This window comes from Cytobacillus sp. BC1816, from assembly GCF_051353635.1.
In the GTDB taxonomy this organism is placed as follows: Bacteria; Bacillota; Bacilli; order Bacillales; family Cytobacillaceae; genus Cytobacillus; species Cytobacillus oceanisediminis_C.
In genome coordinates this window covers 334578-392248 of record NZ_CP195611.1, presented here as the reverse complement: position 1 = coordinate 392248, position 57671 = coordinate 334578, and the positions used below count along the sequence as shown (strand labels likewise).

The following is a 57671-nucleotide window of genomic DNA, read 5'->3' as shown; positions in this document are numbered from 1 at the left end:
GCATATCTTCCTTCTTCCTGCCATTCAATTGAGCGCCCCTGGCAGCAGAAAGACGATTTTTTTTGTTTATTTATAAGAAATAAAGGGAATATGCTCTTGTACCAATTTACTTACAGCTTGGAGGAAACATAATGAATAAGCACTATGTTTATATAGTTATTTTATTAATAGGATCTATTGTATTTTCTTCCTCAGGACATGCAGAGGATCGTGCTGGACAGGAAAACAAGGTAGTGCTGATTTCATTTGATGGAATGAGAAATGACCTGACTAAAGAATATGTAAAGGAAGGCAAGCTTCCCCACATTAAAGCACTCATGAAGAATGGAGTAGCTGCCAAGGATTCCAAAACCGTAATCCCCTCGCTGACCGCCCCATCACATGCGGCAATTGCTTCAGGTGCAACCCCTTCGGAAACCGGCATGGTCAGCAATAAGTGGCAGGATCCCCATAAAGAATTGGCAAATGGAGAAAGCGCCTTCCAACAGCCACTCGATAAAAACCCGCTTTGGGCAGAGGCCAAAAAAAACGGCAAAACAACTGCTACAGTGCTGTTCCCCGGGTCAAACCCCGATGCAGGAACACAGGCTGATTACGCAGTTTATTATGGAGAAACCTGGGCAGAGAGTTCTCTGGATAAGCTTCAGTTCAAAAAAGCAGAGAGCTGGAAGCACGCCGAAGGCAGCTTTAGCCCTTTAAAGGAAGCTATATTGGAGCTGCCATTAAAAGAAGCTAAAAATAAAAAAATTTATATATTGGCTTTAGACACTTCAGATGATGGAAAGACCAACTATAACCGCTTCATTTTTTCGGAAAACCGTTCGGCAGACCCCAAAGATGTCATTGTCAATGCCAACGAATGGGGGTCAATTCCTGTTGAAGCTGATGGTGAATCTGCAGGTTTCTGGTTTAAGCTGAAAATTGACCCTGGTCTTAAGAAAGCAAGGATTTACCGGACCGCCGTTACGTCAGCACTCATTGAAGGCCCCGATGGATTTGAAGAGGAGCTGCTTTCAGAATTCGGCTTTTTCCCCGTCCAGGATGATACAAAGGCTCTAGAAAAAAAGTGGATTACTAGAGCAGAGTATGAAGAAATCAGTTCACGTTTTGTCAGCTGGGCAACTGATGTGTCTCTTTATATTAAAGAAGAATACCATCCGGATTTGCTGATGTTTTATACACCTCAGATTGATCATGAATCACATCACTTTCTGCTGACAGATCCCCGGCAGCCTGGGTATTCAGAGGAAAATTCTCAAAAACATAAGAAATACATTGAATGGGCATACAAGCTTGCTGATGATGTCGTTGGACAGACGATAGATAGCCTTAGCGAAGAAGAGAACCTTCTTGTTGTATCCGACCATGGAATGGAGCCAGTCCACACCATACTTGCTCCAAACACTCTTCTAAAAGAAGCCGGTCTTTTAAAGACAGATGAAAAAGGCAAAGTGGATGAGGAGAACTCCAAAGCAATGGCTGTAGCCAGTGGGTCAGCTGCACAAATTTACTTGAATGAAAACCTCTCTAAAAAAGAGAAGGAAAAGGCTGCAGACCAAGTAGAGAAACTTTTCAGCGAGTATAAAATCAAGCCGGAATTTCAGACAAAAACCCTAAAGGGCTATTTTGGTAATGCAGGTGACTCCATTGTGCAAGGGCAGTTCAGCCATTTTAATCAAACGTCGAAGCAATTCTTCCATTACCTTTTTAGAAAGGAAGAAAAACCTTATCAGATTGCCTATGGAAAAAATAAAGAGAATAAGCACCCTAACCAGGGAGACATTTTGCTGCTAGGCGCAAGGGGCTATATGATGGGCAGCAGTCTAACAAGCCCCCATATGCCATCAATTGAACTCGGCAGCCACGGAGGCAATCCTGATCGGAAAGAACTCAGGGCCGTTTTCTTTGCGCAAGGCCCTTCTTTTAAAAAGGACCGCCGGATTGGCTCGATTACCACACTGGATATTGCCCCAACTGTTTATAAGCTGCTGAACATACCAGCTCCGAACTTTTTGGAGGGTGAAATTCTAAAAAGTGCTTTAGATTAATAACACCGCCTTGCTATGGCTGCAAGGCAGTGTTTTATTTTTGAAAATAAAAAACCCACCCCTAAAGAGATGAGCTGTACCCACTATATACAATCCAATTCCACCATCACCTTTGTGCCCTCACCTATAAGACTTTCGATGGCCATCAAACCTTGATGCTCCTGAATAATCTTATTGCTGACTGTGAGCCCCAAACCGATCCCTTTATCTTTTGTCGTATAAAAAGGGGTCCCAAGATACTTCAGCATTTCTCCATCAATGCCTGCTCCTTCATCTGCAAAAGCAATCCTTACACGCCTGCTCTCTATTCTTTCAGCACTTATATAAACATTTCCGCCATTTGGCATAGCTTCAATCGCATTTTTTAAAAAGTTCACAAATACTTGCTTCAGCTGGGGAGGTGAACATAATAGCATGATATCATTCTCACAATGATTGAGATGGATTTGAACATTGTGAAGCAATGCCTGCGGATGAAGTACGTTAATCGTACTTTCAAGAATGGACATTAAGCTCCCTTTCTCATACTCAATTGCCTGGGGTTTTGCCAGGGACATGAACTCATTGACAATGATATCAATCCGATCAAGCTCCTCCATTATAATGGATAAATAATCATCCTGTTTTTCCTTATTAACGCTGGATTGGAGCAGTTTCGAGAAACCCTTTAAAGAAGTCAGCGGGTTCCTGATCTCATGTGCAACCCCTGCTGCGAGCTGTCCAATAATGGAAAGGCGGTCCAAGTTACGCAAAGCTGCATCATTATTAACCCTGTCTGTTATGTTTCTGCCTACTGCCACAAATAATTCAATCTCGCCTTTATCGTTTAATATAGGGGAAATGCTTGCCTCAACGAAAACAATATCGCCATTTATGGTATCCATCTTCGTTTCAAGCAGCTGAGGCTCTCCCGTTTCCAGCAGCTTTTGACATACATTGCTGAACTTTTCTCTCTCTTCCTCGGAATATATGACAGTACTGCAGGTCTTTCCAACAAGCTGCACCGGCGAATATCCCAAAACTTTTCCATGAGATGGGGAAGCATAAATCAACGTTTGATCCTTTGTGAAGACTTTGATCATATCTGTCGTATTCTCCGTAATCAAATCGTACAGTTCCCTGGTTTTTCTTAATTCCCTCTCCATGCTTTTAAACTCTGTCATATCCCGGAATATAGCCAGAACGGCGATAATTTTGCCCTTGGAATTTCTGAAGGGAGAATACGAAACCGAAATATCCAGAACCGAACCATCCTGATGATAGCGCTGTGTGATCACATTGCTGTATACTTTCCCCAGCTTGACCAGTTTTATAATCCCCTTCACTTCTTCCGGGTTCTGAAACTCGGTAAACTTCCTGCCAATGACTTGCGCTTCGGTATAGCCAAAAATCACCGTGTACATATGATTTACCCTTATAAAACGGTTCTCCATATCAATGATGGCAACCCCATCTGCCGTGCAGTTCAGGAACAAATCGAGCAATTCATCAGGATTGGAATAAATCGATTCACCATCATTGCCAAGTATCGGGAAATCATTGACCAATTAGCTCACCCCATTTAATAACTCTATAAACTATATTTTACAGAATTATAAGAAAAAAAGCAGGAGGATTCTTTAAAGAACCTAAAAAAGCAGCTTCCCAACAGGTCAGCTGCCCTCTTTCCATTCTAATCCCGCTACTGCTTCACAATGCATAGTCTGAGGGAACATGTCCACCGGCTGCACTTCAATTGTCCTATATCCGCCGTCCTCCAGAATACGAAGATCCCTTGCCAGCGTTCCCGGATTGCAGGATACATAGACGACTTTCTTTGGCTTCATGCTTAAAATGGTTTTCAGCAGAGCTTCATCACAGCCTTTTCGCGGCGGGTCAACGACAAGCACATCTGCGGTGTTCCCCTTTTTATACCATTCAGGAATGATTTCTTCCGCTTTCCCGACTGCAAATGAAGCATTGGTTATGCCGTTTAAATCAGCATTCCTCTTTGCATCCATAATGGCTTCCGGCACGATTTCAACGCCGAACACATCTTTTGCTTTCTGTGCCAGAAAAAGAGAAATGGTGCCAATTCCGCAGTACGCATCGATAACCTGTTCTTCTCCGCTTAAATTCGCATATTCCAGTGCCTTTTCATATAAAACTTTCGTTTGCTCGGGGTTAACCTGATAAAAGGAGCGGGCGGAAATCGCAAATTTGATATCGCCAATAAAATCATAGATCACTTCTTCACCCCAGAGGACTCGTGTGACATCTCCCATGATCACATTCGTTTTCCTGGAATTCACATTATGGACGATGGATTTAACACCTTCAATGCTTGATGCAATCTCTTCCACAATCCTTTGCTTATGCGGGAGCTCGTTCGTCCTTGTGACAAGGACAATCATCACTTCGCCTGTCACAAGCCCATAGCGAGCCATCACGTGGCGGAGCTCGCCTTTATGCCTGCCTTCATCATAAGCACGGACACCATAGCGTCCGCAAATTTCCTTTACCTTTTGCACAACCTCATCATTTTTTTCCTGCTGGATGAGGCATTCCTTCATATCGATGATCTGGTGGGTGCGCTGCTGGTAAAATCCGCCAATCAAGCCGCCTTCCTGCTCGCCAATCGGAACCTGCGCTTTATTTCTGTAGCGCCACGGATCCTTCATGCCAAGAACCGGATGCACCTTGACGCCCTCAAGTTTCCCGATTCTTTCCAGAACATCTCTGACCTGTTTTTCCTTGGCAAGAAGCTGGCCTTCATAGCTCAGGTGCTGCAGCTGACATCCGCCGCACTCCTTATAAATCGGGCAGGGTGCTTCTACTCGGTATGGGCTGCTTTCATATGTCTCGATCAGGCGCCCAAAGCCGTATCCCTTATTCACCTTAATCACTTTTACTTTTGCTCTCTCACCAGGAAGCCCATCCGGAACAAAAAGCGGATAACCGTCCACCTTTGCAACTCCTGCTCCTTCATGTGTCAAATCCTCAAATATAACATCTATATAATCATTTTTTTGAACCGGTAATGTTCTGCTCATCTTTTTCTTCCTTTTCAGCTTAATTCCGTGACCTTTTTTGACTAGACAGATTGTATCACAAAAAAGGGGTAAATACGAAATGGATATAGTACAGATTTGAACCTGCATACCCTTTATCATGCCTGTATGAAAAAACCAACACTCTATTAGCATATTTTCCAGCCTATTTGTAAGCTTACCCTGTCTGTTTTCCAGAATCTATTTGCAGTAATACTGATTTGCCTCGTTCACAATCTCATGAGTTTTGCAAAATAAAAGCCCGCCCTGTTAGAGAGCGGACTTCCTATTATTCGTGTGAACTTTCCCAATCGGTCGGGCGGTCTTCTTCACGAATCTGATCAATTGGGACAAATACTTCCAAATGCCTGTACAGGTTTACGAATTCAGCAGGAAGCAGCCCGCCAAATTCACCATCAAGATTGAGCTGGACTTTCTCCTTGGATTGTACTTTAATGCGGTTAGCCTGTGTATAGATGACGTTCGGATCTTTTACATGCTCACCCCGGACAGCCATTGTCGCGATCCGGATAAAATCAGCAAGGTTGGTTTTCTTTAATATCAGCAGGGAAAATAGCCCGTCATTTATACAGGAATCCGGCGCCAGCTTTTCAAACCCGCCGACTGAATTTGTCAGACCGACAAGGAAAAGCATGGCTTCACCTTCAAAGATTTTCCCGTCAAACTCAATGCTTACTTCAGTTGAACGGATGGAAGGCAGCATTTCAATTCCCTTTAGGTAATAGGCGAGCTGGCCAATCATGGTTTTAAGCTTGCTTGGCACCTCGTAAGTCAGCTCTGTCAGCCTTCCGCCACCAGCAATATTAATAAAATATTTTTCATTTATGCGGCCAATATCGACAGGAATGGTATCTCCTTTTACAATGATTTCAGCAGCCGCTTCCACATCTCTTGGAATATGGAGCGCACGTGCAAAATCATTGGTTGTGCCCGTTGGGATAATGCCGAGGCGCGGGCGGTAATCCTGTTCAGCGAGTCCGTTTACCACCTCGTTAATCGTACCATCACCGCCTGCTGCAATAACCAGGTCGAAGCGGCGTTCAACAGCTGCCCGTGCAGCTTTAATCGCATCTCCTTCACCTGTGGTGGCATGGCATGAGGTTTCATATCCTGCACTCTCCAGCTTTTGGAGAACATCTGCTAAATGTCTTTTAAAAATTTCCCGGCCTGAAGTCGGATTATAAATAATTCTTGCTCTTTTCATAGCCCATCATCCTATTATTGAAATATCTAAACTTGATCCTTATATATTATTCCATCTTCTTACATCATAGCGAATAGTCCGCAGCTTAGCAATTATTCACTGCCATCCGTTTCTATTCTATTCACTTCCCGCTATTTTCACAAGTGGTCAGATGCACAAATGAATTATACCCTCATTAGGCAAAAAAGTATCGTAATTAAGTAATATTTCTTGGACATGTAACTGAAATCGCATTAAGCAGGATGCAATTGAGCATTATTCCTTTTTCAGATCCTGCAAAACAAGGTTCTTAACATAGTCAATAATGGTTCTATATGGATATTCTTCATTAATTGCTCTATGAAGCATTGCACCGTCCATAAAAGTCCAGAATAATCCCGCTACATGATTTGGATCAGCATCCGGACGGAATTCCCCGGCAATTTGCCCATCCTCCATAATGTCTGTTATCAATTTCAAAAAGAACTTCTTTCCTCTCTCATTCAGAATTCGATTCAAGTTCTCATCTCTGGAGGAATGCAGCGTAAATTCCAGCTGTACAGTAATTCTATCTTTTCGTTCCTGGCTGAATGGGCTCATATCCCTATACAAATCAAAAAGATATTCCAGTTTCTCTTCCGCAGAAGAGAGCATGGAAATGTTCTCTTCAAGTCTTGCATTAGCTGATTCTGTCTGCTCATTCAAAAGCTCCAGATAGATTTCTTCCTTGCTTTTAAAATAATTATAGATAGCTCCCTTGCTGATTCCTGAATAAGCGACAATGTCATCAATGGTCGCTGCCTGAAATCCCTTTTTAGCAAAGCATGCCAATGCGCCCGCCAGGATCTCTTTCTTTTTCTTCCGCTTATATTCCTCTGATACGATAGGCGCCAAGTCTGTCCCTCCATTGTATTTGGTTTAGTCTCTGAGAAAATTCAAGTTATTCCCGCATTAAATATCAGCAGCACTTATGATTGATGTCACTTCTTTTCAGAACTTCTTCTATATATAGGCTGGCATGTTCACTCGTGATTTCTGTATTTTCCTCCGCCAATCCGGCCATTACCAAGTCTTCTTTCACTTTAGCGAGAAATAAATCTCTGATAGCTGCGGAACGGCATGGCTGCATCTGCGCTGCCAAGTCCCAGATCCATTGCTCAAGATGGATGCTCTTGCTCTTTTTTTGCATTTTCTGCGGAACCTGCCTTCTCCCCATATTTCTCACTCCCAAGCATACTCTTATCTTTTAAAATAAACTGATTAGTCTTTTTATTGTAAGTATTTTCGAATGAATTTTCAAACTTTTTGTACACAAAAAACTCCTAACTGTCCGTTAAGAGTTAATCCTGATCTATTTGGTTTTTATCCCGGTACATCGTTACTAATCCCCCAACCAGCATAAAGCAGGCAAATGCAATGGGAAACCAGCGCTCAAACCAGGATTCTTTATTGGAAAGTTCTTTGTGTTCCTTGTCCGCTTCTTCCGGATTTCCTCCTGTAATTTGAGCCATAACAAGATTGGTAAACTCATCTTCCCCCTGCATTTCCGGCAAGGAGTTCTCCTCCTCGTCCATTGCTTCGAGGTATACTTCCAGACATTGATCACATATATAGAGATGATCTTCATAGAGTTCGCGTTCTGGTTCTGACAGCTCATTTTTCACATATTTCCGCCATTCTTCCAATGAAAAGTGATCCATGAAGATCATCTCCTTCCAATCTTCCTGACAGCGGAGCGTTCAGGAACATGAAAATATCCTGCTGGGTATTTTGCCGATCGAATAAATCCTGGACTATATCAGCTTCCCTTATATCTATTCGGATAACATTCATTCTTTTTGAGTGCCGAAACAATCATAATCGAGAGAATTGAATAATTCAATACTTTTTTTTATAAAAAATCTCACCAAAAAGCGTTTATTTCCATATTTTTTTATCGCTTAATATTAAAATAATAATAGATTTCCCGCTTCGGACAAAACCATTATATGGTAAACTGTAAGCGGTGACTACAAAGAGGACAGCAGTGAAAATATTTTTAAATAATGGACAACTCTAAACCATTATTGAATATATTGATGAAAAAGGATGGATACGATGACATTTCTAATTTACTTGGCAGCGTACCTGATAGGATCAATTCCTACAGCCTTATTGATCGGCAAATATGCCTTTGGGATCGACATCCGTGATCATGGCAGCAATAATCCTGGTGCGACTAATACACTAAGGGTACTTGGCAAAAAGGCAGCTATCGTAGTACTGCTGGTGGATGTGGGCAAGGGAGCAGCAGCTGCAGCATTGCCTCTCATCCTGAACGCTGAGACCGATCCGTTAATGGCCGGGATGATTGCAGTAGCAGGCCACTGCTTTCCGATCTTTGCAGGATTCCGCGGAGGAAAAGCCATCGCAACCACGGCAGGTGTATTGTTTGCAGCAAATATTTGGATGTTTTTGATCGCCTACATTTCTTTTGTCGCAGTCATTTACGCAACGAAGTATGTATTTTTTGGCTCTTTATCGGTGGGTGCATCTTTACTTATCTATTCTTTATTTACCGAAGGCACTGAACATGAACTTATCTTTTCTATTTTCCTATTATTTTTGATTTTTCTTCACCGTTCGAATATTAGAAACTTCATTGATAAAAATGAGCCTAAAATCAATGATAAGCGCCTGAAAAATGACCGCATCCCTCCAAGAGATCATAAAAAACGAGCCTAAACGAAGCCCGGACCCTGCATTCGGGCTTTTTTTATTATTTTTCACATGAAAGCTGTTCATTAAGCAAATCCTTTGAATAAAAGTGCAGTCAAAGGAGCTTGCATATGTTCTTGATCTTAAAAATATTAAGTCTTTACTTAATCACAATCATGATTATGAGACTGATGGGCAAGTCGACAATTATCCAAATGACTCCTTATGACCTGGTCGCCATCATTATTGTTGGCACAGTTGCCTCTGAGCCTCTTATAAGCACAGAATTCTTGCCGACATTAGCAGCATTGGCCATTCTTGTAGCCCTTCATATTCTCTTCTCTTATTTGACTTTAAACCAAATTGGCAACCGATTTTTTCTTGGGGAACCGACGATGCTGATTAAAAATGGGGAAATCCTGGAAGACAATCTGGAAAAATCCCATCTATCCATATCTCAGCTGCTGTCTATCTTAAGAAGCAAAGGCTATCCCAAAATTGCGGATGTGGATTATGCCATTCTCGAGCCTATCGGTGAAGTGAGCATCATACCGAAAGTAGCCAATACGCCTGTTACCGTCGAACATTTAAATATCCCCATTCAGGATGAGGGCCTCCCTATTGCAGTTATTGTGGATGGCAGGATTCAGGAGCGTAATATCCAGCTGCTGGGACAGACTAAAGATTGGCTTTTAGAGCAGCTGCGGCAAAACAATTTGAATGAGAAAGATATTATGTACGCTTATGTAAATGAAAAGTCGAAAAAATTGAATATAAACAGACGCAGATAATTTTCAAATATTGGTTTAAGGTTTGAAGTTGAGGGTATATAACATTGGTTACTTACGAGACAAATAGAAGTTACTTAACTATACATATCAATATCAGGGGGTAATGGTATGACAGAAAATAGCCTAGTGCTTGAAACCAAAATTGATGGTTTTGATTTTAATTGGGACCTTGAAAAAGGTCTGTTTAATTTTGAAGGCGATGATGCGGTCCTATTTTGGATAAAATCCGCCATGAAAAGCTTCTTCGATACGATTGAAGAGATCTCTGGAAAGGAGACTTCCAGCCTTGTACTTGAGACCACCGGCTTCAGGCAGGGAATGGTAGTAGGGAAGTTTTTCAAAGACTTAAATTTGCCCATAGTCGAAGTGGCTACAATTATCCCTAGAATATACGCTTCTGCCGGCTGGGGGAAATTCGTCATCACAGACTTGGATCCCGTAAATAAAACAGCCAGTGTCAAAACCGTGGACAGCTGGGAATACAAGATCAACAAAGAACAAGAGAAAAATGAGTCTGGAACTTTTCTGCCGGGGCACTTTGCAGGAATCTTTTCCGCTTTGTTCGGAACAAGCCTCTGGTATAAAAAATCAGCTGACCAGTTAGCAGGCCAGGAATATACCGGCCTCGATTATTTCCCATCCAGCGTTACGGTTGAGGAAAATATACACGCTTTGGCGAGGCGCGAAGAATCAAAAAAAATCAGCGAGCTTGAAAAATTAGTGGAGGACCGTACGATTGAATTAAAGCAGCTTGTTAAAGAAATCTCTTCACCGGTTATTCCAGTCCTGGATGGAATCGTTGTTGTCCCTCTTTTGGGAAGATATGATGAATTCCGCTCAGAAGAACTCGTGGATAAAACTCTCCACAGCCTGCCGAAGCACCAGGCAGATTGTCTGATCTTGGATTTAACCGGGTTAAATCAATCCATCAGTGCCTATACCGTCGAATTCTTAAGCAAATTGGCAGCTGCAGCTAACCTGATTGGCACCGAAACCATTCTGGTTGGCATTTCACCAGAACTTGGCACAAAGATTACAGAAACTAATTTTAATCTTTCTAAATTTAACTGCTTCACAAACCTGCAGCACGGCATTTATTATGCACTGTCCAAAAAAGGCAGGAAAATCTTTTAATAACGGAAAAAGCTGACTCCGCATCAGGCGGGAGGTCAGCTTTTTTAAGTTAAATATGTAAAAACTGTCGAAATTTATGTGCGTATAACCAGGATTGGTATGCGGATAAAAATTTTTATGTGCGCATAGCCTTATTTTAAGTGCGGATAATTTTACTTATGTGCGTACAGGCTATTTTAGTCTTTCTTATCAGTGGATTATACTTTCTTAGGAGCCCCCCTATATTTCGCTTCGCGCAGCTCGAGCGCGTAGGCCTCTATATTAGGCATACCCATATCCTTGGCAATGCTTATTTCCTTTTCAATATCATAAGGAACCCGGACAATTTCGATTGAGAAAGGCGCAGGTTCTTTCGATAAGTATTCCCCATGCAAAATCGCATAGGTTGCCTGAGGAATATCCAGGGAATTCCCAACACTTCCTGCATTGAATAGAGTCCTTTGCGGATGAACCGGTTCAATCAATGCAGCATGAATATCCCCATAGCCGACAACATCCGGAATTAGCCCGTCCTCTCCGGAATTAATGTTTTCTGTATTCTCAAACATAGCCAGCTTTTCTTCATAAGAATCCCGCATCGGTACAACCCGATGATAAATGCTTTTAGCAGAAGCATGGTAGAGCCTTACATATTTGCCGCTCATATAAAAATCGTGATGGAATGGCAGAGTTCCTAAATAGGCTAACGCCTCTTCCCCAAGCTGTCTCTGATGCCATTGACCCTCTTCAAAGTCCAGCGGCTTCTGCATGAAATCATCCCAGTTTCCAAGAAGGACCACTTCACAGGTTTCTTTTATCCGTTCAACGGCTTTACGGGAGTTTGGCCCTTTTCCTATTAAATCACCCAGGCAGAAAATAATCTCTATTCCGCGATCGCGGATATTGTCCAGCACCGCCTCCAAAGCTGTGATATTTCCATGAATATCAGAAATTATGGCTACTTTCCCCATGTATGTCTCCCCCTTACTATTCTTATTTAATTTCTCCAAAACATCCAGGCTTCCTCTAACAATTGAAAAAACAAAATTTGATTTTTCCCCGTACCGCCATTACATTAGAAATATGGTAAAATAACAGCATGCCAAAACCAACATTACATATAGAAGGAGTAGGATTTATGTCAAAAGTATTTGTATTCGGACACAAAAACCCAGACACTGACTCAATCTGTTCAGCACTTGCTTATGCAGAATTAAAAAACAAATTAGGCGTTGATGCAGAGCCAATCCGTCTGGGTCAGGTAAATGAGGAGACACAATATGCTTTAAATTATTTTAAGGCTGAAGCTCCCCGACTTGTTGAGGCAGTATCCAAAGAAGCAAGCGAAGTAATCCTTGTAGACCATAATGAGTTCCAGCAAAGCGCTGATGATATCAAAAATGTGAAGATCCTTGAGGTTATTGACCACCACCGCATTGCGAACTTTGAAACAAGCGATCCGCTTTACTATCGAGCAGAGCCTGTTGGCTGCACAGCAACTATTCTGAACAAAATGTTCAAGGAATACGGAGTAGAAATCAGCAAGGAAACAGCTGGTTTAATGCTTTCGGCCATCATTTCCGATTCTTTGCTGTTCAAATCTCCAACATGCACAGATCAGGACGTTGCAGCAGCACGCGAGCTTGCTGAAATCGCGGGAATAAACGCTGAAGAGTATGGTCTGGAAATGCTTAAAGCAGGAGCAGATTTAAGCAAGAAGAGCGTGAAAGATCTCATCTCCCTTGACGCAAAGGAATTCCAAATGGGAAGCTATAAAACAGAAATCGCTCAGGTTAATGCAGTGGACCTAAATGACGTATTAAGCCGCCAGGAAGAATTGGAAGCTGTCATTACTGAAAATATCAATCATAAAGAGCTTGACCTTTTTGTTTTTGTTTTAACTGACATCCTTAACAACGACTCAGTTGCCATCTCTCTTGGCAAAGAAGCTGCAGCAGTTGAAAAAGCTTATGATGTAACCCTTGAAAACAACAGTGCCGTATTAAAGGGCGTTGTTTCACGCAAAAAGCAGATCGTACCGCCGCTTACTAACGTATTGGCTGGCAAATAAGACAAAAGCAGTGCCGCACTTGGCACTGCTTTTTACTTATCCAGCAACGCTTCTGTCCCCATAACAAGTTTTATCATCAGCTCCTTCACTGTTACTTCCTCAGCCAGTGTCACTCCCTGTCCGGCCCATAATGACATAAACTCCGTCCGCTCCAGCTTGGCTGCCTGCTTTCGGATAGGCGCTGTCATATCATTCTGCAATGGATAAGGCAATGCCTGCAGAGCTTTCATCTCTTCCATGAACCTGTTGCGAATCCCTCTTGCAAGCTTCCCGGAAAATGCTTTCGTCACAGCAGTCTGATCTTCCCTTGCATTTAATAGTGCATGTTTGTACAGTGAGTGAGCCCCGCTTTCCCTGCATGTAAGAAAAGCTGTTCCCAGCTGGGCTCCTGCTGCGCCAAGCATCATAGCCGCAGCAATCCCGCGGGCATCCATTATTCCCCCTGCCGCAGCCACAGGACAGCTGACCGCATCTGCTGCCTGTGGTATTAGAGCCATGGTACCGATAAGCCCGCCTTCTTCGCTGCCGAAAGTTCCACGGTGCCCCCCGGCTTCAAACCCCTGAGCAATAATCACATCTGTGCCAGCCTCTTCCCATTCCACTGCTTCCTTTACATTGGTTGCTGTTCCAATAATAATCGTACCCTGTTTCTTTAATTCAGAAATAATGGCAGAGTCAGGAATGCCAAATGTAAAGCTGCAAACAGGCACACGTTCCTCCATCAAAACATCAAGCTGTTTTCTATATAAAGCAACATAATCCTTTTCTGGCAGAGAAGGTTTTTCCTTCATACCAAGCTCACTGCTGTATCCGGCGAGTATATCCTCCATGCTGCTGATTTCCTCTGCATCCGCCGAAGCCTCACTATCCGGAACAAACAGATTGATGCCAAATGGCTTGTCTGTCAGATTCCGAATCTGTTTAATATCGTTCCTTATTTCGTCTGAACTCATATAGCCTGCACCCATATTTCCAAGTCCCCCACAATTGGACACCTCGCTGATTAATTGCGGAGTTGTCATCCCTCCAGCCATAGGAGCCTGGAAAATAGGGTATTTTATATCCAGCATCGCAGTTATGGAATTCCGGTTCCAGCCCATTTAAAACATCCTTCCGCCTTTACTTCCCCGAAACAATAGCATCTGCTATACTATCTGCAACAAAATGCCAGATCTTAGAATCCTCCTGATAGGAAGCCGTTAGTCTCCTGTACATGCTCATTTGTTTGTCCTTAAAGTCTTCAGCATTCTGTGCGGGGAGCTTACTTCTTCCCTCATCCACCATTTCCTGAACCTGTTTGGCACGAGGTCCCCAAACAGCTTTTTCCTTCCCCTCTTTATCTATAAAAATATAAATGGGTATTGCTCTGGATGTTCCATTAGTCAAATATTGATCCATCAGCTCAAGGTTCTCATCCCTTAAAATAAAACGGACTTCCATACCGGATTCCTCTGCGATTTTCAGTAGAATCGGATTATTCAGCATCGCATCGCCGCACCAATCTTCAGTGAGTACAATCACTTTCAGGCCAGTGTCCTTAAATTCTTCCAATCTTGCTTTCTCCTTATCTGATAAAGAGAAACGATCGTAAATGCCCATCATTTCATCTTTATTTACTTTCATTCCCCCTAGGTATTCTTGCAGACTCAGCCCTTTTTGGAACCAATCCAGTAATTCCATTAATAAACACTCCTTTTTTCTAAATGCCTACTTACTAATTCTGTATGGCTCCCCATCATTCCTTCTGATTACTGCTGCCGAATTTTGCAGAAAAACATCTTTTCCTGGGAAATTAGACAAAGAGGCTGTCGTCAAAAAACGAAGGCCGGCGAAAAACGGCCAGCCTTGTCATCAATCCATCATTCGTTTTTTGTAAACGGCAACCACGAGTGCAAACACAGCTGCAGTCCATACAATTATCGCTGCCAGATGGAACCATACATCCGCTAGGCCAGCCCCCGCTTCAACCTGATTAGCCAACTCAATCAGCTGCAGATTCGGCAAATACTCAATAAATTTTAAAACAGGATATTTTTCTATAAAAGGGGTCAAGAACGAGCCAAAGGAAAAAATCATCATAATGGGCAAAATAACAACCGATGCTTCCATTACGGATTTTGTCAGCAATCCAAGCAATGTGCCAACTCCAATATAGAAGACAGCAGATAGAATAATAGCCATTCCAACTATTATTACATTATCAGGATTATAACCAGTTAAAAATGCAGCTATAATGATAACGGCTATGGTGCTAATAAAGCTCAATAAACTTTTCCCGAATAATATCTCCAGGGTACTTGCAGGAGACAGCATAAGTCCCCTTAATGTATTTTTTTCTTTTTCCTCTGCAATAAGTGAGCACTGCACATAGGCTGCTACTAAACTAAAAATCATATTGATGACCATATAATGTGTATCGATTGCCTCAATTCCCATGCGTCCATAAATCGCGGCCATAACAAGGGGAAGGAGGACGGTAGTAGAAACATATAAGTTTTTCGAGACATCTTTATAATCCTTATATAAGATGGCCATAGATCGTTTCATTGAAAAAGTCATGCTAATTTCCTCCCTGTTACTTCTACAAAAATATCCCCTAAAGTCGGTTCGTTCGAATAGATTGAGACAATTTTATTTCCAGACATGTAATCATACACAGTTTGTGCTCCGCCCGGTCCTTTATCAACAATTACTTTGCTCCCATCAGTCAGCTCAACAGTCAATGTATGATCGGCAAATTTTTGGCGAAGCGCTTTAGGTGAATCCAGCAATTGAATAGCCCCATTATTTAAGAACGCAACGCGGTCACATAGCGTTTCAGCCTCATTCATATCGTGTGTGGTCAAAAAGATCGTGGTTCCTTTTTCTTTTAAGTCTTTTAAGCCTTTATATATATGCTTTGTATTTACTGGATCAAGTGCTGAAGTCGGTTCATCAAGAAACAGCAGCTCAGGCTGATGCAAGAATGCCCTTGCCAGTGTCACACGCTGAGTCATCCCTTTTGACAGTTTAGAAACAGCCTTCTTCTTTTCATCTATTAAATTAACCATGCCCAGAACTTCATCAATCCTCTTATCCGGTACATCATAAAGATCACAATACAGCTTTAAATTATCATAAATGGTTAAACGGCTATATAAACCGCTATTATCAGTCAGGATTCCGATTTTCTTACGGTATTCTTCTTTCTTCAGATTGGAAGCATTAACCCCAAATACCAAAGCCTCCCCATCTGTCTGGGCTAATTGAGCGGTTAAAATTTTTATGGTAGTTGTTTTGCCGGATCCGCTTGGTCCTAAAAATCCGAAAGTCTCTCCCTTTTTTACATTAAATGATACATTTTCCAGTGCCGGCTGATCTGAAAAGTATTTGGCCAATGATTTGACTTCAATGATATTCTCCATTTTCATCCTCCATGCGGTTTGTTTTCTTATGCATTCATCTTAATTCATAAAGAAAACCCCCACATTATATTCCAGATAAAAAGAGCACTTCAGAGGCTGAGTGGAGCAATACAGGAGTGGAATGGAGCTTACTTTAACCCCAGCATTTCTTTTAGCTCCGCCATTTTCCCTTTTGATAAAGGGATTGATGATTTAGAAGCATCATTGAGCACCAGTGTAAAACTATTCCTTGTCCACGTCACGACCTCCCGGACCTTCTGCAGATTAACAATATAAGAGCGGTGACATCTGAAGAAGCCATAGGGGTGCAGTTTTCTTTCCAGCTCTGCCAGTGTAAATACACTTGGATACACTTCACCTTTTATATAAATATTGGATTGGCCATCGCTGCTTTCAATGTAATCAATTTCAGGCGGGTCGAATAATACGATTTTATCGTTTACTTTTGTTGGGACCTTTTCAAAGCGAACGGGCTGTACCGCTGGCGTTTCTCCATTCAGCAGATCGGCATGCTGTTCCTGGGCCGCTGTATCCGGTTCATCCTGTAAAACGTCAAGCTCCTGCAGACCAGTTTCACCAAGCCTATAAACCCTGCTGGTCACTGCAAGCGCACTCTCCAAATTACCAGTTAGTATTAAAACACCTTTCCCGTTTTGGCAAAGCTTCCTTATCAGTTTTATGAAGACACTCTTTGTTTCCAAATCAATATTTTGGTCAGGCTCTTCAAAAATAAACAATGCAGGGTTCTGAAAAAGCATACGGCCAAAATGGACTCGTCTTTTTTGTGAATAGGATAATTTTCTAACCTGCTGATTTCGCTCTGCATCCAGCTGAACAGCACGCAGCCCTTCTTCTACTGATATTTCCGATCCATATAGGTTCTTATAAAAGGAGAAGTTTTCCTTCACCGTTAATCTTTCATATAGTCCGTCATTTAAAGAGAAGATTCCAATGTTCGCCAAAAATTTGCGTTTGTCTATCGCCGCACTAATTTCGTTAACCCTTATTTCTCCATCGGAAATCGGCATTGACCCCATGAACATACTCAATAATACGTTCCTTACATTTGTATTTGTATGAACTGCTGCAGTCTCGCCTGCAGAGACCTCTAGACTAAATGGAGGAAATACAACAGTATGTTCATCATGCTCTTCTAAATTTGTTATTTTTAAAATGGCCACTTCTAATCACCTGGTTTTTAAGATTTCATACCTGTAATTATAACGCTGAACCACATGTAAAATATAGATTTTCCTGGGAAATAATAGGGGTATTTGTCGAATGGCAGTTATTCTTCAAGCAAAAAAGGGGCATGAAACCGATTGATTTCATGCCCCAATATATAGCTATCTTTTCTGAATTTCCTGCTGCAATAATTTGTTGACAAGCGGCGGGTTGGCCTGTCCTTTTGTGGCTTTCATGATTTGGCCGACAAGGAAGCCGATTGCTTTTTGTTTTCCATTTTTGAAATCCTCGATCGATTGCGGATTCGCATCAAGTGTTTCTCCGATAATCTTAAGTAGTGCACCTTCGTCAGATATCTGAACCAGGCCTTTTTCTTTTACGATTGTTTCCGGATCTCCGCCATTTTCAACCAGTTCTTTGAAGACGGTTTTGGCAATTTTGGAAGAGATGGTGCCGTTTTCTATCAGTTTAATCATGCCGGCAAGTCCCTCTGGTGTCAGAGCAATATCTGTCAGCTCTTTTTGTTCAGCATTCAGGTATGCCGACAGCTCACCCATCACCCAGTTGGAAGCCTGCTTTGCGTCAGCTCCTGCTTGGACAGCCGCTTCAAAGAAATCGGATGTTTCTTTTGTGACTGTCAGGACAGCTGCATCGTAAGCAGGAAGCCCGAGTTCTTCAATATAGCGGTTCTTTCTTTGGTCCGGAAGCTCAGGGATCTCAGCACGAATGCGCTCTTTCCACTCTTCATCAATATGGATATCAAGCAAATCAGGCTCAGGAAAATAACGATAATCATCCGAACCTTCTTTTACCCTCATTAGAATGGTTGTATTGGTCGCTTCATCATAGCGCAATGTTTCCTGCTGTATTGTACCGCCTGAACTTAATATCTCTTCCTGTCGTTTCTCCTCGTACTCAAGTCCTTTGCGGACAAAGTTAAAGGAGTTCAGGTTCTTAAGCTCTGTCTTTGTGCCAAATTCCTCCTGACCCGCAGGACGAAGGGAGATATTCGCATCACAGCGAAGTGAACCCTCCTCCATTTTGCAGTCAGAAACGCCTGTATACTGGATGATGGACTTTAATTTCTCCAGATATGCGTATGCTTCATTTGGCGTGCGGATATCCGGCTCAGATACAATCTCGATCAGCGGGGTACCCTGGCGGTTATAGTCTACAAGAGAATATCCTTTAGCATGAGACAGTTTTCCTGCATCTTCTTCAAGATGGATCCGCGTAATGCCGATTTTTTTCTTATAGCCATCGACTTCGATTTCAATCCAGCCATGCTCTCCAATCGGCTTATCGAATTGCGAAATCTGGTAGGCTTTTGGGTTATCCGGGTAAAAATAATTCTTCCGGTCAAATTTTGTAACAGGTGCGATTTCACAATTCAGTGCCATCGCAGCTTTCATTCCGAATTCAACTGCCTTTTTATTAATGACAGGAAGCACTCCAGGGTAGCCGAGATCGACAACCGTTGTATTGGAGTTGGGCTCTGCCCCAAAATGGTTTGGGCTTGCCGAGAATATTTTTGAATCTGTTTTTAGCTCAACGTGTACTTCAAGTCCGATAACCGTTTCGTATTTCATGAATTTCCCCCCTTACAGTCCCGGTTTTTGCTTATGGTATTCTGTAGCCTGCTCAAAAGCATGCGCTACGCGGTAAACAGTGCTTTCATCAAAATGCTTTCCGATAATCTGAAGGCCAAGCGGCAATCCATCCGCGAATCCGCAAGGTACGCTGATTCCAGGAACGCCGGCAAGGTTTACTGGAATTGTCAGAATATCATTTGCGTACATAGTCAGCGGATCAGACGTATTTTCACCAATCTTAAAGGCAGGAGTTGGTGCTGTCGGTCCAATAATGACATCATATTTTTCAAAAACATTTTCAAAGTCTTGTTTAATGAGTGTACGCACCTTTTGTGCCTTTTTATAGTAAGCATCATAATAGCCTGAACTTAAAGCGAATGTTCCAAGCATGATGCGGCGTTTCACTTCATCACCGAAGCCTTCTGCACGGGTCTTTTTGTATAAATCGATTAAATTCTCAGGATCTGCTGTTCTGTAGCCATAGCGTACACCATCAAAGCGCGCCAGGTTCGCGGATGCCTCAGAGGAGGACAGCAGATAATACGTTGCCAGTGCATATTTCGAATGCGGCAGGGAGACTTCCTCCCATGTTGCCCCAAGTTTCTCCAGCACTTTCAGGGCCTCAAGTACTGACTGGCGTACCTCTTCATTTACACCTTCAGCCAAATACTCTTTCGGTACGGCAATTCTCAGCCCCTTTACATCCCCATTCAGGCTTTCCGCATAGCTTGGGACCTCAACATTTGCTGAAGTAGAATCCATAGGATCCACACCTGAAATGGCCTGAAGCAGATATGCGTTATCTTCAACGGTCCGTGTAATTGGCCCGATTTGGTCCAGAGATGAGGCAAACGCGATCAGTCCGAATCTTGATACTCTTCCATATGTAGGCTTTAACCCAACAACTCCGCAATAAGAAGCAGGCTGTCTGATTGAGCCGCCTGTGTCTGATCCAAGAGAAAATAAAACTTCACCGGCTGCAACAGAAGCAGCAGAACCGCCGGAAGATCCCCCGGGAACTCTTTCTAGATTCCATGGATTTCGGGTTACTTGAAAGCCTGAGTTTTCATTGGATGAGCCCATTGCAAATTCATCCATATTCAGTTTACCGATTGTAATGGTTTCAGCATTATGTAATTTGGATGCAGCAGTCGCATCATAAATCGGATCAAAATTTTCAAGTATTTTACTCGCACTGGTTGTGCGCAGCCCCTTCGTTACGATGTTATCCTTCACGCCGATTGGCATTCCGAACAAAAGGCCTTTCGCTTCGTCCGTTCCAAGTTTCCCATCCATTCTTTTAGCTGCCTGGCGGGCTCTTTCTTCATCAAGCGTCAAGAAAGCCTGTACTTTATCTTCTACTTCACCGATTCTCTTGTACGATTCGCTGACAAGGTCGGTAACCGTGATTTCTTTCTTATGTAAAAGCTGATGAAGTTCCGATACCTTATGGTCAAATAAACTCACCATTTTCCCCTCCCTATTCAATAATAGACGGCACTTTTATATAGCCATCCTGATGTTCCGGCGCATTTTTCAGAACTTCTGCCTGTGGAAGCCCCTTATTCGCCTTATCTTCTCTCAATACATTCTTCATATCAAGAACATGGGATGTTGGTTCAACATGATCTGTATCAAGTTCATTCAGCAGCTCGGCAAATGAAATCATCTTGTCCAGCTGTTCGGTATAAGAAACAGTTTCCTCCTCAGTCATTGCTAGTCGCGCCAAGTGTGCAACATGCTTAACCTGATCTATTGAAATTCTCGACATTAATGCCACCTCCAAAAATGAATACTGTCAATGCACAATTATAATGATCATACCAAACTTTCGCGCGTTAAAGCAATACGCGCACGCCAGCTGGCTTAGCAATCTTCTGCTTATTTTACCATGAGTTCAGTGAATTGTGTGTTTGCTTCTCTTTTTAGAGGATAAATGAAAAGCGAAACCGAATAAATGGGGATGCAATAAGTACAGGAGGTACAATTATGGAATTTTTCCGATTTGATTTGGATGTCAGCAGGGAAATTGCCCAATTCAGCAGCCACAATGCAAGCATCACCCCGATTATCAGGAACAAAACAGCTGCAGTTGGGTGTATCCACCTGAAGGATAATAGTGTTTTAGGCATGCATCCGGCAGCTTGTCCCCAGCTATTTCTCATCGTTGACGGCGAAGGATGGGTTAAAACTGCTGGCGGTGAGCAAATTGCAGTCCAAAAGGGAACAGCTGTTTATTGGTCTGAGGGAGAGGAACATGAATCAGGCTCTTACCTTGGCATGACTGCAATTGTGATTGAAGGTCCTGATTTGGATCCGCATCTGTACCTGAAGGCTTTGGAATAGATAGCGGATCACCTGGCATTGGGCCGGTACTTTTTGATTTGGCAGGTAAATCTCTCATTTCGGCCGGTATTTTATTAAATTTGACCCGTAAATTCACGTTTCGACCGGTAAAAATTGGCCGGTATTGTGATGCTTTCCCCCAAAAATAGAGCAGCGCTGCAGACGCTGCTCATTTCCGCTTGAATAGTTTGGCAAGCAGGCCGCTCTTTTTTTCTTTTTTTGCTTCTGCTTTAACCGTTTTTCTCTCCACAAAAATTTCCGGCTTATCAATTGCATAGTCATAGGCTAAAACCAGCCCGATCTCTGAATTATGTTCTTTATTGGTGACGATTGTATATTCGACCTTATAGGTTGAAGCCAGTTTTATATATTTTGATAAATAGGAGTAGCTCATATTTCCATTCAGATAAAGATGAGCCTTGCTGTTGGCTTTAAGGGCATCTTCCACCTGCGGATAGATTCCATCTTCCCTCATCTGCGGCTGCTTCAAAGCAATGACCACCCTCTCCCGAAGCGAGCCAAGAAACTTGCGGCGCTCATCAGGCTTGGTCTGTTTTTGTCCATGAATCCCCTGTTGAAGATAATCATCTATATTTTCAGCCAATTGTACATCCTCCATCGTTATATGACCTCAATGCTTCCATTGTATTCAGTATTACGCTCTATTTCAAATTTCGCCTATATAAGTATGTATGTTTTTGCAGCATGTACCGTGCTTGCCTCATAAGCAAAAAAATACCTCCCTTCCATCGAAGAGAGGTTCAAAATAGGAGAATATACAGGTGAAAACTCAAGTTACATACGGGTAAAATTTAAGCCTCCTGCTTTTCAGTGAACTGTTCTTCCTCAGTGGATCCCTTTAAAGCAGTTGTTGAGGAAGTTCCTCCAGTAATGACCATGGAAACCTGGTCAAAATAGCCGGTACCCACTTCACGCTGATGTCTTGTTGCCGTGTAGCCATGTGTTTCATTGGCAAACTCGGCCTGCTGCAGTTCAGAGTAAGCTGCCATTCCGCGGTCTTTATAGCCGCGAGCCAGTTCAAACATGCTATGGTTTAGCGCATGGAATCCTGCCAAAGTAACAAACTGGAACTTGTAGCCCATTTTTCCGAGCTCAACCTGGAATTTGGCAATCGTTTCGTCATCGAGTTTTTTCTTCCAATTGAATGAAGGAGAGCAATTATACGCTAAGAGCTTGCCAGGGAATTTTTCATGGATTGCTTCAGCAAAGCGTCTCGCTTCATCAAGATCCGGTTCAGATGTTTCACACCATACCAGGTCTGCATAAGGAGCATACGCCAATCCCCGAGCGATCGCTTGGTCAAGGCCTGCCTTTGTACGGAAGAAACCTTCAGGTGTGCGTTCCCCGGTAATGAAAGGTGCATCAGAAGGGTCCACATCGCTGGTAATTAAATCTGCAGCGTTTGCATCAGTCCGTGCGACAATGACAGTCGGCACGCCCATAACATCCGCTGCCAATCTGGCAGAAATTAAATTCTTAACAGCAGTCTGGGTTGGCAGCAAAACCTTTCCGCCAAGGTGGCCGCATTTCTTCTCAGAAGATAGCTGGTCCTCAAAGTGTACTCCGCCGGCACCCGATTCAATCATGCTTTTCATAAGTTCAAATACATTAAGCTGGCCGCCGAATCCTGCTTCCGCATCTGCTACAATCGGAGCGAACCAGTCAATGGAATGATCGCCTTCCATATGATGAATCTGGTCAGCTCTCTGAAGGGCCTGATTAATTCTTTTTACTACACTTGGAACACTGTTGGCCGGATATAGACTTTGGTCCGGGTACATATTTCCGGACAGATTCGCATCTGCAGCAACCTGCCAGCCGCTTAAGTATATGGCCTTCAGCCCAGCCTTAACCTGCTGGACAGCCTGGTTTCCCGTTAACGCCCCTAATGCATTGACGAAGTCTTCTTCATTCACAAGCTTCCACAGCTTCTCTGCACCACGGCGCGCTAATGTATGCTCAATATCAATTGATCCTCTTAATTTAATGACTTCCTCAGCCGTATACGGTCTTTCTACTCCATTCCAGCGTCCCTCCATTTCCCAGCTTTCCTGTAACTGACGCACTCTTTCATCTGCCATTTGATTAAATCCTCCTTTTTATTTAGAAAATCATCATTTAAGCAAACTCCCAGTTGCAATGCATTTCTGTCTGTATCATAACAGGTATAAAATTGTTAACTGTTATGATATCAATCTACGTTGTTATAACACAATAAACAATCTATGTATCGTATTATATAACAGAGAATTCTTAATGGGAACCCCTTTTTAAAAAAATTTTCAAAATTTACCGCTAATTCTCTAATCTACCCAATAAAACTGCTCTTTTCGCCAACTTAATTTTATAAATTTAGATGAATAGATATGTTGATATATGTGATATAACAGCAAATTAATGCGAAATAACGTATTTTTATACATTTATAACTTTATAGTTTTTTAGATTTTTTGTCCCTCAACCTTTATTATGTTATGATTATAAACGTCTTTCCAAAGTGGCTCATTCCCCAAACTAATTTTTCCACAAACACAAAACTGTATGTTCCTGTATAAACGGAATTTTTTCCACGTATGTTTTTTAATGGGGACACTAATAGAATATGGAGGTGAACATATGGATTTCACTATGGCGACGTGGCTTTGGCTTCTTATTCCCATGCCATTATTGATCGTACTATCAGGCATCTCATATTTTGTTGAAAGGAGAGGATAAATAATTATGGATATAAATATACCAACGTTAATTGCCATTATTGTTTATCTGGTTGGCATGCTGCTGATTGGCGTGCTTGCAGCCAGAATGACTAAAGATTTATCTGATTATGTTTTAGGCGGACGAGGGCTTGGAGCTGGAGTTGCAGCCTTGAGTGCCGGAGCTTCTGATATGAGCGGATGGTTAATGCTGGGATTGCCTGGAGCTGTTTACTTAGGCGGTATGGGTGAAATATGGCTTCCTATCGGTCTGGCAGTCGGTGCCTATCTGAATTGGCAGTTTGTTGCTAAGCCACTGCGTGTCTACACAGAAGTAGCCAACGATTCGATTACAGTTCCCGGGTATTTTGAAAACCGGTTTCATGATACTTCTAAATTGCTACGGGTAGTTTCTGCAATCGTCATATTAGTCTTTTTTACTTTCTATACTTCATCCAGCCTAGTCGGCGGTGCCATTCTATTAGAAAATTCATTCGGGATGGATTATACCCTCGCGCTTTGGGTCGGAGCTGCTGTTATTTTGTCATATACATTATTTGGCGGGTTTCTGGCAGCCAGCTGGACAGACTTTATTCAAGGTATTTTAATGTTCTTAGCCTTGATAATCATTCCGATAGTAGCGATTCAGGAGCTTGGCGGATGGAATGAAACGTTAAATCAAATCAGTGCAATCGATCCAACACATTTGGATGTTGCTTCAGGAGCCACATTTGTAGGCGTTGTTTCCCTGCTGGCCTGGGGGCTTGGCTATTTTGGACAGCCGCATATCCTGGTCCGCTTTATGGGATTAAAATCAACAAACGATGTTCCAAAAGCCCGCTTGATCGGCATGACATGGATGGTTCTTTCGTTATTTGGAGCTCTGTTTGTAGGGTTTGCCGGTATCGCCTATTTTGCAGATGCACCGCTTGCCAATTCTGAAACAGTGTTCATTATGTTTTCACAGGTACTATTTAATCCATGGGTAGCTGGATTCTTATTAGCAGCCATTCTCTCAGCAATCATGAGCACAGTTGACTCTCAATTGCTCGTTTCTTCAAGTGCACTGGCACAGGATTTCTATAAATCCATCTTCAGAAGAAATGCTTCCAAAAAGGAAGAAATGATTGTTGGCAGAATTGCTGTACTGGGCATTGCCATTATTGCCATCTTCTTGGGGTATAACCCCGAAAGCAAGGTATTGGAACTTGTCAGTTATGCTTGGGCCGGATTTGGTGCAGCCTTTGGGCCAGTCATCATCCTGAGCCTGTTTTGGAAACGCATGACACGAAATGGCGCCCTTGCCGGTATTATTGTTGGTGCTGTAACAGTAATTGTTTGGGCACAGCTTACCGGCGGACTGTTTGATCTGTATGAATTGGCGCCCGGCTTCCTATTTGCAGGATTGGCGGTTATCATCGTCAGCCTTCTCGATAAGGCACCTTCCAAAGAAGTTCAGGAGCAGTACAATCAGTATAAGTCTGTCCTTAAAAATTAATTGCAGAAGCCCTCTTCCTATGTGGAGAGGGCTTTTTGTATGTAAGGCCTTTCTCCAATACAGTTACAGCCTTGAGCTGGAAATCAATCCTTTGGTTGCCGGCTAAATTACAAAGCAGGCAATCATTAAATTACTTCTGCTCCAAGCGTATTTGCAAAATGCCTCAAGGCCCACTCATGGCCCTTCTGGTCAAATGATGCGACAGCATCTTTATGAATTACTATTTTAAACCCTTTATTATAAGCATCGATTGCTGTATGAAGCACGCAAATGTCTGTACATACACCGACCAGGTGCACCTCCTCAATCCCGCGCTCCCTCAGTTTTATCTCGAGATTGGTTCCTGCAAATGCAGAATATCTCGTTTTGTCCATGAAATAAACATTTTCAGCGTCTTTGTTTGTTTCATAAACCTGCTGCAATAAACCGTAAAGATTTCTTCCCTCCGTGTTCCTGATATTATGTGGCGGAAATAATTTCGTTTCTGGGTGATGGATGTCTCCTTTATCATGAACATCAATGGCAAAAACAGTGAAATACCCAATTGCGATCAACTCTTGTGTAAGCTCTGAGATTTTCTTTTCCAGCAGCTGTCCGGGCTTACCACATGTCAGGGCACCGTCTTCCGCTACAAAATCATTTGTGTAATCGATATTAATCAAAGCTTTGTTTGGCATTTTTGCATCACTCCAATCTGTAGGCTTATTTTCATCATATACTTCAAAGTGCCGAATATCCAATAAAAAAGGAACAGCAACCAAGTTGCTGTTCCCGCCTCCAATCGGAGGTTTATTAATACATTTCAGAAGTAGTCTTCGCCTGCATGTGCAGAAGAATGTAGTCAGGGCCGCCCGCTTTGGAGTCCGTTCCTGACATGTTGAATCCGCCGAATGGCTGGTATCCAACGATCGCACCTGTACAGCCGCGGTTGAAGTATAAGTTTCCAACATGGAAATCTTCGCGCGCTTTTTGGATGTGCTCACGGTTCTGCGTGATCACAGCACCTGTTAAGCCGTACTCGGTATTGTTGGCGACTTCAATCGCATGGTCGAAATCTTTTGCCTTTGTGAAGCCAACGACTGGTCCAAAGATTTCTTCCTTCATTAAGCGTGCATCCGGGGAAAGGTCAGCGAATACAGTCGGCTTGATGAAGAATCCTTTCGAGCTGTCTCCTTCTCCGCCTGTCATCAGCTTGCCTTCTTCTTTGCCGATTTCGATGTAGCTCATGATCTTGTCAAATGCGCCCTGGTCAATCACTGGACCCATGTAATTGCTCTGGTCTTCAGGATTGCCCTGCGTTAATTCGTTAGTCAGTTCAACCACACGGTTAAGAACCTGATCGTATACATCTTCTACTACAACCGCACGTGAACATGCTGAACACTTCTGGCCGGAGAATCCGAAAGCAGAGGCAACGATTGAAGTAGCTGCCAATTCAAGGTCTGCTTCCTTGTCTACAACGATTGTGTCCTTACCGCCCATTTCAGCGATGACACGCTTCAGCCAGATTTGGCCTTCGTTCAATTTAGAAGCGCGCTCGTTGATGCGAAGACCAACGTCGCGTGAACCTGTGAAGGAGATGAAACGAGTGTCTTTATGGTCAACCAAATAGTCGCCCACTTCTGCACCGCTGCCCGGCACGAAGTTTAGCACACCTTTTGGAAGGCCTGCTTCTTCCATCACTTCTACGAATTTAGCAGCCACAACTGGTGTGGTAGACGCTGGTTTTAATAGAACAGTGTTTCCTGCCACGATAGCGGCAACAGTTGTGCCGGCCATGATCGCAAGCGGGAAGTTCCAAGGAGAGATGATGATGCCCACTCCCAGTGGAATGTAGTCATAACGGTTATATTCATTCGGACGGCTGTTGACTGGAACACCGTCTTTGATTTTTAAGATTTGGCGTGCATAGTACTCAAGGAAGTCAATGGCTTCCGCAGTATCAGCATCTGCCTCGTTCCAAGGCTTTCCTGCTTCCTTTGTTAAAAGGGCAGAAAACTCATGCTTGCGGCGGCGGATAATCGCAGCAGCTTTGAATAAAACATCTGCGCGTGTTTCCGGCTTCACTTTTCTCCATGTTTTGAATGCTTCAACAGCAGCCTGCATCGCTTTTTCCGCAAGCTCGCGGTTTGCCTTTGAAACACGGCCAACTACCTCTTCTTTATTAGAAGGATTGATTGATACAATTTTATCTTCAGTAGAAATGCGCTCTCCGCCAATTAAAAGATCATAATCCTGGCCCAAATAGCTTTCTACAGTTTGTAAACCCTTTAAATATGCTTCACGATTTTCATCTTCTTTAAAATTCGTGAATGGCTCATGCTTATAAGGTTGTACCATTTTTACCGCCTCCTGTGTGTACAAATATCAAACGCCAGATCGTAGCGCCCCGTCCCGTTATTATAAACCTGCTGGAGAAAGGTCTGCTATTCTCTTAAAACGTTTTCATCCAAACACTATATTAACACGAAAATAACATTATCTTCAAACATTCTCCGCTGATGTTATATATTAACATCCATTGAGAGAAATGGCAGTTTCACTTAGGGGAATAAGGGGTTGATGATTCTTAGGGCAGATTTTGGATAAAACTGTTATATAAAAAATTCTATTGCTGTTATTCTTATTTTTTGGAAGGGGATATCATTTTTCCTAACTTCTTTATCTTTTTACAGCTATAACCTTTTTATGGAGACCCCTTATTCTTGCTACTCTTCCTATTGTGTCGCCATTCCTCTATGACGACCAATTTTCTCTAACTGCTTCAAATTTTGTCATCATGCCCGCAATCCTCTTTCCTAAAATTAAAAAAACCCAGAAGGTGCATCTTCTGCACTTCTGGGTACCCTGGTTCTATTGGTAGATATGGACAAAAGGTTCGCTTTGGTCTGCTTTCCGGACTACTAGCGCTTCCGGTCCGTTGACAGATGAAATATTCACCTGGACTGAGATGTATTCAGGGAAGTGTTTGACAACAAGCCCTGTTACATATTGCGTAAATCCAATCGCTTCTGCTTTTCCATAGAATTGGATTGGGATATCAATATTAACTTCCTGCAATTGGTCCTGAGCGTAGAAGGCTTTCCCTATAACTCCATTGAAGTTCGGGAAGTAGGTTTCTACATCCTGCTTAAAGTTAAGAAATGCCGTTAAATCATCACGATGATTTTTTTCAGCCGTGTTTGAAGGGAAAAGGACATATTTCTCGTTGACGTCTTCCCATCCGCCAAGCTTTGTGCTTCCTTTATCTGCCGTAGCGTATGTAAAGAAGCTTCCTGGTACCACCGAGGTTCTTGATTGCTGTTCAAACAAAGCAATGGTTACCGGCACATCTTTCAGGCCTTTGATTTGCCGTACTCTCTGCAGTACTTCTTCAGCTAGCTTTTTACCTTCTCGTTCAATGACATCTTGGTCAATCTTTGTTTCGAAAGTGGCACCATATTGTTCCTTTTGATAATAATGGACAGAGTTCATGGCAAGGCCAATGACAACACCGCCGAGCCCCACTTTCCCATCATCATTTTTCAGCAAATAGTTGTGTTCAAGAATATGAGCAAGGTAGATCGGACTTTTTTCATTGTTTTTCTCAATATCCCCGCTATCTGCGATCATCGGATTTAAGCCGATATTGTCTTCTGCCTTCATCTCCCGTTCCTTCAGCTGATCATCAGTGAATTTACGGTTTAGCCAAGCCTGGACTGTGCCTCTTTTTAGATACTGCCCTTCCTGGAATAAGTATTTATCAGGATCAAACGTGTTTTGCGCAACTCGCATAAGTCCTGTCTCAAATTCATTGATATCATACTTGGTGCTTACATTATTGACAACGAGACCTCTGGATTCACTTGGTTCAAAAGGCAGCAGTGTTCGATAATACTTGTCAGAAATTTTATAGTTCGGAATGATTGCCTTATCCTCTTCGTTCTTGTCTTCCTGAACAACTTCCTCCTGCTTATTAAAATTAGGCGCACAGCCTGCAAGCAGAAGGGTTAGAGATAAAGCAAGCATCATCAGTTTTTTCACGGAGCTTACACCCTCTTACTTATTTAATTCTTCAACCAGTCTCTCCTCGTTCCAAACATCTACTCTAAGCTCCTGGGCCTTCGTCAGTTTGGATCCAGCGTCTTCTCCGGCGATTACAACATCTGTTTTCTTGCTGACGCTTCCGGATACTTTGCCGCCAAGCGCCTCTATTTTTTCTTTTGCTTCATTCCGGCTCATTAATTCTAGCTTTCCTGTCAGAACCACTGTTTTTCCTGCAAAAAAACTATCCGAGTTTTCGGCTGAAACAGGCTTTGGCCCATTATAAGCCATGTTGACCCCAGCTGCTTTCAGCTCCGCAATCAGTTCATGGGCTTCTTCCTGTTCAAAGAAGGAAACGATGGAATCAGCCATTTTTTCACCAATTTCATTGATAGCTGTTAAATTGTCCCGGGTTGCTTTTTCAAGTGCTTCCATATGGCCAAACTCCTGGGCCAGCGTTTTGGCAGCCTTTGCGCCAACATGACGGATTCCCAGACCAAATAAAAGCTTTTCCAATGAGTTGCCCTTGGAGTTTTCAATTGCCTGAATGAGGTTATTAACTGACTTTTCACCCATCCTCTCAAGCTGGATGAGCTGTTCATACGTTAATTTATAGATATCTGCCACATCTTTAATCAGATTTTCGGCAAATAATTGGCTTATCACCTTTTCACCAAGGCCATCAATGTTCATGGCGTTGCGGGAAACAAAGTGAATTAGACCTTCCCTGATCTGGGCCGGGCACTTTGGATTAATGCAGCGCAATGCCACTTCACCATCAAGGCGGACCAGCTCGCTTTCACACTCAGGACAATGTGTCGGCATGTTAAAGTCCTGCTCCTCACCCGTTCTCCTGTCAGCCAGTACATTTACAACTTCAGGGATGATATCTCCTGCTTTTTTCACTACGACCTGATCGCCAATCTTAATATCTTTTTCGCGAATTAAATCTTCGTTGTGCAGTGACGCCCTTTGGACAGTCGTTCCGGCAACTCGGACAGGCTCCAGAAGTGCAGTTGGCGTAACTACGCCAGTTCGCCCCACACTTAATTCAATATCCCTTAATGTGGTAACAACCTCTTCTGCAGGAAATTTATAGGCAATGGCCCAGCGTGGGCTTTTTGCCGTAGTGCCGAGCTGCTCCTGTGTTTCCAGTGAATCGACTTTAATAACGATGCCATCAATATCATAAGGCAGATTTGGACGTTTGTCAGTCCATCCCTGTACATACTCAATGACTTCCTCGATGCTTTCACATCTTTTGCGTTCTTTATTCGTTTTAAATCCAAGGCTTTCCAGATAATCCAGACCTTCGCTATGGGATACAACGCCTGTATCCCCTACATTCGCTATGCCGTAGACAAAAATATCGAGATTACGCTTTGCTGCAAGACGCGGATCAAGCTGCCTTAATGAACCTGCTGCGGCATTCCTTGGATTTGCAAAAGGCTCTTCCCCATTTTCCTCTTTTGCTTTATTCAATTTCTCAAAAGAACTCCTTGGCATAAATGCCTCACCGCGGACTTCCATCGTTACACTCTCTTTCAGCCGAAGAGGGATGGAGCGAATGGTCTTTAAATTTGCTGTGATATTTTCACCAATGGAACCGTCCCCACGTGTGGCACCGAGAACAAAAAGTCCATCCTCATAACGGAGGGAGACAGCCAGTCCATCGATTTTCAATTCGCATACATAAGAAACATTTTGACCTGCACCTTGGCGGACACGGCGGTCAAAATCTCTTAGGTCCTGCTCACTGAAGGCATTGCCCAAACTGAGCATCTGTGACTGATGCTCCACCTTTTCAAACATATCAAGGATTTCCCCACCAACCCGCTGTGTGGGAGAATCCTCCGTTTTAAGCTCAGGAAATTGCTCTTCAAGCTCAATGAGGTCTCTCATCAGCCTATCGTATTCAGCATCTGGAACAGACGGCTGATCAAGAACATGGTACTCATAATTATACTGATTCAAAAGGTTGTGCAGATCTTTCACCTTTTTTTCTGCCAATTGAAGGTCCATACATTCAACCCTTTCTATAATCCTTTAAAAGATGCCTGGCAGGCTGCTCTAAGATTACGCCTTTGTAATCGGTGCAAATTTGGCCAGCAGACGTTTAATGCCAACTGGTTTCGGAAACGCAATATCCAGCTCTGTTCCTTCGCCGGAACCTTTTACACTGACAACTGTACCTGTACCCCATTTTCCGTGCTGGGCTTTGTCGCCGACTACCCAGGCAATTTCATCTCCGCCTGTATTCGATGCAGATGGACGAACCACCGCTTTCCGCTGAGGCTGTGCTCCTCTTGAAGCAGAAGGAGATCCAAACGGGGATGATCCAAATGGAGACGGCTTTTTAGCAGGTTCAAGCCCATCCAGCAATTCAGCCGGAATTTCTTTGATAAATCGGGATGGAGGATTCATATTCGTGCGTCCAAATAAAGTACGCATTTGTGCATTCGTAATGTAAAGCTCCTCTTCTGCCCGCGTGATTCCCACATAGGCAAGACGGCGCTCCTCTTCCATTTCCGATTCTTCCATTAGAGAACGGCTGTGCGGGAATACACCCTCTTCAAGACCTAGTAAAAAGACAACAGGGAACTCTAGCCCTTTTGCTGAGTGAAGTGTCATAAGAACAACTGATTCAGCTTTTTCACCATCATCATCCAATTTATCAATGTCAGCCACAAGAGCCAGATCAGTCAAAAATGCGATAAGCGATTTATCTTCGCTGGCTTCTTCAAAGTTTTTTGTAACAGACAGGAATTCATCAATGTTTTCCAGACGGCTCTGGGCTTCAATGGACTTCTCGGCAATAAGCATATCGCGGTAGCCTGATTTCTCCAGCAGCTCTTCCACAAGTTCTGTCACAGATAAGTATTCCTGCATTTGTGTATAGTTTTTAACCAAATCCCTGAATTCAATAGCCCCTTTTGTAATTTTCGGGCTCAGGCCAATCAGTTCAATGGACTCAAGAGCCTCAAACATGCTCATTTCGTGAAGCTGTGCAAAGTTGGCGATTTTATCAACCGAACCGGAGCCGATTCCGCGTTTTGGCACATTGATAACACGCTGAAGGCTTATATCATCATCCGGATTTGCAATCAGACGCAGGTAAGCAAGGATGTCCTTAATTTCTTTGCGGTCGTAGAACTTGATTCCGCCGACAATGGAGTATTCAATGTTCGACTTTAACAGCACTTCCTCCATTACACGGGACTGTGCGTTTGTGCGGTACAAGATAGCAATATCCGAAAAGCTTCGCTTGCCGCTGCTGATGTATTCTTTAATTTTGCCTGCAACAAACTGTGCTTCTCCCTGCTCGCTGTCGGCACGATAGTAGAAGATTTTATTGCCTTCTGCGTTTTCGGTCCAGAGGTTTTTTGGCTTTCTATTGAGGTTCTTGCTGATGACTTCGTTCGCAGCCAGCAGTATCCTTTTTGTTGAGCGGTAATTTTGTTCGAGCATAATAGTCTGTGCATTCGGATAATCCTTTTCAAAAGAAAGGATATTGGCTATGTCCGCACCGCGCCATTTATAGATGGACTGATCAGAGTCACCGACCACACACAGATTCTTAAAACGGCTTGCCAAAAGCTTTACCAGCATGTATTGCGCTCTGTTAGTATCCTGGTACTCATCCACATGAATGTACTGGAATTTGCGCTGATAATATTCAAGCACTTCCGGCACCCTCTGGAACAGCTGAATCGTAATCATAATAAGATCATCAAAATCAAGCGCCTGGTTGCGTCTAAGTCTCTTTTGGTACTCTGTATATACATCACTTGCAACCTGCTGAATATAATCTCCTGCTGTTTTCGCATACTCTTCAGGAGTAATCAATTCATTTTTTGCCGAACTGATGGACCCCAGGATAGCACGCGGATCAAATTTCTTTGGATCCAGGTTTTTATCCTTTAGGATTGATTTAATCACCGATTGCTGATCTGTTGAATCCAGAATCGTGAAATTGCGGTTATAGCCAATACGGTCAATATCTCTTCTTAAGATCCTCACGCACATGGAGTGGAACGTCGAAATCCAGATTTCATCTGCAGCTCCGCCCATCATATTATGAATTCGGTCACGCATTTCACGGGCTGCTTTGTTTGTAAATGTGATTGCCAGAATATTGTAGGGGTTCACACCCTTTTCCACCATTAAGTAAGCAATCCTGTGAGTAAGCACTCTTGTCTTTCCGCTTCCCGCTCCTGCCATTATAAGAAGGGGTCCGCCTGTTGTTTTTACCGCATTTTGCTGCTGCGGATTCAGTCCGTTCAATAATTTATCCGTTAAAAATTGCATTTCTTCTCTTCACCACCATAGAAACATATGTTCTTATATCTATTTTATCTTTTTTTCTCATCATCAGCAACTGAATTAGGCACGCACAGCTTCAACAGTGGCCAATGCAGCCTGCAGATCATCATAAATAACATTTCCGACCACGATTACGTCCGCATGCTCAGCCATTTCAATTGCCTGCTCTGCATTCATGATGCCGCCGCCGTAAAATAATACGGTTTCTTCAAGCGTATTTTTCACCTCTGCGACCACTTCAGCATCTCCGTACTTTCCGCTGTATTCAAGATAGAAGATTGGCAGGCTGAACATCTTTTCAGCCATCATGGCATATGCCCTTACCTCATCCAATGATAAATCTGTCCGTGAATTGGTAACGTGTGCCGCTTTACATTCTTCATTCAGGATGCAATAACCCTGAACTAAAACCTCTTCCCAATTCATGATATCCCCATATTCTTTTACAGCCTCCTGATGAAGGCCTGTAACCCACTTCACGTCCCGGCTGTTAAGGACTGTAGGGATAAAGTATAAGTCAAAGCCCGGGGTAATTGAATCAATGGTTGAAACCTCCAGCACACAAGGGACTGTATATCGGCGGATGCGTGCCATTAAATCCAGCACCTTTTCCAGCGTTACTCCGTCCGTCCCGCCCACAATAATCGCGTCTGTTCCAGACTCACAAATCATTTCCAGGTTTTCATCTGATATATTTTTATCCGGATCGAGCTTAAAAACGTGGCTCCATTCGCGAACATCATACATGCAAAATTGCCTCCATTCTATCATTCCATTTCATCATTATATCATTTAAGATTGGGAATAAAAAAGAAAAGCAGGAAGTCTTTATAAGGTGGAAAAAATTAATAGGGGAACCAAAGAAAAAAACCGTGGGAACAGCCCCATCGGTTTAAGCAATACGAATATTTACGCTTTTTCAGGTTCTTCTTCTTTGATTCTTTCCAGTGCCATTTCATAGGCATCATTTCCATAGTTGAGGCATCGTTTCACACGGGAAATGGTTGCCGTGCTTGCGCCCGTATCTGTTTCAATTTTATGATACGTTTTGCCTTCACGAAGCATGCGTGCCACTTCCAGACGCTGAGCCAGGGACTGTATTTCATTTACTGTGCATAAGTCGTCAAAGAAGCGATAACACTCTTCCAGGTCTTTTAAAGATAAAACCGACTTAAATAACTGATCCAGTTCTTTGCCTCTTAGCTTATCAATTTGCATATATTTGCATTCCCCTTTATTGTAATAGAATTTTAAAATCGTTATTGTTTAATTTCGAAGGAAACCGTTTGCTCAAGGCCCGGGCTTGATGGAACGATGTTGATCCATGTCTTTCCTGGCACCAGGCCAGCCTGTTTGCCATTCATGACCGGAAGAATTCGCCCGTCAATGTTTTCCCATTCTACTTCTGTCACTTTCCCTTTTTGCAGGAGATATCCTTTTCCCCCAGAAGTTAAGTTAATATCACGGCGACCCGCGCTGTCAACCACTTTGTGGTCTGCTTCTGCGATGAAAATGTTATCAAGCAATACAGGTTCACCGGATTTATAATCAGCTGTAAGTTCGCCATTGGAATATCTTTTGTATTTCTCCAGTCCCTCATCATACTCATAGATGACATTGAATAGTTCATTGTCCAAATAGGAGATCATGGCAGAGGCTGCATCCTCACCCTGAATAGCCTTTGCATCTTCCTTCGACAGAAAAGCTAGAGATTCCGGTTCGTCCTCCATCGCATAATTTCTTTCTTCTGCACCCTTCAGCACACTTTCGAATGAAATATAGGAATTATGAGGAGCCTGGCGGAAGCTTTCCCGTTTAAACAATGTACCGTCATACTGCATTCCATTCAGATTATCAATATAGCCCTGATCCAGCAATTCTTTGGCTTCCGGGCTATAGCCGTGGGCAATGTAGAGGCTGTCATAGCCTTTAGCCAGCTCAATATAATAATCTCTTGAACTTCTGACAGGCCCTATCATTTCAGGCTGCTCACTTTGAAAAATAGCAAGAAAACGGGTCACGTCCCCTTCTGCCAGCAATTCGTAGACGATATCAGCCTGGTTAAGCCCGGATTGCGGACGGGCTTTTGGATGATTATTGATCATCACCGCTACAGCCCTTCCATCCACCTCAGCCTCCGACCCGAAGCCTGTGAGGGGATAGTGAAATGGAAGTTCTTTTTCAGAGCTGACCCCTTTTGTGGCCTCTTCCGTTTTTTCCGTATCTTGTTTTTCAGGCTCTTCAGCTTTTTCTTTGCTGCAGCCAGAGACTAAAAGCATTGCCGCTGCTGATACAGCTATCCATCTTTTTAGCATTTAGCACCCCTGTGTTTTTTGCTTTGATGCAGGTTCTATGTTAGCTCTACTGAGCAGTTTTTATCTCTCTATATATAGCATCACTTTTATATTTTAACGCATTATCGTTGGAAAGAGTACCGTTTTATTCATTACATCATACATTCCCTGCTGAGTAATCCTGATATAAGGCAGATGCGTTGAAGAGAAAAAGAGCAGCGTATACATCGGATCTTCATGTCTATAGCCTTGATCACGCAAATAATGAACAAGCTGTTTTTCTTCCTCCATTAATTCCTCCACATTTTTATGGGACATCGCACCCTTTAAGCGGAGTTCCATCTCCTGGACAATTCTTCCCCCTTCTGATATGACAATGCCTCCGCCAATTTCTTTCAGCCGGTTAAAAGCATTCAGCATTTCCTGTTTGCTTTTTCCAATTAAGATAATGTCACCGGTATTGGAAAAAGAACTTGCCATTCCATCCAGGCTTTTCGAGAACCCTTTTAATATCGTATTTATGCGCCAGTGTCCATTCTGGTCAACAAGCATGAAGAAACATTCATCATGATCTTTCTCCAGTTCTTCGGATGATACATCAATCGTGATGGAATAGGGCTTCGTAATAACCGCATTCTCCAGTTTTATCCCGAAAGGCATGGAGAATTGCATATCATCAGCGGTCAGTTCCCAATCAATATCCAGCGGTTCGAAGCCGTATTCTCCCCATTCTACAGGCTTATAGGCGTGCAGGTTTTCACCGTCTCTTTTTACCCACTCCCCTTTGGCAATAACTGATAATGGAGTTGGTTCCTTTTCATCTGACAGGAAATTAATATTAGCCACCCTTCCTGTCGCAATCGAGCCATGCAAATAATCGATTCCATAATGACGGGCCACATTAATGGTAGCCATATTATATGCATCGATAACCGGCACTCCTTTATCAATGGCGATGCGGATCATATGGTCAATAATTCCCTGTTCATAGAAGGAGGAAAAGGAACCGTCTGTTGTGAAGATCATCCGATCATATTGATCAATGCCGAATTCATGCATCTCGTCCAATAAAACCGGCAGATCGGGACGGATGGAAGAATATCTGAGAGATACGGTATATCCCTGTAAAAGACGATTATATATATCCTTTCCCGTCATCGACTCATGGTCGCAATCAGCACCAAGCAGCATGAGCTTTGCCAGCGTTTTTTCGGATGCCCCCGGAAAATGGCCTTCGATCTTTTTCCTCATCCGCTTAGTCTCCTGAATCCAATGAAGCATCATATCATCGCCATCCAAAAGCTTCGGCCAGCCTGTGAGCTCTCCTCCCTGAAGCACAGCATCATGCTCAAGCCATGATTTAACGTTCCCATGCGAAAAAACGGATTCTTCATGCTGAATTTCCGTTTGTGCATCAAATCGGCACCACCAATAGGTTGTTGCAGGCATGTTTCTCATTTCCTTCAGGAAAGAAAACGCTTTCTTTTTATCCTGCTGTAAAGCAAGCACCATATTGTCATTAATCAAGGTTGTTGTACCAAACTGCGATGCATAGCTCGCCAGGGAAAGGGGATTATATAATTGAAATGGATGGGCATGCGGCTCAATATATCCAGGAACCAGCTTGAGTCCCGTACAATCAACGACCTCACACTGTTCTATTTTTTCCGGCAGCTTTTCGCCCACATAAACAATACGGTCGCCATAAATCCATATATTTGCTGTTATCCATTTGCGAAGTGCCTGATTAAGATAACGGGCGTTCTTTAGTAATATCGTCGGTGACAGTTTTCCGTCCAATACGGAAACATGTTCACGCAAGTGCCTGTTTTTCCAACGGTAACGCTGTTCCAGCACCATACTCCCTCCCTTGTTGATATCTATATATAAAAGACTCTATTTTTAGAATAAAATCAATGTGTGAAATGGCTTTAAATCAATAAAGAAAGCCCTTTCATTCATCTTGTTGTTCTATAGTAACATATTTCACTGTTTAACGCATTAAAGAATAAGTAAAAGATTGTAAAAAATTTGTGAAAGTGGTGAAAACGATGAATGTAAAACCAAATATCGGCATTGTAAATGCCTTAATACGCATAACAGTCGGATTAACTGTCTTAGCCTGGAGCACTTCAAAGCTTGTGAAAAGACCTTGGCGGGATTCTTATCTCATGATGGCTATGCTGGGCGGCATGAAGGTGGCAGAGGGAATTGTCCGCTTTTGCCCTTTGACAGCTCTTTTTGAAAGAGGCCAGGACATGGCTCAGGAAAAGCGAAAGCAGGAAGGCAATCACAATAATGATGAGGCTGTTGAGGAAATTCTCCCGTATAATCCATCTTAAGAATAGCGGAAGCGCCTTGCCCACCCCCGACAAGCACAAGACGATCCCCCGGAAAGGCCTCCTTTGCCTTTTTTGGGAGGATTGGCTTGTGACCTCGAGGGGGCAGGCGCCGAAGCTAAACAGTTCTCGAAGTGCAAAGATATAAATTCATTGTTAAAAAATCCAGCTCCCTATATGGGGGCTGGAAGAATGAAAGGAGCTGACAATATGTTTTGGGAATACGTAATGGATATGACGTTCGTCCTGGCAGCAATAATTGGAAGCATTGTAGCACTCCTGTTTGTGTATATCCGGAAGACTAAGAAAGGACGTGCGCGATAGCTTTATCGGCAATATCCTTGCGGTAGAATACGCCTTCACATTGAAGATTTTCAAGTTCGGAATATACCTTTTGCTGTGCTTCTTTCAGAGTAGGAGCTTTAGCGCCTGCCAGCAGCACGCGGCCTCCATTTGTCACATACTCACCTGAGCTGTTTCTATCAGTGCCGGCATGGAAGACGGAGACATCCGTAAGCGATTGAAGCCCATTCAGAACAGCTCCTTTTTCATAAGCTTCAGGGTAGCCTTTAGAAGCAGCAACCACTCCGACGATTACTTCCTTATCCCACTCGATTTCAGGCTGTTCCCCTTTTAGGACTGCCAGCATTACTCCCGCCAGATCCGACTTCATGCGGGGTAAAATCACCTGTGTTTCAGGATCTCCAAAACGGGCATTAAATTCAATTACCTTCGGGCCTGCTGGTGTTTTAATCAGACCTGCATACAGGATACCGGTAAAACTTCGGCCTTCCTGAACCATTGCTTTGGCTGCCGGCTTCAAAACATGTTCAACAGCTGCTGCAACTGTTTCTTCACCAATATGCGGTACCGGAGAATAAGCCCCCATTCCGCCAGTATTCGGTCCCTGGTCTCCATCATAGGCACGCTTGTGGTCCTGGGCAATTTCAAGCGGAATCACCTTTTCTCCGTTCACAAACGCCATTAAGGAAAATTCTTCGCCTTCAAGGAATTCTTCAATTACAACGGTTGAAGAAGCTTGGCCAAACTTTTCATTTAATAATAGTTCCTCAATCCCGTCCAATGCTTCCTGCATAGTCATGGCCACTATTACGCCTTTTCCGGCTGCAAGGCCATCTGCTTTCAGAACAATGGGAGCGCCTTTTGCTTCAATATAGGCTTTCGCTTCTTCATAGTTGCTGAATACCCCATATTCGGCAGTGGGGATAGCATATTTCTTCATAAGTGCTTTGGCAAAGGACTTGCTGCCTTCAATTTCGGCTGCTGCTTTTCTCGGTCCAAATACCTTTAACCCGGCTTCTTCAAATCGGTCAGCCAGCCCCTCAAGCAGCGGTACTTCCGGCCCGATCACAGTCAATTCAATTTCATTATCCTGAGCAAACTGCACAAGTTTTTCCTGTTCATGTTCCTGGATGGCAACCAGCTGAGCTGAATCTTCCATTCCGGGATTTCCTGGAGCAGCAAAAACCTGTTTCACTGAAGGGCTTTGATTCATCTTCCAGCAAATTGCATGCTCTCGGCCGCCTCTTCCTAAAACCAATACCTTCATTACGCCCACCTCCGTAAAAATGTCAGCTATAATAGCAAGGCCTCTGATCGAGGCGCTTCCGCTTTTCGTTTAATGTTTAAAATGACGTACGCCTGTAAAGACCATTGCAATTCCATACTCATCAGCCTTTTTGATGGAATCCTCATCACGGATTGAGCCTCCCGGCTGGATGATGGCTGAAATGCCTGCTTTGGCTGCCGCTTCAACCGTATCGTTCATTGGGAAAAAAGCATCGGATGCCATAACCGCTCCGTTCGTTTTTTCACCGGCCTGCTCAAGCGCAATTTTGGCAGAGCCTACGCGGTTCATCTGCCCGGCACCGACTCCAAGAGTCATGTTTGCATCATTTACGACAATGGCATTTGATTTCACATGCTTTACAACTTTCCAGCCCAGCTTCAACGCTTTCCACTCTTCTTCTGTTGGCTCTCTCTTGGTCGCAACTTTTACTTCCGCATTATCAAGGGTGAATAAATCATATTCCTGCGTCAGCAATCCGCCTTCAATAGCGGACAATCTCATCTCCGCTTTCTTTTTGCCATCAAAAGGAATTGTCAGCAGGCGCAGATTCTTTTTCCCTTTTAAAATCTCAAGCGCTTCGTTTGAGAAGGAAGGTGCAATGATGATTTCAAGGAAGATTTCATATAGCTTTTTCGCTGTCTCAGCGTCTACTTCCCTGTTCAGGGCAATAATGCCGCCAAAAATAGATACAGGGTCCGCCTCAAAAGCTTTTGAAAAAGCTTCGAATACATTTTCCCCAGTCCCCACTCCGCAAGGATTCATATGCTTAACAGCAACTGCTGCAGGCTCTGAGAATTCTTTTACGATTTGGAGAGCTGCATCAGCATCATTGATATTGTTGTAGGATAATTCCTTGCCGTGAAGCTGTTCAGCGTTAGCAATCGAAAATTCAGAACCAAGCGGCTTGCGGTAAAAAGCAGCCTTTTGATGAGGGTTCTCCCCATATCTCAATGTTTGCTTCAGTTCATACGTAACCGTTAATTTTTCAGGTGTTTCTTCATTTGCCAAATCTGTCATATATTCAGCGATCATTGCATCATAGGCAGCAGTATGGCGGAAAACCTTTGCAGCAAGTCTGCGGCGGGTTTCCTTTTGGACCTCTCCGGTTTCTTTTAGCTGTGAAAGAACTGTTTCATAATCGGCCGGATCCACCACAACCGTTACATAGTCATGGTTTTTGGCGGAGGCACGCAGCATGGCCGGGCCGCCGATATCAATATTCTCTATCGCATCCTCTACTGTCACATCTGGCTTAGCGATTGTTTGCTGGAACGGGTACAAATTCACGCACACAACCTGGATAGGCGTGATCCCATGCTCCTCAAGCTGCTGTTTATGGCCTGGTTCGCCATGCTTTGCCAGCAGCCCGCCATGAATCATTGGATTTAATGTTTTTACACGCCCTTCCAAAATCTCCGGAAAGCCTGTCACATCACTTACTCCGATAACGGGGACTCCACTCTCTTCCAGCGCTTTTTTTGTACCGCCTGTTGAGATTATTTCAAACCCCAGTTCGCTTAACTGCTGGGCAAATTCTGTTATGCCATTTTTATCGGAAACACTGATTAATGCACGTTTCTTCATGTTCGCTCCCCCTGACTCTGTTGAATGAAACACTTTAGTTCTCTACCATTTTAGCATAGAAAAGATTTTGCAAAACCTGCGGATAAAGTTTGTGCTCGACTTCATGTATCTTCTTCTGAAGGCTATCCAGCGTTTCACCCGAATTTATATCAACTGGCGCTTGAGCAATAATCGGCCCAGTATCCATGCCTTCATCAACAAAATGAACCGTTACACCGCTTACCTTCACATTGGCAGATAACGCCTGGCCAATAGCATCCTTACCAGGAAAAGCAGGAAGAAGAGAAGGATGAATATTAATAATGCTGCCTTCAAACTCTTTCAAAAGCGTCGGGCCGATCAGTCTCATGTAGCCTGCGAGAATAATATACTCGGCTCCGCTCTCCTTCAGCCTTTGCAAAATCGCTCTTTCATACTCTGCTTTGCCAGCATAGTCTTTTGCTGAAAAAACAAACTGCGGAACTTGTTCGTTTTGTGCACGCTGGGTGCTGTATGCACCTGGCCGATCACAGACAAACAAGACGATCTCAGCCTGCAAATCACCTGTTTTTACAGCATCGGCAATTGCCTGAAAGTTCGTTCCGCTTCCGGAAGCAAACACTGCGATTTTTTTCATGACTTCCTCCAAGTTACAGAATTTCAATTCCTTCCTTATCCGTCACTGTCCCCATTAGATAGGCTTTTTCTCCAATTTCATTAAAATAGGTGATCAGTTCATCAGCATTTTCTTTATCCGCTGCAATCACCATGCCTGTTCCCATATTAAAAATGTTGTACATTTCTTTGCGTTCCAGTCCGCCGATCTTCTCCATAACCGTGAACACAGGCGGCACTTCCCAATTGTTTTCATTAAGCTGGGCGCCAAGACCTTCAGGCAGCATGCGGGGGATATTTTCAATAAATCCTCCGCCGGTAATATGCGCCATGCCCTTCAGCTTGAATTGCTTCATAGCTGATAGAAGCGGCTTAACATAAATTTTTGTAGGGCGAAGCAGCTCCTCCCCTAAAGTACAGCCTAATTCTTCTACATGATCTGTTAAGGACAAATTCGCTTTTTCAAAAAACAGCTTTCTGACAAGTGAGTAGCCATTGCTGTGAATTCCGCTGGATGCAAGGCCAATCAGTACATCTCCGGCTTTAATATCGGAACCATTAATCAGGCTGGATTTTTCACAGGCACCGACCGCAAAGCCGGCAAGGTCATATTCTTCCTCACTGTACATGCCAGGCATCTCAGCTGTTTCACCGCCTACAAGGGCGCAGCCTGCCTGTTCGCAGCCATCCGCAATTCCTTTCACAATCGCTTCAATCCGTTCAGGCGCCGCTTTTCCGCAGGCGATATAATCCAAGAAATAAAGAGGTTCTGCTCCCTGTACGACAATATCATTTACACACATTGCGACCGCATCAATCCCAATCGTGTCATGCTTATCCATCATAAAAGCAAGCATCAGTTTCGTGCCGACACCATCTGTACCTGATACTAAAACCGGCTCCTTCAGGTTTAGTTCAGATAGATCGAACATGCCGCCAAATCCGCCCAAACCGCCGAGCACACCAGGACGAATTGTCTTCTGTACGTGCTTTTTCATGCGGGAAACTGCTTCATAGCCAGCTTCGATATCTACTCCGGCCTGTTTATATGCATTTGCCATCTGTTTTTCACCCCATATTAGAAAAGCGCAAGCGCCTTGTTCACCCCCGGCAAGCATAAGACTTGCCTCTCGGGAAGGCGTTCTTTGCCTTCTGGGAGGGGTGGCTTATGACCTCGAGGGGGTAGGCGCTGGAGCTAGACAGTATCGTATTTCAAAGTTACTTTCTTAATCATTTAAAGGCCGATTCTTCAACTTATCGGCCAAATAGTACTTTTAACGGCCAAAAATCACGTTTTATCGGCCAATTCCGATATTTTCCAGCCAAACATAGCAGTTTATCTGCCAGCTTATGTTAGACCTTTTCATAAGGATGCAAAGTACTTGGATAAATCTCCGTCGGATACTGGCCTGTAAAGCATGCCAGACATTGTCCGTCTTTTCGGCCGATTGCTTTGACCATGCCCTCTGTACTTAAAAAGGTAAGTGTGTCCGCACCAATGATTTCTCTTATTTCCTCAACAGAATGATTGCCGGCAATCAATTCTTCCTTTGTCGATGTATCGATTCCATAGAAGCATGGATTTTTAATTGGCGGTGAACTGATAAGCACATGCACTTCTGTAGCTCCCGCTTCTTTCAGCATTGTTACGATCCGTCTGCTTGTTGTTCCGCGGACGATCGAATCATCCACCATAATGACTCTCTTGCCTTCTACAACTCCGCGTACCGGAGACAGCTTCATTTTTACGCCTTGCTCACGCAGTGACTGTGATGGCTGGATAAAAGTCCGGCCAACATAGCGGTTTTTTATCAAGCCCATCTCATATGGAATGCCTGAAGCTTCAGCATAGCCGATCGCGACAGAGATGCTCGAGTCAGGTACGCCTGTAACGACATCCCCTTCAATGGGCGCCTCAAAAGCAAGCTGCTTCCCAAGATTTTTCCGGGCTGTATGAACGTTGATCCCGTTGATATTGCTGTCTGGACGGGAAAAGTAAACATATTCCATCGTGCACATAGCGATATTAGAGGCCATTGCAAACATCTCAGAACGGAATCCATTGTCGTCAATGATCAGCAGTTCTCCTGGCAGAATATCGCGGATATACTCTGCACCTACAACATCAAAAGCACATGTTTCAGACGCAACTACATAAGCATCGCCGATTTTGCCAAGTGAGAGCGGCCTCATGCCGTTCGGATCCAGCGCAACCATCAGTTCTGTTTCGGTCATAATCAGAAAAGCATAAGCTCCTTTAATCATGGATAAAGCATTTTTGACTCGGTCTTTTAGGGAAGAGAAGCCTGCACGCTTAATTAAGTGAGCCAGCACCTCTGTATCCGAGCTCGTTTGAAAAATGCTTCCTTGTCCTTCAAGCTGATGCTTCAATGCAGTCGCATTCACCAGGTTTCCGTTATGGCAAAGCGCAAGACTTCCGCTTTGTGAGTTGAATAGCAGAGGCTGGACATTTTCATATCCGCCCCCGCCGGCAGTCGCATAGCGCACATGTCCGATTGCTGCTTTTCCTTCCAGTTCCTTCATGGCATCTGTTGTGAAAATTTCCGTTACTAGCCCCTCACCTTTAATGCCTTTCAGCTTTTTGCCATCGGTAACAACCATTCCTGTGCCTTCCTGGCCGCGGTGCTGCAGACTATGAAGCCCGTAATACGTGATCTGGGAAGCATCCTGGTGCCCCCAGATTCCAAAAACACCGCACTCTTCATTCAGTCCTCTTATTTCAGCAAGCATGGGATAGCCCCTTTCCAGGCCTGCTTTAGAACGTCAACCTGTTCGGCAAGCAATTGGCCCTCTTCATTGGAGATATAAAGTATAGGTGCTTCTGTTACTTCACCGATTAGTGTCGCGTCTACTAAACTTTCAAATGCTTCCTGGTTTTCTTTTTTTACAGATAGCAAGAAACGGGATTGTGATTCACTGAATAAAGCTGATGTCGCATTTCCTTTTACCTTGATATCCGCTCCCAGACCTTTTGAACCAATCAGGCTTTCCGCAGCTGCTACTGCTAAACCGCCTTCTGCCACATCATGGGCAGATGCTGCAAGTCCCGAACGGATGGCTTTTAAAATTTGCTGCTGTGCCTTTTCTTCTTTTTCGAGATCAAGTTCAGGCGCTTTTCCGAAAATCTTGCCGTATGTCATCTTCTGCAGTTCACTGCCGCCGAACTCATCCTTTGTTTCGCCAACCAGATAAATAAGATCACCAGCTGCTTTAAATGATTGTGTTGTCATATGATCAATGTCATCTACAAGCCCAACCATTCCAATGACAGGTGTTGGGTAGATAGCTGTTCCATTTGTTTCGTTATATAAAGAGACGTTTCCGCCGATAACTGGCGTATTTAAAGTGCGGCATGCTTCACTGATTCCATCTGCCGCTTTTTCGATTTGCCAGAAGATTTCAGGTTTCTCCGGGTTTCCGAAGTTCAGATTATCTGTTATCGCCAATGGCTGACCGCCGGAGCAAATGATATTTCTTGCTGCTTCTGCCACTGCAATTTTTCCGCCTGTTTCAGGATCAAGATACATGTAACGTGAATTACAGTCTGTCGTCATGGCCAATCCTTTGCGGGTGCCGCGGATGCGAATGACCGCAGCATCTGATCCAGGCGCCACTACTGTATTCGTGCGGACCATATAGTCGTACTGGTCATAAACCCATTCCTTGCTTGCTATTGTCGGCTGCTGAAGGAGCTTTACCAATGTTTCTTTATAATCTTCAACCGCAGGAACTTCATTTTCCATTACCTGAAATTCACGGAAATATTCAGGCTCGTTTGATGGCTTATGATAAACTGGCGCATCCTCTGCAAGCGCATCTACCGGCAGCTCTGCTACCACTTCTCCCTGATGAGTCAGTCGGAGCATTTTATCATCGGTTACCCTGCCGACAGATACTGCTTCCAGGCCATATTTGGAAAATAAATCAACGATCTCCTGCTCGCGTCCTTTTTTCACGACAATCAGCATTCTCTCCTGAGACTCGGAAAGCATCATCTCATATGCAGTCATGCCTGTTTCCCTTTGAGGAACAAGGTCAAGATTCATTTCAATTCCTGACCCCGCTTTGCTGGCCATCTCAGCAGAAGAGCTTGTCAGACCGGCAGCTCCCATATCCTGAATGCCGACAAGTGCGTCAGACTGGACCAGTTCAAGACATGCCTCCAGCAGAAGCTTTTCCATGAATGGATCGCCAACCTGGACAGCCGGGCGTTTTGATTCTGATTGGTCTGTTAGTTCTTCAGATGCAAAAGTAGCACCATGGATCCCGTCACGGCCAGTTTTTGCACCGACATACATGACTGTATTGCCTACTCCATGGGCCTGGCCTTTTTTAATGTCCTTATGGTCGATTAAGCCGACACACATCGCGTTTACAAGCGGATTTCCTTCATAGGAAGCATCAAACTGCACTTCTCCCCCAACTGTTGGAATACCGATGCAGTTTCCGTAACCTGCAATGCCTGCGACTACTTCTTTAAAAAGGTACCGTACACGAGGAGTATCCAATTCTCCAAAGCGTAAAGAGTTGAGGAGCGCGACCGGTCTTGCTCCCATTGAAAATACATCGCGGATAATCCCGCCGACACCTGTTGCTGCCCCCTGGTAAGGCTCGATTGCAGACGGGTGGTTATGGCTTTCAATTTTAAAAACAACTGCTTGCCCATCGCCGATATCAACAATTCCAGCTCCTTCCCCTGGTCCCTGAAGTACTTTCTCTCCTGTTGTCGGAAATTTGCTTAACACGGGCTTTGAGTTTTTATAGCTGCAATGCTCTGACCACATAACCGAAAACAAACCGATTTCTGTGTAATTTGGCAAACGCCCGATAATCTTTTCAATCATCGCAAATTCGTCATCAGACAAACCCATTTCTTTGTATACCTTCTGTGTCTTTAACTGTTCCGGACTTGGCTCAAGCATTAACGACATGTGCTTCCCTCCATTGTTTTACGATTGATTGAAAAAGTTTCAGGCCATCTGCTCCCCCTAAAAGCTCATCAACAGCTCTTTCAGGGTGCGGCATCATGCCGAGTACATTTCCTTTTTCATTGATAATTCCTGCGATGTTTTCCAGGCTGCCATTTGGATTCGTTCCATTGTAAGTAAAAACGATTTGGTTATTTTTCTTCAATTCAGCTAAAACAGCTTCATCACAATAATAGTTTCCTTCACCATGGGCAATCGGAATATTGATTACTTCATCCTTCTCATATGCAGATGAAAACATGGTCTCATTGTTTTCAACCTTTAGCTCCACTGTGCGGCAGATGAATTTCAGGCTATCGTTTCTTCTCATTGCCCCAGGCAAAAGACCAGCTTCAAGAAGGATTTGAAATCCATTGCAGACGCCCAGGATTGGCTTTCCTGCTTCAGCCGCTTTCACAACTTCTTTCATGACATTACTGAAGCGTGCGACAGCACCCGAACGGAGATAATCTCCGTAAGAGAAACCGCCGGGAAGAAGAATTCCGTCATATTCGTCTAAGCTTTCCGCGTCATGCCAGACATATTCGGCTTCCGCTCCAAGCTCATCCTTTACTGCATGGTACATATCGATGTCACAATTGGACCCTGGAAATACGATCACTGCAAACTTCACTGAGCAACAGCCTCCTCAATTTCAAAGCGGTAATCTTCAATCACTACATTAGCCAATAAGCGCTCACACATTTCCTTTACAGCGTCTTCAACAGGACGGTCGCTTTTTTCCACTGTCAGTTCCATGTATTTTCCAATGCGCACATCAGACACTTCGCTGTAGTTCATGGAATGCAGAGAATTTTTTACAACTGTTCCTTGAGGATCTAGAACACTTTCTCTTAATGTGACGAAAACTTTTACTTTGTACATACTGTTTGGCCTCCCAGTCGCGCTAAAATATTTTCATAAGCATCTGTTAAATTTCCAAGGTCTCTGCGGAAAACATCTTTATCCAGCTTTTCATTTGTTTCAACATCCCAAAGCCTGCAAGTATCTGGCGAAATCTCATCAGCCAGGAGAATTTGGCCTGATTCATCTTTACCAAACTCAAGCTTAAAATCTACTAATTTAATGCCGAGGTCTTTGAAAAAATCTCTTAAAATAGCATTAACCTGAAGTGCCTTTTCCTGTAAAATGGCTACTTCCTGCTTATCAGCCAGATGAAGAACTTCAATATGATCCTCTGTCAGCAGCGGATCACCGAGCTCGTCATCTTTGTAGTAGAACTCCACAATCGGCCTCGACAATTCTTTCCCTTCTGCAACTCCCAATCTCTTAGAAAAGCTCCCCGCCGCAACGTTGCGGACCACTGTTTCGAGCGGAATGATATCCACCTTTTTAACAAGCTGCTCAGTCTCTGAAAGTTTTTCAATAAAGTGAGATTCTATTCCCAGGTCATGAAGCTTTGAAAAAAGCAAACTCGTAATCTCGTTATTCAAACGGCCCTTGCCGCTGATGCTTGCCTTTTTCTCACCATTAAAGGCTGTTGCAGAATCTTTGTATTCAATCCAGACGACATTTTCATCGTTTGTTTGATAAACCTTTTTGGCTTTGCCTTCGTATAACAATTCTCCTTTTTCCATAGCGGAGAGCCTCCCTTATTTAAATAGCACATGGCTTTCTAGACGCGGTTATTAAGAAGATTGGGAATTTTCCCGATAATAAAGAGGTAAAGACTGCTCTTTACCTCTTTATTTTTTTATAAACCTAGACGGTCAAAAATGGTATCCACATGCTTGATGTGGTAGTTATAGTCAAAGCAGTCATCTATTTCTGCTTCGGTTAGCTTTGATGTAATAGTTTCGTCCTGCTCGATCAGGCTGCGAAATTGCACCTGTTTTTCCCATGCTTCCATGGCCCGCGGCTGGACAGTATCATAGGCCTCTTCACGAGTCATGCCCATGTCAATCAAGGCCAGAAGAACACGCTGAGAGTAAATCAGCCCTAACGTACGGTCCATATTGCGTTTCATGTTCTCAGGGAAGACTGTTAGATTTTTCACGATATTTCCAAAGCGGTTCAGCATATAGTTCAGCGCAATCGTTGCGTCAGGCAGGATGATTCTTTCAGCTGATGAGTGGGAAATATCACGCTCATGCCATAATGCCACATTTTCATACGCAGTCATCATATAGCCGCGGATCACTCTTGCCATTCCAGTCATATTTTCTGAACCAATCGGGTTGCGTTTGTGCGGCATTGCTGAAGATCCCTTTTGGCCTTTCGCGAAGAACTCTTCCACTTCACGCGTTTCGCTTTTTTGCAGGCCGCGGACCTCTGTCGCAAATTTTTCAATTGAAGTGGCTACCAGCGCTAGCGCCCCCATATAATGAGCATGTCGGTCACGCTGAAGTGTTTGCGTTGAAATTGGCGCTGGCTGGATGCCCAGTTTTTCACACACATATTTTTCAACGAACGGATCGATGTTTGCATATGTTCCAACTGCACCTGAGATTTTACCGAATTCCACACCAGCAGCTGCTTCCTTAAAGCGGTCAAGATTACGCTTCATTTCTTCATACCATAGTGCAAGCTTTAAACCGAATGTAGTCGGCTCAGCATGCACCCCGTGCGTGCGGCCCATCATTACTGTATGCTTGTGTTCCTGAGCTTTGTTTTTCAGGATTTCCACAAAGCGTTCGATATCTTTTAGAAGAATATCATTTGCCTGCTTGATTAAGTAGGAAAGAGCCGTATCAACCACATCTGTGGAAGTAAGCCCGTAATGAACCCATTTGCGCTCCTCACCAAGCGTTTCAGATACCGCGCGGGTAAAAGCGACCACATCATGTCGTGTTTCCTCTTCGATTTCTTTAATGCGGTCAATATTAAAAGAAGCATTCTCGCGGATTTTCTGAACATCCTCTTTCGGAATATCTCCTAATTCAGCCCAAGCTTCACAAGCAAGAATTTCTACCTCAAGCCAAGCCTGAAAGCGGTTCTCTTCTGTCCATATAGCTCCCATTTCCGGTCTCGTATAGCGTTCAATCATGTTTTATCCTCCGATCTGTTCCTTCACAGGGGTCCAAATGCCGCTTTTTTCTGCTTCTTCAAGTGCCTCTTCGGCTGAGTTCCGCAAAAGCGTGACATGGCCCATCTTGCGTTTATATTTGGCATCCTTTTTTCCGTACAAGTGAATCTTCCAGTCATCCAATTCAGGTATTTTCTTAATTAAAGGCTCCTGGTGCTCTCCTAGTATGTTAACCATAACAGCCGGTTTTAATAGTTCCGTGCTGCCAAGCGGCCAATTGCAAACCGCACGGATGTGCTGTTCAAACTGGGAGGTTTCGCAAGCTTCAATCGAATAATGGCCTGAGTTATGCGGACGAGGCGCAAGCTCGTTAATGTAAATCTGTCCGTCTTGTGTGAGAAACATTTCGACTGCCAATGTACCGACAAGGCTTAAAGCTTCTGCCAGCAGGTTTGCTGCATTTACAGCCCTGTCCTCGGCATCAGCTGTGATCATAGCCGGCACAATTGTCTGGTGCAGAATGTTTTCTTTATGGATATTTTCCCCGACTGGAAATACTGCTTTTTCTCCCGAGATATTCCGGCAGATAATAACTGATATTTCCTTTTCGAATGGAATCCATTTTTCAAGGACGCACACGCCATTCTCAAGAAGCTGTGCAGCTTTATTAATATCCTGCCCGCTCTTTATCACAACTTGTCCTTTTCCGTCATATCCGCCTCTGGATGTCTTTAATACTGCTGGATAGCCAAGCTTTTCTATATTATCATAAATATCTTTTTCAGTAGTAATGACCTCATAGGGCGCTACCTCACAGCCGGCTTTTTGGATGGCTGCTTTTTCCTTTGTCCGGTCCTGCGTGATCTCGAGCAGCTCGCTCCCCTGTGGGACATACGCATTTGCACATAGCCACCCGAGAGCTTCCGCACTGATATTTTCAAATTCATATGTCACAACGTCACTGACGTCAGCTAACTCTTTTATAGAATCTAAATGATCATATTCACCAATGATTTTAATATCCGCAACCTGGCCGCAAGGAGAGTCTTCTGCTGGATCCAAGACGGCAATCCTGAAGCCATTTGCTTTTGCAGCCAGAGCCATCATTCTCCCAAGCTGTCCCCCGCCAATAATTCCAATTGTTTGTCCAGGTAAAATTGTTTTATTAGACAAGTTCATCACTGCTTTCTAGTACTTCCTGTTTTGTTTTATCTCTTTTTGACTGAAGACGTTCTGCAATGGCTGTATCAAAAGCGCCAAGTATTTGTGCTGCCAGCAATCCGGCGTTAGTGGCTCCTGCTTTTCCAATCGCAACGGTTGCAACCGGGACGCCGCCGGGCATCTGAACAATGGACAGCAATGAATCCAGTCCGTTTAGAGCTTTTGATTGCACTGGTACTCCGATGACAGGAAGTGTCGTTTTCGCTGCTACCATTCCAGGCAGGTGTGCCGCTCCGCCTGCACCCGCAATAATTACCTTAATCCCTCTGTCTCTTGCCTGCTCAGCATATTCAAACATAAGATCTGGAGTCCGATGCGCTGAAACAACCTTTTTTTCAAAAGGGATTTCAAGCTCTTCCAGAATTCCGCAAGCGTGCTTCATTGTCTCCCAATCCGATTTGCTTCCCATAATGACTGCTGCTTGTGCGCTCATTCTTTCTCCTCCAAATCTCCCAATATAAAAAACCCGCACAGACCCTTCTCTTAATATGAGAGAAAGTAATCTGTCCGGGCTAAAAAGAACCGTAAGAAAGACACCTGCAAACGGCAGGAACCATTCCTTCTACATGCCGGGCATATCAGCTTTCCCTCATAGTCCAGCAATTTACGGTTGCCGGGTAGAAACTTATGGGCCCTATTCCCATTATTATACGAGGGGTTTATTCACGTTTTATTAACTACCACCATATTAACAACATACCTGATACTCTGTCAATTGAAAAATCGAACAATACTAAAAGTCAGACAATTAATGTTCGTGTTTTAATCTTCTGCCCGTTTTGCTTCAAAAACGATCTGCCTTCCAGCAGGTTCATAATCGACTTTACCGCCCTTCTTAACTTCTTTAAAAATAGGCTTCTCAGTCCTTCTAACAGGTATATATCCTGCCTTTTGTATCCTTTCCAGACACTGGTCAATCGTTTCGTTTTCCTGGACCTCAAACACCATTTTGTTCTTGGTTTTACTCATTGGGATAACTTTCCTCTCTTAACAGATTTCACCCAGAAGCCGCCATGAATCGTTTTTGGCTCATAAGCAATGATGAAGGCCTTAGGATCCAGCTCTTTAATCGTCTGATAAAGTTTCAATTCATATTTTCTCGGTGTCAGGATCTGAAGGGCCATCCGATCGCCTTCAAGTCCATTTGCAGCCCAGTTTGTGACACCATAACCCTTATCTCTTAAGGCTTTTGGAAGGTCCCTGTCATATTCCTTTGTAATTACATTTACAGTAATATAGCCAAGAGCAAGCTTCTCTTCAATTTTCATGCCGACAATAACGCCAATTCCATAACCGACTGCATAAGCAATCAGATTTTGTATTTCATTTAGGTTATCAAGAACAAGCCCCAGTCCAATTACATAAATGACAACTTCAATTGTGCTTATAAAAGCTGCAAGGTACCGCTGCCCCTTTAGCGTCAGAATCATCCTGATGGTAAAAAATGATACATATACAATATTAATGATCAAAATAATAGCGACCATAATAAAACTGTTTTCCAGCAATGAAAGCGTCCTCCTTTATGGGGGATTTAAAGGCATATGGGTGACCTCTCCCCATTAAGTCACTATTGTACAAAAGAAATTAGCGTTTGATAACCTTTTTTCGCAAATTGGATTCTTTAGGAATAGGTTATCCTTTTTTGAGTGGGATGAAACGGCTGAATTATGCCCGGTTGAAGCAGCTATATTAAGGAGAAAGGTTCTAAAGATTTTTATCTAACAGATTTTGGAGACTACCTGGCATGTATTGGGTTTTATCAAACATGGTTGTAAGTTCTCACATTTGGCACAATTCCTCTTTGGTAAGAACAGATTTAACACATAAAACAGGCAGTGAAATAAGAATTGGCACATATAATTGAATTCTGGCACATATAATTGAATTCTGGCACATATACGAATGAAAGGGACGCATATATATGCCAAAGTATGGCATAACACGAAAAAGTGAAGCATATATGTATTTTCAATTAAAAAGAAGAGTAAATAAGATTTTTGGATTCAATATATCATCCAAACATACGAAAAAAGAGCACCCATCAGGTGCTCTTTCATATGCCCGGCAGCGTCCTACTCTCACAGGGGGACAGCCCCCAACTACCATCGGCGCTGAGAAGCTTAACTTCCGTGTTCGGTATGGGAACGGGTGTGACCTTCTCGCTATCGCCACCGGACTATTTGGTTGAAGAAACTTCGTTCCCTCAAAACTAGATAATGTATGAAGAAGTATTTGCCGAGTATTCACCAATGTGGTTAAGTCCTCGATCGATTAGTATCAGTCAGCTCCACATGTCGCCACGCTTCCACCTCTGACCTATCAACCTGATCATCTTTCAGGGATCTTACTAGCTTGACGCTATGGGAAATCTCATCTCGAGGGGGGCTTCATGCTTAGATGCTTTCAGCACTTATCCCTTCCGCACATAGCTACCCAGCGATGCCTTTGGCAAGACAACTGGTACACCAGCGGTGCGTCCATCCCGGTCCTCTCGTACTAAGGACAGCTCCTCTCAAATTTCCTGCGCCCACGACGGATAGGGACCGAACTGTCTCACGACGTTCTGAACCCAGCTCGCGTACCGCTTTAATGGGCGAACAGCCCAACCCTTGGGACCGACTACAGCCCCAGGATGCGATGAGCCGACATCGAGGTGCCAAACCTCCCCGTCGATGTGGACTCTTGGGGGAGATAAGCCTGTTATCCCCGGGGTAGCTTTTATCCGTTGAGCGATGGCCCTTCCATGCGGAACCACCGGATCACTAAGCCCGACTTTCGTCCCTGCTCGACTTGTAGGTCTCGCAGTCAAGCTCCCTTGTGCCTTTACACTCTGCGAATGATTTCCAACCATTCTGAGGGAACCTTTGGGCGCCTCCGTTACTTTTTAGGAGGCGACCGCCCCAGTCAAACTGCCCACCTGACACTGTCTCCCGCCCCGATAAGGGGCGCGGGTTAGAATTTCAATACAGCCAGGGTAGTATCCCACCGACGCCTCCACCGAAGCTAGCGCTCCGGCTTCTCAGGCTCCTACCTATCCTGTACAAGCTGTACCAAAATTCAATATCAGGCTACAGTAAAGCTCCACGGGGTCTTTCCGTCCTGTCGCGGGTAACCTGCATCTTCACAGGTACTATAATTTCACCGAGTCTCTCGTTGAGACAGTGCCCAGATCGTTACGCCTTTCGTGCGGGTCGGAACTTACCCGACAAGGAATTTCGCTACCTTAGGACCGTTATAGTTACGGCCGCCGTTTACTGGGGCTTCGATTCAAAGCTTCGCTTGCGCTAACCTCTCCTCTTAACCTTCCAGCACCGGGCAGGCGTCAGCCCCTATACTTCGCCTTGCGGCTTCGCAGAGACCTGTGTTTTTGCTAAACAGTCGCCTGGGCCTATTCACTGCGGCTCATCAGGGCTATTCACCCTAATGAGCACCCCTTCTCCCGAAGTTACGGGGTCATTTTGCCGAGTTCCTTAACGAGAGTTCTCTCGCTCACCTTAGGATTCTCTCCTCGCCTACCTGTGTCGGTTTGCGGTACGGGCACCTTTTCCCTCGCTAGAGGCTTTTCTTGGCAGTGTGGAATCAGGAACTTCGGTACTAAATTTCCCTCGCCGTCACAGCTCAGCCTATGTGGTAACGGGATTTGCCTCGTTACCGGCCTAACTGCTTGGACGCGCTAATCCAGCAGCGCGCTTACCCTATCCTCCTGCGTCCCCCCATTGCTCAAACGGTAAAGAGGTGGTACAGGAATATCAACCTGTTGTCCATCGCCTACGCTTTTCAGCCTCGGCTTAGGTCCCGACTAACCCTGAGCGGACGAGCCTTCCTCAGGAAACCTTAGGCATTCGGTGGATGGGATTCTCACCCATCTTTCGCTACTCATACCGGCATTCTCACTTCTAAGCGCTCCACGGGTCCTTGCGATCCCGCTTCAACGCCCTTAGAACGCTCTCCTACCACTGACATCGTAAGATGTCAATCCACAGCTTCGGTGATACGTTTAGCCCCGGTACATTTTCGGCGCGGAGTCACTCGACCAGTGAGCTATTACGCACTCTTTAAATGGTGGCTGCTTCTAAGCCAACATCCTGGTTGTCTAAGCAACTCCACATCCTTTTCCACTTAACGTATACTTTGGGACCTTAGCTGGTGGTCTGGGCTGTTTCCCTCTTGACTACGGATCTTATCACTCGCAGTCTGACTCCCATGGATAAGTCTTTGGCATTCGGAGTTTGTCTGAATTCGGTAACCCGATGGGGGCCCCTAGTCCAAACAGTGCTCTACCTCCAAGACTCTTACTACATGAGGCTAGCCCTAAAGCTATTTCGGAGAGAACCAGCTATCTCCAAGTTCGATTGGAATTTCTCCGCTACCCACACCTCATCCCCGCACTTTTCAACGTGCGTGGGTTCGGGCCTCCATCCAGTGTTACCTGGACTTCACCCTGGACATGGGTAGATCACCTGGTTTCGGGTCTACGACCACATACTCATTCGCCCTATTCAGACTCGCTTTCGCTGCGGCTCCGTCTCATCAACTTAACCTCGCATGTAATCGTAACTCGCCGGTTCATTCTACAAAAGGCACGCTATCACCCATTAACGGGCTCTAACTACTTGTAGGCACACGGTTTCAGGATCTCTTTCACTCCCCTTCCGGGGTGCTTTTCACCTTTCCCTCACGGTACTGGTTCACTATCGGTCACTAGGGAGTATTTAGCCTTGGGAGATGGTCCTCCCTGCTTCCGACGGGATTTCTCGTGTCCCGCCGTACTCAGGATCCACTCTGGAGGGAACGAAGTTTCAACTACAGGGCTTTTACCTTCTCTGGCCGGCCTTTCCAGACCTGTTCATTTACCTCGTTCCTTTGTAACTCCGTATAGAGTGTCCTACAACCCCAGGAGGCAAGCCTCCTGGTTTGGGCTAATCCCGTTTCGCTCGCCGCTACTCAGGGAATCGCGTTTGCTTTCTCTTCCTCCGGGTACTTAGATGTTTCAGTTCCCCGGGTCTGCCTTCCATACCCTATGTATTCAGGTAAAGATCCTATCCCATTACGGATAGGGGGTTTCCCCATTCGGAAATCTCCGGATCAAAGCTTACTTACAGCTCCCCGAAGCATATCGGTGTTAGTACCGTCCTTCATCGGCTCCTAGTGCCAAGGCATTCACCGTGCGCCCTTTCTAACTTAACCGTATTTGACAGGTTCATCGAAGATGAACAAGATCAAAGGTTTTTTACTCTATTTAACATAGAGAGAATTCACTAAAATGGCGATTACTCGGTTATTGCTTCTTCATAATCATTATCTAGTTTTCAAAGAACGAATCTTTCATTGAGAGATTGAACTCTCAAAACTGAACGAACAAAACGCGTCACGTTTCATGTAAATATCCTTAGAAAGGAGGTGATCCAGCCGCACCTTCCGATACGGCTACCTTGTTACGACTTCACCCCAATCATCTGTCCCACCTTAGGCGGCTGGCTCCAAAAGGTTACCCCACCGACTTCGGGTGTTACAAACTCTCGTGGTGTGACGGGCGGTGTGTACAAGGCCCGGGAACGTATTCACCGCGGCATGCTGATCCGCGATTACTAGCGATTCCGGCTTCATGCAGGCGAGTTGCAGCCTGCAATCCGAACTGAGAATGGTTTTATGGGATTCGCTTAACCTCGCGGTCTCGCAGCCCTTTGTACCATCCATTGTAGCACGTGTGTAGCCCAGGTCATAAGGGGCATGATGATTTGACGTCATCCCCACCTTCCTCCGGTTTGTCACCGGCAGTCACCTTAGAGTGCCCAACTGAATGCTGGCAACTAAGATCAAGGGTTGCGCTCGTTGCGGGACTTAACCCAACATCTCACGACACGAGCTGACGACAACCATGCACCACCTGTCATCCTGTCCCCCGAAGGGGAACGCCCTATCTCTAGGGTTGTCAGGAGATGTCAAGACCTGGTAAGGTTCTTCGCGTTGCTTCGAATTAAACCACATGCTCCACCGCTTGTGCGGGCCCCCGTCAATTCCTTTGAGTTTCAG

49 protein-coding genes, 3 rRNA genes and 1 riboswitch (1 of these 53 only partly in view) are annotated in these 57671 nt (G+C 44.1%); of the genes, 9 read left to right on the top strand and 43 right to left on the bottom strand.

The window, feature by feature from the left end; all coding sequences use genetic code 11:
- Positions 1 to 131: 131 nt before the first annotated feature.
- Positions 132 to 2048: an alkaline phosphatase family protein gene (locus tag ACR42H_RS02055; protein WP_436374567.1), complete on the top strand. Its 1917-nt coding sequence runs from the start codon at positions 132 to 134 to the stop codon at positions 2046 to 2048.
- A gap of 83 nt (positions 2049 to 2131) precedes the next feature.
- On the opposite strand, the gene ACR42H_RS02050 is transcribed toward ACR42H_RS02055, so the two are convergent.
- From ACR42H_RS02050 to ACR42H_RS02025, 6 genes are all read right to left on the bottom strand, one after another.
- The gene (locus ACR42H_RS02050; protein WP_436374566.1) at positions 2132 to 3595 is read right to left on the bottom strand and encodes a PAS domain-containing sensor histidine kinase; all 1464 of its coding nucleotides are present in this window, start codon (positions 3593 to 3595) and stop codon (positions 2132 to 2134) included.
- A gap of 105 nt (positions 3596 to 3700) precedes the next feature.
- The gene (gene rlmD, locus ACR42H_RS02045; protein ID WP_436374565.1) at positions 3701 to 5080 is read right to left on the bottom strand and encodes a 23S rRNA (uracil(1939)-C(5))-methyltransferase RlmD; all 1380 of its coding nucleotides are present in this window, start codon (positions 5078 to 5080) and stop codon (positions 3701 to 3703) included.
- 286 nt (positions 5081 to 5366) lie between these two features.
- Positions 5367 to 6302 (bottom strand): diacylglycerol kinase, encoded by a 936-nt coding sequence (locus ACR42H_RS02040; RefSeq protein WP_113884914.1) that lies wholly within the window; start codon positions 6300 to 6302, stop codon positions 5367 to 5369.
- Between the two features lie 255 nt (positions 6303 to 6557).
- Complete coding sequence (locus tag ACR42H_RS02035) at positions 6558 to 7175, bottom strand: TetR/AcrR family transcriptional regulator (RefSeq protein ID WP_113884915.1); 618 nt, start codon at positions 7173 to 7175, stop codon at positions 6558 to 6560.
- A 64-nt stretch (positions 7176 to 7239) separates the two neighbouring features.
- The gene (locus ACR42H_RS02030; protein ID WP_113884916.1) at positions 7240 to 7497 is read right to left on the bottom strand and encodes a hypothetical protein; all 258 of its coding nucleotides are present in this window, start codon (positions 7495 to 7497) and stop codon (positions 7240 to 7242) included.
- Positions 7498 to 7621: 124 nt separating this feature from the next.
- Positions 7622 to 7981, bottom strand: coding sequence for a hypothetical protein (locus tag ACR42H_RS02025; RefSeq protein WP_436374564.1), 360 nt, complete (start codon positions 7979 to 7981; stop codon positions 7622 to 7624).
- Positions 7982 to 8378: 397 nt separating this feature from the next.
- Here ACR42H_RS02025 and plsY point away from each other — a divergent pair, with 397 nt between their 5' ends.
- The 3 genes from plsY to ACR42H_RS02010 all read left to right on the top strand — a co-directional run bounded on the left by plsY (position 8379) and on the right by ACR42H_RS02010 (position 10903).
- A complete protein-coding gene (gene plsY / locus ACR42H_RS02020) occupies positions 8379 to 9005 on the top strand; it encodes a glycerol-3-phosphate 1-O-acyltransferase PlsY (protein WP_113884918.1) in 627 nt (208 codons plus the stop codon).
- A 104-nt stretch (positions 9006 to 9109) separates the two neighbouring features.
- Positions 9110 to 9769: a DUF421 domain-containing protein gene (locus tag ACR42H_RS02015; protein WP_113884919.1), complete on the top strand. Its 660-nt coding sequence runs from the start codon at positions 9110 to 9112 to the stop codon at positions 9767 to 9769.
- 108 nt (positions 9770 to 9877) lie between these two features.
- Positions 9878 to 10903: an STAS domain-containing protein gene (locus tag ACR42H_RS02010; RefSeq protein WP_113884920.1), complete on the top strand. Its 1026-nt coding sequence runs from the start codon at positions 9878 to 9880 to the stop codon at positions 10901 to 10903.
- Between the two features lie 197 nt (positions 10904 to 11100).
- On the opposite strand, the gene ACR42H_RS02005 is transcribed toward ACR42H_RS02010, so the two are convergent.
- A complete protein-coding gene (locus tag ACR42H_RS02005; RefSeq protein ID WP_436374563.1) occupies positions 11101 to 11853 on the bottom strand; it encodes a metallophosphoesterase family protein in 753 nt (250 codons plus the stop codon).
- A 167-nt stretch (positions 11854 to 12020) separates the two neighbouring features.
- Between ACR42H_RS02005 and ACR42H_RS02000 the strand changes: the two genes are divergently transcribed.
- Entirely contained in the window at positions 12021 to 12953 is a 933-nt protein-coding gene (locus ACR42H_RS02000) for a manganese-dependent inorganic pyrophosphatase (RefSeq protein WP_436374562.1), read from the top strand.
- A 32-nt stretch (positions 12954 to 12985) separates the two neighbouring features.
- Here ACR42H_RS02000 and ACR42H_RS01995 read toward each other — a convergent pair whose 3' ends face one another.
- The 8 genes from ACR42H_RS01995 to gatC form a co-directional block, all read right to left on the bottom strand.
- Positions 12986 to 14053, bottom strand: coding sequence for an NAD(P)H-dependent flavin oxidoreductase (locus ACR42H_RS01995; RefSeq protein WP_436374561.1), 1068 nt, complete (start codon positions 14051 to 14053; stop codon positions 12986 to 12988).
- Between the two features lie 19 nt (positions 14054 to 14072).
- The gene (locus tag ACR42H_RS01990; protein WP_436374560.1) at positions 14073 to 14633 is read right to left on the bottom strand and encodes a thioredoxin family protein; all 561 of its coding nucleotides are present in this window, start codon (positions 14631 to 14633) and stop codon (positions 14073 to 14075) included.
- Between the two features lie 171 nt (positions 14634 to 14804).
- Entirely contained in the window at positions 14805 to 15512 is a 708-nt protein-coding gene (locus ACR42H_RS01985) for an ABC transporter permease (protein ID WP_436374559.1), read from the bottom strand.
- The gene (locus ACR42H_RS01980; protein WP_113884926.1) at positions 15509 to 16357 is read right to left on the bottom strand and encodes an ABC transporter ATP-binding protein; all 849 of its coding nucleotides are present in this window, start codon (positions 16355 to 16357) and stop codon (positions 15509 to 15511) included. Before ACR42H_RS01980 ends, ACR42H_RS01985 begins: the two co-directional genes overlap by 4 nt.
- Positions 16358 to 16485: 128 nt before the next feature.
- A complete protein-coding gene (locus tag ACR42H_RS01975) occupies positions 16486 to 17538 on the bottom strand; it encodes a LytTR family transcriptional regulator DNA-binding domain-containing protein (RefSeq protein ID WP_436374558.1) in 1053 nt (350 codons plus the stop codon).
- Between the two features lie 165 nt (positions 17539 to 17703).
- The gene (gene gatB, locus ACR42H_RS01970; protein ID WP_113884928.1) at positions 17704 to 19131 is read right to left on the bottom strand and encodes an Asp-tRNA(Asn)/Glu-tRNA(Gln) amidotransferase subunit GatB; all 1428 of its coding nucleotides are present in this window, start codon (positions 19129 to 19131) and stop codon (positions 17704 to 17706) included.
- A gap of 12 nt (positions 19132 to 19143) precedes the next feature.
- The gene (gene gatA / locus ACR42H_RS01965; RefSeq protein ID WP_113884937.1) at positions 19144 to 20601 is read right to left on the bottom strand and encodes an Asp-tRNA(Asn)/Glu-tRNA(Gln) amidotransferase subunit GatA; all 1458 of its coding nucleotides are present in this window, start codon (positions 20599 to 20601) and stop codon (positions 19144 to 19146) included.
- 13 nt (positions 20602 to 20614) lie between these two features.
- Positions 20615 to 20905, bottom strand: coding sequence for an Asp-tRNA(Asn)/Glu-tRNA(Gln) amidotransferase subunit GatC (gatC, locus tag ACR42H_RS01960; protein WP_113884929.1), 291 nt, complete (start codon positions 20903 to 20905; stop codon positions 20615 to 20617).
- 218 nt (positions 20906 to 21123) lie between these two features.
- Here gatC and ACR42H_RS01955 point away from each other — a divergent pair, with 218 nt between their 5' ends.
- Entirely contained in the window at positions 21124 to 21480 is a 357-nt protein-coding gene (locus tag ACR42H_RS01955; protein WP_113884930.1) for a cupin, read from the top strand.
- A gap of 169 nt (positions 21481 to 21649) precedes the next feature.
- On the opposite strand, the gene ACR42H_RS01950 is transcribed toward ACR42H_RS01955, so the two are convergent.
- Positions 21650 to 22084 (bottom strand): YueI family protein, encoded by a 435-nt coding sequence (locus tag ACR42H_RS01950; RefSeq protein WP_436374557.1) that lies wholly within the window; start codon positions 22082 to 22084, stop codon positions 21650 to 21652.
- 208 nt (positions 22085 to 22292) lie between these two features.
- Positions 22293 to 23582: an isocitrate lyase gene (gene aceA, locus ACR42H_RS01945; RefSeq protein ID WP_113884932.1), complete on the bottom strand. Its 1290-nt coding sequence runs from the start codon at positions 23580 to 23582 to the stop codon at positions 22293 to 22295.
- 640 nt (positions 23583 to 24222) lie between these two features.
- Between aceA and putP the strand changes: the two genes are divergently transcribed.
- Positions 24223 to 25692 carry a sodium/proline symporter PutP gene (putP, locus tag ACR42H_RS01940; RefSeq protein WP_436374556.1) on the top strand — a complete coding sequence of 490 codons (1470 nt, stop codon included), beginning with the start codon at positions 24223 to 24225 and terminating at the stop codon, positions 25690 to 25692.
- Positions 25693 to 25817: 125 nt separating this feature from the next.
- Here the strand turns inward: putP and ACR42H_RS01935 are convergent, their stop codons facing one another.
- The 9 genes from ACR42H_RS01935 to ACR42H_RS01895 all read right to left on the bottom strand — a co-directional run bounded on the left by ACR42H_RS01935 (position 25818) and on the right by ACR42H_RS01895 (position 38189).
- Complete coding sequence (locus ACR42H_RS01935) at positions 25818 to 26369, bottom strand: cysteine hydrolase family protein (RefSeq protein ID WP_181782402.1); 552 nt, start codon at positions 26367 to 26369, stop codon at positions 25818 to 25820.
- A 115-nt stretch (positions 26370 to 26484) separates the two neighbouring features.
- Entirely contained in the window at positions 26485 to 28032 is a 1548-nt protein-coding gene (gene pruA / locus ACR42H_RS01930) for an L-glutamate gamma-semialdehyde dehydrogenase (RefSeq protein ID WP_436374555.1), read from the bottom strand.
- Positions 28033 to 28545: 513 nt separating this feature from the next.
- Entirely contained in the window at positions 28546 to 29715 is a 1170-nt protein-coding gene (locus ACR42H_RS01925; protein WP_113885631.1) for a CamS family sex pheromone protein, read from the bottom strand.
- Between the two features lie 15 nt (positions 29716 to 29730).
- Positions 29731 to 31737: an NAD-dependent DNA ligase LigA gene (gene ligA / locus ACR42H_RS01920; protein ID WP_436374554.1), complete on the bottom strand. Its 2007-nt coding sequence runs from the start codon at positions 31735 to 31737 to the stop codon at positions 29731 to 29733.
- A 54-nt stretch (positions 31738 to 31791) separates the two neighbouring features.
- Positions 31792 to 34023, bottom strand: coding sequence for a DNA helicase PcrA (gene pcrA / locus ACR42H_RS01915; protein WP_436374553.1), 2232 nt, complete (start codon positions 34021 to 34023; stop codon positions 31792 to 31794).
- A gap of 75 nt (positions 34024 to 34098) precedes the next feature.
- On the bottom strand, positions 34099 to 34785 hold the full coding sequence (locus ACR42H_RS01910; protein WP_436374552.1) for a heptaprenylglyceryl phosphate synthase: 687 nt from the start codon (positions 34783 to 34785) through the stop codon (positions 34099 to 34101).
- 162 nt (positions 34786 to 34947) lie between these two features.
- The gene (locus ACR42H_RS01905) at positions 34948 to 35256 is read right to left on the bottom strand and encodes a YerC/YecD family TrpR-related protein (RefSeq protein WP_009336752.1); all 309 of its coding nucleotides are present in this window, start codon (positions 35254 to 35256) and stop codon (positions 34948 to 34950) included.
- 41 nt (positions 35257 to 35297) lie between these two features.
- The gene (locus tag ACR42H_RS01900) at positions 35298 to 36353 is read right to left on the bottom strand and encodes a DUF3048 domain-containing protein (protein WP_113885627.1); all 1056 of its coding nucleotides are present in this window, start codon (positions 36351 to 36353) and stop codon (positions 35298 to 35300) included.
- Between the two features lie 93 nt (positions 36354 to 36446).
- Positions 36447 to 38189, bottom strand: a complete 1743-nt coding sequence (locus ACR42H_RS01895; RefSeq protein ID WP_436376808.1) for an adenine deaminase C-terminal domain-containing protein — start codon at positions 38187 to 38189, stop codon at positions 36447 to 36449.
- 194 nt (positions 38190 to 38383) lie between these two features.
- Here ACR42H_RS01895 and ACR42H_RS01890 point away from each other — a divergent pair, with 194 nt between their 5' ends.
- Both ACR42H_RS01890 and ACR42H_RS01885 read left to right on the top strand, forming a co-directional pair.
- Complete coding sequence (locus ACR42H_RS01890) at positions 38384 to 38674, top strand: YgaP family membrane protein (protein ID WP_113885625.1); 291 nt, start codon at positions 38384 to 38386, stop codon at positions 38672 to 38674.
- A 189-nt stretch (positions 38675 to 38863) separates the two neighbouring features.
- Positions 38864 to 38995 carry an EYxxD motif small membrane protein gene (locus ACR42H_RS01885; RefSeq protein ID WP_258549847.1) on the top strand — a complete coding sequence of 44 codons (132 nt, stop codon included), beginning with the start codon at positions 38864 to 38866 and terminating at the stop codon, positions 38993 to 38995.
- On the opposite strand, the gene purD is transcribed toward ACR42H_RS01885, so the two are convergent.
- From purD to ACR42H_RS01800, 17 genes are all read right to left on the bottom strand, one after another.
- Complete coding sequence (purD, locus tag ACR42H_RS01880; RefSeq protein ID WP_113885623.1) at positions 38973 to 40241, bottom strand: phosphoribosylamine--glycine ligase; 1269 nt, start codon at positions 40239 to 40241, stop codon at positions 38973 to 38975. The two genes, ACR42H_RS01885 and purD, sit on opposite strands and share 23 nt — an antisense overlap.
- A 69-nt stretch (positions 40242 to 40310) precedes the next feature.
- Positions 40311 to 41846, bottom strand: coding sequence for a bifunctional phosphoribosylaminoimidazolecarboxamide formyltransferase/IMP cyclohydrolase (purH, locus tag ACR42H_RS01875; RefSeq protein ID WP_436374551.1), 1536 nt, complete (start codon positions 41844 to 41846; stop codon positions 40311 to 40313).
- A 34-nt stretch (positions 41847 to 41880) separates the two neighbouring features.
- Positions 41881 to 42462: a phosphoribosylglycinamide formyltransferase gene (gene purN / locus ACR42H_RS01870; RefSeq protein ID WP_436374550.1), complete on the bottom strand. Its 582-nt coding sequence runs from the start codon at positions 42460 to 42462 to the stop codon at positions 41881 to 41883.
- A 13-nt stretch (positions 42463 to 42475) separates the two neighbouring features.
- Positions 42476 to 43501, bottom strand: a complete 1026-nt coding sequence (gene purM, locus ACR42H_RS01865; protein ID WP_436374549.1) for a phosphoribosylformylglycinamidine cyclo-ligase — start codon at positions 43499 to 43501, stop codon at positions 42476 to 42478.
- A 292-nt stretch (positions 43502 to 43793) separates the two neighbouring features.
- Complete coding sequence (gene purF, locus ACR42H_RS01860; protein WP_113885620.1) at positions 43794 to 45191, bottom strand: amidophosphoribosyltransferase; 1398 nt, start codon at positions 45189 to 45191, stop codon at positions 43794 to 43796.
- Positions 45176 to 47392, bottom strand: a complete 2217-nt coding sequence (gene purL, locus ACR42H_RS01855; RefSeq protein WP_436374548.1) for a phosphoribosylformylglycinamidine synthase subunit PurL — start codon at positions 47390 to 47392, stop codon at positions 45176 to 45178. Before purL ends, purF begins: the two co-directional genes overlap by 16 nt.
- Complete coding sequence (purQ, locus tag ACR42H_RS01850) at positions 47376 to 48062, bottom strand: phosphoribosylformylglycinamidine synthase subunit PurQ (RefSeq protein ID WP_436374547.1); 687 nt, start codon at positions 48060 to 48062, stop codon at positions 47376 to 47378. Before purQ ends, purL begins: the two co-directional genes overlap by 17 nt.
- The gene (gene purS, locus ACR42H_RS01845) at positions 48059 to 48313 is read right to left on the bottom strand and encodes a phosphoribosylformylglycinamidine synthase subunit PurS (RefSeq protein WP_113885617.1); all 255 of its coding nucleotides are present in this window, start codon (positions 48311 to 48313) and stop codon (positions 48059 to 48061) included. The genes purQ and purS overlap by 4 nt, the downstream gene beginning before the upstream one ends.
- Entirely contained in the window at positions 48301 to 49026 is a 726-nt protein-coding gene (purC, locus tag ACR42H_RS01840; protein WP_436374546.1) for a phosphoribosylaminoimidazolesuccinocarboxamide synthase, read from the bottom strand. Before purC ends, purS begins: the two co-directional genes overlap by 13 nt.
- A gap of 116 nt (positions 49027 to 49142) precedes the next feature.
- The gene (gene purB / locus ACR42H_RS01835; RefSeq protein ID WP_436374545.1) at positions 49143 to 50435 is read right to left on the bottom strand and encodes an adenylosuccinate lyase; all 1293 of its coding nucleotides are present in this window, start codon (positions 50433 to 50435) and stop codon (positions 49143 to 49145) included.
- Between the two features lie 3 nt (positions 50436 to 50438).
- Entirely contained in the window at positions 50439 to 51593 is a 1155-nt protein-coding gene (gene purK, locus ACR42H_RS01830) for a 5-(carboxyamino)imidazole ribonucleotide synthase (RefSeq protein ID WP_181782436.1), read from the bottom strand.
- On the bottom strand, positions 51580 to 52068 hold the full coding sequence (purE, locus tag ACR42H_RS01825; RefSeq protein ID WP_113885613.1) for a 5-(carboxyamino)imidazole ribonucleotide mutase: 489 nt from the start codon (positions 52066 to 52068) through the stop codon (positions 51580 to 51582). Before purE ends, purK begins: the two co-directional genes overlap by 14 nt.
- Before the next feature lie 139 nt (positions 52069 to 52207).
- Positions 52208 to 52309, bottom strand: a riboswitch (purine riboswitch).
- Between the two features lie 88 nt (positions 52310 to 52397).
- Positions 52398 to 52604: an NETI motif-containing protein gene (locus ACR42H_RS01820; RefSeq protein ID WP_113885612.1), complete on the bottom strand. Its 207-nt coding sequence runs from the start codon at positions 52602 to 52604 to the stop codon at positions 52398 to 52400.
- Positions 52601 to 53143 (bottom strand): DUF2179 domain-containing protein, encoded by a 543-nt coding sequence (locus ACR42H_RS01815; RefSeq protein WP_053433027.1) that lies wholly within the window; start codon positions 53141 to 53143, stop codon positions 52601 to 52603. Before ACR42H_RS01815 ends, ACR42H_RS01820 begins: the two co-directional genes overlap by 4 nt.
- Before the next feature lie 554 nt (positions 53144 to 53697).
- Positions 53698 to 53814, bottom strand: a 5S ribosomal RNA gene (gene rrf, locus ACR42H_RS01810).
- 75 nt (positions 53815 to 53889) lie between these two features.
- Positions 53890 to 56825, bottom strand: a 23S ribosomal RNA gene (locus ACR42H_RS01805).
- A gap of 206 nt (positions 56826 to 57031) precedes the next feature.
- Positions 57032 to 57671: ribosomal RNA gene (locus ACR42H_RS01800) — 16S ribosomal RNA — on the bottom strand (it continues 910 nt past the right edge of the window).
- The 16S, 23S and 5S rRNA genes sit together here, the layout of an rRNA operon.

Bases quoted from the DNA above. Each gene is read 5' to 3' on its own strand.
- ACR42H_RS02010 (WP_113884920.1), top strand. From the start codon at position 9,878: ATGACAGAAAATAGCCTAGTGCTTGAAACCAAAATTGATGGTTTTGAT.
- aceA (WP_113884932.1), bottom strand. From the start codon at position 23,582: ATGGCAGATGAAAGAGTGCGTCAGTTACAGGAAAGCTGGGAAATGGAG.
- purM (WP_436374549.1), bottom strand. From the start codon at position 43,501: ATGGCAAATGCATATAAACAGGCCGGAGTAGATATCGAAGCTGGCTAT.
- rlmD (WP_436374565.1), bottom strand. From the start codon at position 5,080: ATGAGCAGAACATTACCGGTTCAAAAAAATGATTATATAGATGTTATA.
- ACR42H_RS01955 (WP_113884930.1), top strand. From the start codon at position 21,124: ATGGAATTTTTCCGATTTGATTTGGATGTCAGCAGGGAAATTGCCCAA.
- ACR42H_RS02025 (WP_436374564.1), bottom strand. From the start codon at position 7,981: ATGGATCACTTTTCATTGGAAGAATGGCGGAAATATGTGAAAAATGAG.
- purD (WP_113885623.1), bottom strand. From the start codon at position 40,241: ATGAAGGTATTGGTTTTAGGAAGAGGCGGCCGAGAGCATGCAATTTGC.
- gatC (WP_113884929.1), bottom strand. From the start codon at position 20,905: ATGTCGAGAATTTCAATAGATCAGGTTAAGCATGTTGCACACTTGGCG.
- ACR42H_RS02005 (WP_436374563.1), bottom strand. From the start codon at position 11,853: ATGGGGAAAGTAGCCATAATTTCTGATATTCATGGAAATATCACAGCT.
- purK (WP_181782436.1), bottom strand. From the start codon at position 51,593: ATGAACTTGTCTAATAAAACAATTTTACCTGGACAAACAATTGGAATT.
- purE (WP_113885613.1), bottom strand. From the start codon at position 52,068: ATGAGCGCACAAGCAGCAGTCATTATGGGAAGCAAATCGGATTGGGAG.
- purC (WP_436374546.1), bottom strand. From the start codon at position 49,026: ATGGAAAAAGGAGAATTGTTATACGAAGGCAAAGCCAAAAAGGTTTAT.
- putP (WP_436374556.1), top strand. From the start codon at position 24,223: ATGGATATAAATATACCAACGTTAATTGCCATTATTGTTTATCTGGTT.
- ligA (WP_436374554.1), bottom strand. From the start codon at position 31,737: ATGGACCTTCAATTGGCAGAAAAAAAGGTGAAAGATCTGCACAACCTT.
- ACR42H_RS02015 (WP_113884919.1), top strand. From the start codon at position 9,110: ATGTTCTTGATCTTAAAAATATTAAGTCTTTACTTAATCACAATCATG.
- pcrA (WP_436374553.1), bottom strand. From the start codon at position 34,023: ATGCAATTTTTAACGGATAAATTATTGAACGGACTGAATCCGCAGCAG.
- ACR42H_RS01820 (WP_113885612.1), bottom strand. From the start codon at position 52,604: ATGAGTAAAACCAAGAACAAAATGGTGTTTGAGGTCCAGGAAAACGAA.
- ACR42H_RS01890 (WP_113885625.1), top strand. From the start codon at position 38,384: ATGAATGTAAAACCAAATATCGGCATTGTAAATGCCTTAATACGCATA.
- plsY (WP_113884918.1), top strand. From the start codon at position 8,379: ATGACATTTCTAATTTACTTGGCAGCGTACCTGATAGGATCAATTCCT.
- ACR42H_RS01905 (WP_009336752.1), bottom strand. From the start codon at position 35,256: ATGCAAATTGATAAGCTAAGAGGCAAAGAACTGGATCAGTTATTTAAG.
- purB (WP_436374545.1), bottom strand. From the start codon at position 50,435: ATGATTGAACGCTATACGAGACCGGAAATGGGAGCTATATGGACAGAA.
- purN (WP_436374550.1), bottom strand. From the start codon at position 42,462: ATGAAAAAAATCGCAGTGTTTGCTTCCGGAAGCGGAACGAACTTTCAG.
- ACR42H_RS02000 (WP_436374562.1), top strand. From the start codon at position 12,021: ATGTCAAAAGTATTTGTATTCGGACACAAAAACCCAGACACTGACTCA.
- ACR42H_RS01995 (WP_436374561.1), bottom strand. From the start codon at position 14,053: ATGGGCTGGAACCGGAATTCCATAACTGCGATGCTGGATATAAAATAC.
- purS (WP_113885617.1), bottom strand. From the start codon at position 48,313: ATGTACAAAGTAAAAGTTTTCGTCACATTAAGAGAAAGTGTTCTAGAT.
- ACR42H_RS02040 (WP_113884914.1), bottom strand. From the start codon at position 6,302: ATGAAAAGAGCAAGAATTATTTATAATCCGACTTCAGGCCGGGAAATT.
- pruA (WP_436374555.1), bottom strand. From the start codon at position 28,032: ATGGTACAACCTTATAAGCATGAGCCATTCACGAATTTTAAAGAAGAT.
- ACR42H_RS01980 (WP_113884926.1), bottom strand. From the start codon at position 16,357: ATGGAGAATATCATTGAAGTCAAATCATTGGCCAAATACTTTTCAGAT.
- purH (WP_436374551.1), bottom strand. From the start codon at position 41,846: ATGAAGAAACGTGCATTAATCAGTGTTTCCGATAAAAATGGCATAACA.
- purF (WP_113885620.1), bottom strand. From the start codon at position 45,191: ATGCTTGCTGAAATAAGAGGACTGAATGAAGAGTGCGGTGTTTTTGGA.
- ACR42H_RS02030 (WP_113884916.1), bottom strand. From the start codon at position 7,497: ATGGGGAGAAGGCAGGTTCCGCAGAAAATGCAAAAAAAGAGCAAGAGC.
- ACR42H_RS01935 (WP_181782402.1), bottom strand. From the start codon at position 26,369: ATGCCAAACAAAGCTTTGATTAATATCGATTACACAAATGATTTTGTA.
- ACR42H_RS01885 (WP_258549847.1), top strand. From the start codon at position 38,864: ATGAAAGGAGCTGACAATATGTTTTGGGAATACGTAATGGATATGACG.
- ACR42H_RS01985 (WP_436374559.1), bottom strand. From the start codon at position 15,512: ATGACTTTTTCAATGAAACGATCTATGGCCATCTTATATAAGGATTAT.
- ACR42H_RS02055 (WP_436374567.1), top strand. From the start codon at position 132: ATGAATAAGCACTATGTTTATATAGTTATTTTATTAATAGGATCTATT.
- ACR42H_RS01990 (WP_436374560.1), bottom strand. From the start codon at position 14,633: ATGGAATTACTGGATTGGTTCCAAAAAGGGCTGAGTCTGCAAGAATAC.
- ACR42H_RS01910 (WP_436374552.1), bottom strand. From the start codon at position 34,785: ATGTATGATGTTCGCGAATGGAGCCACGTTTTTAAGCTCGATCCGGAT.
- ACR42H_RS01900 (WP_113885627.1), bottom strand. From the start codon at position 36,353: ATGCTAAAAAGATGGATAGCTGTATCAGCAGCGGCAATGCTTTTAGTC.
- purL (WP_436374548.1), bottom strand. From the start codon at position 47,392: ATGTCGTTAATGCTTGAGCCAAGTCCGGAACAGTTAAAGACACAGAAG.
- gatB (WP_113884928.1), bottom strand. From the start codon at position 19,131: ATGAAATACGAAACGGTTATCGGACTTGAAGTACACGTTGAGCTAAAA.